This window comes from Treponema saccharophilum DSM 2985 (genome assembly GCF_000255555.1).
Taxonomy (GTDB): domain Bacteria; phylum Spirochaetota; class Spirochaetia; order Treponematales; family Treponemataceae; genus Treponema_D; species Treponema_D saccharophilum.
This window is the reverse complement of sequence record NZ_AGRW01000048.1, coordinates 1-57,671: the sequence shown is the minus strand read 5'-3', so window position 1 is coordinate 57,671 and position 57,671 is coordinate 1. Positions and strand designations below refer to the sequence as shown.

At 51.4% G+C, this 57,671-nt stretch carries 46 protein-coding genes; 24 read left to right on the top strand and 22 right to left on the bottom strand.

Annotated features, from left to right (window positions below; all coding sequences use genetic code 11):
• Positions 1–87 precede the first annotated feature (87 nt).
• The 3 genes from TRESADRAFT_RS08235 (at position 88) to putP (ending at position 4,311) form a co-directional block, all read left to right on the top strand.
• The gene (locus TRESADRAFT_RS08235; RefSeq protein ID WP_002704682.1) at positions 88–879 is read left to right on the top strand and encodes a hypothetical protein; all 792 of its coding nucleotides are present in this window, start codon (positions 88–90) and stop codon (positions 877–879) included.
• A 58-nt stretch (positions 880–937) separates the two neighbouring features.
• A complete protein-coding gene (locus tag TRESADRAFT_RS08230) occupies positions 938–2,365 on the top strand; it encodes a hypothetical protein (protein WP_002704680.1) in 1,428 nt (475 codons plus the stop codon).
• 359 nt (positions 2,366–2,724) lie between these two features.
• Positions 2,725–4,311, top strand: coding sequence for a sodium/proline symporter PutP (putP, locus tag TRESADRAFT_RS08220; RefSeq protein WP_002704678.1), 1,587 nt, complete (start codon positions 2,725–2,727; stop codon positions 4,309–4,311).
• Between the two features lie 87 nt (positions 4,312–4,398).
• On the opposite strand, the gene TRESADRAFT_RS08215 is transcribed toward putP, so the two are convergent.
• On the bottom strand, positions 4,399–6,420 hold the full coding sequence (locus tag TRESADRAFT_RS08215) for a hypothetical protein (RefSeq protein WP_002704676.1): 2,022 nt from the start codon (positions 6,418–6,420) through the stop codon (positions 4,399–4,401).
• Between the two features lie 82 nt (positions 6,421–6,502).
• The gene (locus tag TRESADRAFT_RS08210; protein WP_002704674.1) at positions 6,503–7,636 is read right to left on the bottom strand and encodes a DUF2804 family protein; all 1,134 of its coding nucleotides are present in this window, start codon (positions 7,634–7,636) and stop codon (positions 6,503–6,505) included.
• Between the two features lie 253 nt (positions 7,637–7,889).
• Between TRESADRAFT_RS08210 and TRESADRAFT_RS08205 the strand changes: the two genes are divergently transcribed.
• The 3 genes from TRESADRAFT_RS08205 to TRESADRAFT_RS08195 all read left to right on the top strand — a co-directional run bounded on the left by TRESADRAFT_RS08205 (position 7,890) and on the right by TRESADRAFT_RS08195 (position 12,129).
• Positions 7,890–9,506: an MBL fold metallo-hydrolase RNA specificity domain-containing protein gene (locus tag TRESADRAFT_RS08205; protein ID WP_002704672.1), complete on the top strand. Its 1,617-nt coding sequence runs from the start codon at positions 7,890–7,892 to the stop codon at positions 9,504–9,506.
• 213 nt (positions 9,507–9,719) lie between these two features.
• Positions 9,720–10,772, top strand: a complete 1,053-nt coding sequence (locus TRESADRAFT_RS08200) for an alpha/beta hydrolase (RefSeq protein ID WP_002704664.1) — start codon at positions 9,720–9,722, stop codon at positions 10,770–10,772.
• Between the two features lie 106 nt (positions 10,773–10,878).
• Positions 10,879–12,129, top strand: a complete 1,251-nt coding sequence (locus TRESADRAFT_RS08195) for a pectate lyase family protein (protein ID WP_002704662.1) — start codon at positions 10,879–10,881, stop codon at positions 12,127–12,129.
• A 165-nt stretch (positions 12,130–12,294) separates the two neighbouring features.
• Here TRESADRAFT_RS08195 and TRESADRAFT_RS15175 read toward each other — a convergent pair whose 3' ends face one another.
• Complete coding sequence (locus tag TRESADRAFT_RS15175; RefSeq protein WP_002704660.1) at positions 12,295–13,266, bottom strand: C40 family peptidase; 972 nt, start codon at positions 13,264–13,266, stop codon at positions 12,295–12,297.
• A 77-nt stretch (positions 13,267–13,343) separates the two neighbouring features.
• Here TRESADRAFT_RS15175 and TRESADRAFT_RS08185 point away from each other — a divergent pair, with 77 nt between their 5' ends.
• Complete coding sequence (locus tag TRESADRAFT_RS08185; protein WP_002704658.1) at positions 13,344–14,330, top strand: pectinesterase family protein; 987 nt, start codon at positions 13,344–13,346, stop codon at positions 14,328–14,330.
• A 109-nt stretch (positions 14,331–14,439) separates the two neighbouring features.
• On the opposite strand, the gene TRESADRAFT_RS08180 is transcribed toward TRESADRAFT_RS08185, so the two are convergent.
• The gene (locus tag TRESADRAFT_RS08180) at positions 14,440–15,375 is read right to left on the bottom strand and encodes a carbohydrate kinase family protein (protein WP_245534338.1); all 936 of its coding nucleotides are present in this window, start codon (positions 15,373–15,375) and stop codon (positions 14,440–14,442) included.
• Positions 15,376–16,061: 686 nt separating this feature from the next.
• Between TRESADRAFT_RS08180 and TRESADRAFT_RS08170 the strand changes: the two genes are divergently transcribed.
• Complete coding sequence (locus tag TRESADRAFT_RS08170; RefSeq protein ID WP_002704654.1) at positions 16,062–17,912, top strand: proline--tRNA ligase; 1,851 nt, start codon at positions 16,062–16,064, stop codon at positions 17,910–17,912.
• Between the two features lie 145 nt (positions 17,913–18,057).
• Complete coding sequence (locus TRESADRAFT_RS08165) at positions 18,058–19,110, top strand: DUF7954 domain-containing protein (RefSeq protein WP_002704653.1); 1,053 nt, start codon at positions 18,058–18,060, stop codon at positions 19,108–19,110.
• Positions 19,111–19,302: 192 nt separating this feature from the next.
• On the opposite strand, the gene TRESADRAFT_RS15170 is transcribed toward TRESADRAFT_RS08165, so the two are convergent.
• Entirely contained in the window at positions 19,303–20,316 is a 1,014-nt protein-coding gene (locus TRESADRAFT_RS15170) for a GerMN domain-containing protein (protein ID WP_002704651.1), read from the bottom strand.
• Between the two features lie 190 nt (positions 20,317–20,506).
• Between TRESADRAFT_RS15170 and TRESADRAFT_RS08155 the strand changes: the two genes are divergently transcribed.
• The 3 genes from TRESADRAFT_RS08155 to cysK all read left to right on the top strand — a co-directional run bounded on the left by TRESADRAFT_RS08155 (position 20,507) and on the right by cysK (position 23,357).
• On the top strand, positions 20,507–21,538 hold the full coding sequence (locus TRESADRAFT_RS08155) for a sugar kinase (RefSeq protein WP_002704649.1): 1,032 nt from the start codon (positions 20,507–20,509) through the stop codon (positions 21,536–21,538).
• 260 nt (positions 21,539–21,798) lie between these two features.
• Complete coding sequence (locus TRESADRAFT_RS08150) at positions 21,799–22,218, top strand: RrF2 family transcriptional regulator (protein ID WP_002704648.1); 420 nt, start codon at positions 21,799–21,801, stop codon at positions 22,216–22,218.
• Positions 22,219–22,424: 206 nt separating this feature from the next.
• Entirely contained in the window at positions 22,425–23,357 is a 933-nt protein-coding gene (gene cysK, locus TRESADRAFT_RS08145) for a cysteine synthase A (protein WP_002704646.1), read from the top strand.
• A 152-nt stretch (positions 23,358–23,509) separates the two neighbouring features.
• Here the strand turns inward: cysK and TRESADRAFT_RS08140 are convergent, their stop codons facing one another.
• The 5 genes from TRESADRAFT_RS08140 to TRESADRAFT_RS08120 all read right to left on the bottom strand — a co-directional run bounded on the left by TRESADRAFT_RS08140 (position 23,510) and on the right by TRESADRAFT_RS08120 (position 31,262).
• Positions 23,510–24,280, bottom strand: a complete 771-nt coding sequence (locus TRESADRAFT_RS08140; RefSeq protein WP_002704643.1) for a TrmH family RNA methyltransferase — start codon at positions 24,278–24,280, stop codon at positions 23,510–23,512.
• Positions 24,281–24,374: 94 nt separating this feature from the next.
• Positions 24,375–25,982, bottom strand: a complete 1,608-nt coding sequence (locus TRESADRAFT_RS08135) for an extracellular solute-binding protein (protein ID WP_002704641.1) — start codon at positions 25,980–25,982, stop codon at positions 24,375–24,377.
• 72 nt (positions 25,983–26,054) lie between these two features.
• Complete coding sequence (locus TRESADRAFT_RS08130) at positions 26,055–26,966, bottom strand: carbohydrate ABC transporter permease (RefSeq protein WP_002704638.1); 912 nt, start codon at positions 26,964–26,966, stop codon at positions 26,055–26,057.
• Positions 26,967–26,990: 24 nt separating this feature from the next.
• Positions 26,991–27,932, bottom strand: a complete 942-nt coding sequence (locus TRESADRAFT_RS08125) for an ABC transporter permease (RefSeq protein ID WP_002704636.1) — start codon at positions 27,930–27,932, stop codon at positions 26,991–26,993.
• A gap of 84 nt (positions 27,933–28,016) precedes the next feature.
• Positions 28,017–31,262 carry a substrate-binding domain-containing protein gene (locus TRESADRAFT_RS08120; protein ID WP_002704633.1) on the bottom strand — a complete coding sequence of 1,082 codons (3,246 nt, stop codon included), beginning with the start codon at positions 31,260–31,262 and terminating at the stop codon, positions 28,017–28,019.
• Between the two features lie 254 nt (positions 31,263–31,516).
• Between TRESADRAFT_RS08120 and TRESADRAFT_RS08115 the strand changes: the two genes are divergently transcribed.
• Positions 31,517–33,079, top strand: coding sequence for a tagaturonate reductase (locus TRESADRAFT_RS08115; protein WP_002704632.1), 1,563 nt, complete (start codon positions 31,517–31,519; stop codon positions 33,077–33,079).
• A 129-nt stretch (positions 33,080–33,208) separates the two neighbouring features.
• Here the strand turns inward: TRESADRAFT_RS08115 and TRESADRAFT_RS08110 are convergent, their stop codons facing one another.
• The 5 genes from TRESADRAFT_RS08110 to TRESADRAFT_RS16015 all read right to left on the bottom strand — a co-directional run bounded on the left by TRESADRAFT_RS08110 (position 33,209) and on the right by TRESADRAFT_RS16015 (position 35,379).
• Positions 33,209–33,946 (bottom strand): amidohydrolase family protein, encoded by a 738-nt coding sequence (locus TRESADRAFT_RS08110; RefSeq protein WP_002704630.1) that lies wholly within the window; start codon positions 33,944–33,946, stop codon positions 33,209–33,211.
• A 134-nt stretch (positions 33,947–34,080) separates the two neighbouring features.
• Positions 34,081–34,314: a helix-turn-helix domain-containing protein gene (locus tag TRESADRAFT_RS16505; RefSeq protein WP_002704628.1), complete on the bottom strand. Its 234-nt coding sequence runs from the start codon at positions 34,312–34,314 to the stop codon at positions 34,081–34,083.
• 226 nt (positions 34,315–34,540) lie between these two features.
• A complete protein-coding gene (locus TRESADRAFT_RS08095; RefSeq protein ID WP_002704627.1) occupies positions 34,541–34,738 on the bottom strand; it encodes a hypothetical protein in 198 nt (65 codons plus the stop codon).
• Positions 34,739–34,800: 62 nt separating this feature from the next.
• Positions 34,801–35,148 (bottom strand): hypothetical protein, encoded by a 348-nt coding sequence (locus TRESADRAFT_RS16020; protein WP_002704626.1) that lies wholly within the window; start codon positions 35,146–35,148, stop codon positions 34,801–34,803.
• Between the two features lie 24 nt (positions 35,149–35,172).
• Positions 35,173–35,379: a hypothetical protein gene (locus tag TRESADRAFT_RS16015; protein ID WP_002704625.1), complete on the bottom strand. Its 207-nt coding sequence runs from the start codon at positions 35,377–35,379 to the stop codon at positions 35,173–35,175.
• A 142-nt stretch (positions 35,380–35,521) separates the two neighbouring features.
• On the opposite strand from TRESADRAFT_RS16015, the gene TRESADRAFT_RS08090 reads away from it, so the two are divergent.
• A complete protein-coding gene (locus TRESADRAFT_RS08090) occupies positions 35,522–35,791 on the top strand; it encodes a helix-turn-helix domain-containing protein (RefSeq protein ID WP_159100052.1) in 270 nt (89 codons plus the stop codon).
• 2,699 nt (positions 35,792–38,490) lie between these two features.
• Here TRESADRAFT_RS08090 and TRESADRAFT_RS08085 read toward each other — a convergent pair.
• A complete protein-coding gene (locus TRESADRAFT_RS08085) occupies positions 38,491–39,387 on the bottom strand; it encodes an AraC family transcriptional regulator (protein ID WP_002704623.1) in 897 nt (298 codons plus the stop codon).
• A gap of 230 nt (positions 39,388–39,617) precedes the next feature.
• Between TRESADRAFT_RS08085 and TRESADRAFT_RS08080 the strand changes: the two genes are divergently transcribed.
• From TRESADRAFT_RS08080 to TRESADRAFT_RS08065, 4 genes are all read left to right on the top strand, one after another.
• On the top strand, positions 39,618–40,211 hold the full coding sequence (locus TRESADRAFT_RS08080) for a hypothetical protein (protein ID WP_040842664.1): 594 nt from the start codon (positions 39,618–39,620) through the stop codon (positions 40,209–40,211).
• 121 nt (positions 40,212–40,332) lie between these two features.
• Positions 40,333–40,971: an endonuclease III gene (nth, locus tag TRESADRAFT_RS08075; protein WP_002704621.1), complete on the top strand. Its 639-nt coding sequence runs from the start codon at positions 40,333–40,335 to the stop codon at positions 40,969–40,971.
• A 169-nt stretch (positions 40,972–41,140) separates the two neighbouring features.
• A complete protein-coding gene (locus TRESADRAFT_RS08070; protein ID WP_002704619.1) occupies positions 41,141–42,091 on the top strand; it encodes a mechanosensitive ion channel family protein in 951 nt (316 codons plus the stop codon).
• A 162-nt stretch (positions 42,092–42,253) separates the two neighbouring features.
• Positions 42,254–42,937: an HAD family hydrolase gene (locus TRESADRAFT_RS08065; protein WP_002704617.1), complete on the top strand. Its 684-nt coding sequence runs from the start codon at positions 42,254–42,256 to the stop codon at positions 42,935–42,937.
• A gap of 66 nt (positions 42,938–43,003) precedes the next feature.
• Here the strand turns inward: TRESADRAFT_RS08065 and TRESADRAFT_RS08060 are convergent, their stop codons facing one another.
• Together TRESADRAFT_RS08060 and htpG are read right to left on the bottom strand one after the other, a co-directional pair.
• On the bottom strand, positions 43,004–43,963 hold the full coding sequence (locus TRESADRAFT_RS08060; RefSeq protein ID WP_002704614.1) for an NYN domain-containing protein: 960 nt from the start codon (positions 43,961–43,963) through the stop codon (positions 43,004–43,006).
• A gap of 79 nt (positions 43,964–44,042) precedes the next feature.
• Positions 44,043–46,019, bottom strand: coding sequence for a molecular chaperone HtpG (gene htpG, locus TRESADRAFT_RS08055; RefSeq protein ID WP_002704613.1), 1,977 nt, complete (start codon positions 46,017–46,019; stop codon positions 44,043–44,045).
• Between the two features lie 149 nt (positions 46,020–46,168).
• Between htpG and TRESADRAFT_RS08050 the strand changes: the two genes are divergently transcribed.
• Genes TRESADRAFT_RS08050 through TRESADRAFT_RS15160 form a run of 3 tightly spaced genes read left to right on the top strand, consistent with a single transcriptional unit; the run spans position 46,169 to position 51,728 of the window.
• The gene (locus TRESADRAFT_RS08050) at positions 46,169–47,134 is read left to right on the top strand and encodes a tRNA-dihydrouridine synthase family protein (RefSeq protein WP_002704612.1); all 966 of its coding nucleotides are present in this window, start codon (positions 46,169–46,171) and stop codon (positions 47,132–47,134) included.
• The gene (locus TRESADRAFT_RS15165; RefSeq protein ID WP_002704611.1) at positions 47,131–49,422 is read left to right on the top strand and encodes an EAL domain-containing protein; all 2,292 of its coding nucleotides are present in this window, start codon (positions 47,131–47,133) and stop codon (positions 49,420–49,422) included. The genes TRESADRAFT_RS08050 and TRESADRAFT_RS15165 overlap by 4 nt, the downstream gene beginning before the upstream one ends.
• On the top strand, positions 49,419–51,728 hold the full coding sequence (locus TRESADRAFT_RS15160) for an EAL domain-containing protein (protein ID WP_002704610.1): 2,310 nt from the start codon (positions 49,419–49,421) through the stop codon (positions 51,726–51,728). Before TRESADRAFT_RS15165 ends, TRESADRAFT_RS15160 begins: the two co-directional genes overlap by 4 nt.
• A 71-nt stretch (positions 51,729–51,799) precedes the next feature.
• Here the strand turns inward: TRESADRAFT_RS15160 and TRESADRAFT_RS08035 are convergent, their stop codons facing one another.
• Positions 51,800–52,726 carry an aldose epimerase family protein gene (locus TRESADRAFT_RS08035; RefSeq protein ID WP_002704609.1) on the bottom strand — a complete coding sequence of 309 codons (927 nt, stop codon included), beginning with the start codon at positions 52,724–52,726 and terminating at the stop codon, positions 51,800–51,802.
• A 397-nt stretch (positions 52,727–53,123) separates the two neighbouring features.
• Between TRESADRAFT_RS08035 and cyaB the strand changes: the two genes are divergently transcribed.
• Genes cyaB through sppA form a run of 3 tightly spaced genes read left to right on the top strand, consistent with a single transcriptional unit; the run spans position 53,124 to position 55,320 of the window.
• A complete protein-coding gene (gene cyaB / locus TRESADRAFT_RS08025) occupies positions 53,124–53,693 on the top strand; it encodes a class IV adenylate cyclase (protein WP_159100051.1) in 570 nt (189 codons plus the stop codon).
• Between the two features lie 21 nt (positions 53,694–53,714).
• On the top strand, positions 53,715–54,368 hold the full coding sequence (locus TRESADRAFT_RS08020; protein WP_002704606.1) for a DUF975 family protein: 654 nt from the start codon (positions 53,715–53,717) through the stop codon (positions 54,366–54,368).
• 25 nt (positions 54,369–54,393) lie between these two features.
• Positions 54,394–55,320: a signal peptide peptidase SppA gene (gene sppA, locus TRESADRAFT_RS08015; protein WP_002704605.1), complete on the top strand. Its 927-nt coding sequence runs from the start codon at positions 54,394–54,396 to the stop codon at positions 55,318–55,320.
• 12 nt (positions 55,321–55,332) lie between these two features.
• On the opposite strand, the gene TRESADRAFT_RS08010 is transcribed toward sppA, so the two are convergent.
• From TRESADRAFT_RS08010 to TRESADRAFT_RS16500, 3 genes are all read right to left on the bottom strand, one after another.
• On the bottom strand, positions 55,333–56,283 hold the full coding sequence (locus TRESADRAFT_RS08010; RefSeq protein WP_081478528.1) for an alpha-hydroxy-acid oxidizing protein: 951 nt from the start codon (positions 56,281–56,283) through the stop codon (positions 55,333–55,335).
• Positions 56,276–57,370 (bottom strand): 6-phosphofructokinase, encoded by a 1,095-nt coding sequence (locus TRESADRAFT_RS08005; RefSeq protein WP_002704601.1) that lies wholly within the window; start codon positions 57,368–57,370, stop codon positions 56,276–56,278. The genes TRESADRAFT_RS08010 and TRESADRAFT_RS08005 overlap by 8 nt, the downstream gene beginning before the upstream one ends.
• 107 nt (positions 57,371–57,477) lie before the next feature.
• A partial coding sequence (locus TRESADRAFT_RS16500; protein WP_040842659.1) for a hypothetical protein occupies positions 57,478–57,671 on the bottom strand: 194 nt, incomplete at its 5' end.

The following is a 57,671-nucleotide window of genomic DNA, read 5'->3' as shown; positions in this document are numbered from 1 at the left end:
GCAAGCGGGGTGCTATGGTATACCATAGCAATGGAATTGACAGATTCCATTGCCGCAAAACATGGACGATAGTCGAGGGAAATTGGTATGGTGAAAGACAGATATCCTGAACATGAAGAGACTTCATTTTCTTATGAAGACTCAATCGTTGTAATTTTGGATATCCTCGGATTCAAGAACAAAGTTTTTGAAAGCCAGAAATTACCAGCAAATTTAAAACACATTGCAGAATTGCTTGGATTTATAAAGGCATTTAACACACAAGACGGTCTAAATGAGTTTATCAAATTAAAAAATGCTATTGACATTCCTAATTTACAGCTTAACCAAGACGAAATAGAAAAAGTAATGAACGAAATTCAGATTTCTTATTTTTCAGATTCGATTGCAATAACTCTCCCTTACACGGAATCTGACTTTGTAAAAAAGATTTCATTGATTGTATACAATCTTGCTTGGATTATAAGCCAACTTGCGATGAGCGATTTTTTCACCAGAGGTGGCATTGCAATTGGAAAGATGTACCACAAGGAAAACGTATTTTTTGGTCCAGCTTTTTTAGAAGCACATACTCTTGAATCCGAATCAGAATTTGCAGTTAATCCACGAACCATACTATCGAAAGCAATCGAAGAAAAACTGCAAAAAGCAGGAGCTATAAACTCTGTTCCATACATAACAAAAGATGATGACAAGTGGTGGTATGTCGATTTCATCTCTTTTGCAAACGACAGGGATATAAAAGCCACTTCAGTCTATTTAGAGCCAATAAAAGACAATGTACAGAAAAATATCGCAGAGTGTGAAAGAAAAATTGAGCAAACAACAAGCATCAAAAGCAAGTACGAATGGTTGCGTAATAAAATCGAATCAATCTAGACGTAGAAACTGCATTTGATTTTTTTAATCACTCGAAAAAAAAAGTGGAGGCAAAAAAATGGACAAGCATGATTTAGGAAAAAAAGTCTACAAACAGGTAAGTCTAAATGGAAAAACTATAAAAAAATGGGTTGCAGAATATATTGCGTTTGAATTTGATGAGGATGGAAATATCATTAGCGATATTTCCCATGCTTCTGAATATGCAGACAAAGCTTACGAATATGATGAAAAAGGAAATAGGACAGATCTCCCTTGCTGTTTTGAGAACAATGATGATTCTGAAAATTCAGGTGACTCAGAATATTCAAAAGCTGTTTTTGAATCTAAAAATCATTTCCTCTTTGGAGAAAGCCTTCAGACAGAAAAAATAGGAAACCAGAGCATAAGCCATGACAGAAATGAAATTCTTTGGATCGCAAACAATGGAATACAGATTTATAGATTTTATTTTGGAAGTGCAGGTTTAGAAAGTTTTCAAAAGGAATTTGATGAGGATAATAATTTAATATACATAAAAGATGATAATAGAGAATACTTCTTTGATTACGATGAACATAAGTTACTTCATTTAAAAAAGATAGAGTCTGATGGAGAATGGGAAAAATGGTTTGAGTATGATGGCGAAAAACTTGAAAATTCAAAAGATTCAGATGGTGAAAAATGTCTTTATAGATATGATTCGAAAGGTTGTCTAGTTTACCAAAAAATCTGGCACAATGATGACGATGATGATATGTGGATTGATGATTATGATGATACTAGCGTTTCTGAGACAGAATATGAATATGATTCTAATGGAAAGCTTTTACATCGCATAACAACACATTATGATTCAAATGATGATTATGATAGTGGAAATTCTTCATCAGTTTATGAAATTTGGTTTGAATATGATGCATCTGGAAAAAAAACAATTTCTAGAGATTCTGCTGGAAACATAACAAAATGGGATTCTTTTGGGAATGTTGTTTTCGAAAGACATCATTTTTATGGTGAATATCAAAATGAATATACTTCAGACGGAAAACTGATTCATTCCATACACAAATCGCTAGACCAAAAAGAAAACTGCTATGACTTAGATGATGGCTACGACTACGAGGAAAAACGATGGGATCTATCTGGTAATCTTATTTATTGCCGTTGGTCAGATAGAGAAGAAATCAGTGAATATGATACTAAAAACAAATTAATTCATTATCTAAGCAAATCAAGTGATGAAAATTATAATTACGAAGTATGGTATGAATATAAAGATGGTATTTTAATTCATAAAAAATGTTCTGACGGTGAAGAATATAAATACGATTCACAGGGGGAATTAACCTATTATAGAGATTCTGACTTGAAAACTTATTGGAATGAGTGCGACTCAAAAGGCAATCCAATACATTTCAAAAGTGATGATGTGGAAGAATGGTATGAATACGAATTGTATGATAATGGAAATATAAAAAAGAAAATTTGTTATCGTGCAATTTAGCAATGATTCCGTCTAACACCATTTTCAAAGCCGACAAGTTTACCGCCAGAAGAAATGATAATGTAGTTGCTGAGAATGTCAGAATCGCAGACATACACATACGCTTAATCGACCACCACAAAACAGACATGCGAAAGAATTGCGAAGCAATTCTTTGCGGCCGCTGCATCCAACTCGCAATGCCCCCTGTTTTGTTTATTTGATAGTGAACAATGGATAATCTCTGTCCATAGAGAAAATCGATTTTGAAAAATCCCGCTCAATTTGCGCTACATCTGTCAGCACTTCTCCGCGCAGGGTTTCCGAACGTCCCCATTTCATCTAAACTTCTCATATTTTTCAGAAATTGTGAGGAAAAAATGGATTCAACAATGGTCGCAAAGGTTCTGGCGTTCGTCCTGTATCTCGGATTCATGATTTACATCGGGCTCCGGAACGCCAGCAAGAACAACAGCGCGTCGGATTTCTTCATCGGCGGGCGCAAAGTCGGTCCCTGGGTCACAGCGTTGTCGGCGGAGGCGTCCGATTCGTCGGCGTGGCTTTTGATGGGATTGCCCGGATTGTGCTACATGGGCGGAATCAGGGAAACGTTCTGGACGGCGATGGGTCTTATCATCGGAACGTACGTGAACTGGCTTATCGTCGCGAAGCCGCTCAGAAAATGCTCGATTTCGTTCGGGGATTCGATTACGATTCCTGAATTCTTCTCGAACAGGTTCAAGGACAAATCGCACATCATTTCCGTCATCTCGGTTGTCCTCATCGTGTTCTTCTTCACGATTTACACCGCGTCGGGATTCGTCGCGTGCGCGAAGCTGTTCAACTCGGTTTTCGGTCTTCCGTACCACGCGGGGCTTGCAATCGGGCTTATCGTCATCCTCTGCTACACGATTACGGGCGGATACACTGCCGTCTGCACGACCGATTTCGTGCAGGGAACGCTCATTTTCGTGGCGTTCATCATCTCGGCGACAATCGCGGTCATCTCGCTCGGCGGACCTTCCGACGCAATCGAGGCGGTGCGGAATTTCAACGCGCAGACAATCGCGGGCAATTTCGGCGAGTCGCTCAAGGCGGCGTTCAGCGCGAACGAAAAGTTCGGAACGCTTTCGATAATCTCGGCGCTCGCGTGGGGGCTCGGATACTGCGGAATGCCGCACATCATAATCCGCTTCATGGGAATCCGCTCCAACGACGAAATCAAGAAGGCGAGAAGAATCGGAACGGTCTGGATGGTCATCTCATACGTCGGGACGTTCCTCATCGGAACGCTCGGCACGGCGTATCTCCTCAACCACGGGACGATTCTCGGCGTCGATGCGGGAACGGCAATCGACGGCGTCACGCATTTCGGCGACGTGGAGACTGTTTTCTCCGAGACGATGATGAACATGTATCCGTCGTTCATCGGCGGCATCTTCCTCTGCGCAATCCTCGCCGCCTCGATGTCGACGGCTGACTCGCAGCTTCTCGCGGCTTCCTCTGCCGTGAGCCGAGACATCTTCAAGGGAATAATCAGCAAGGACGCGGACGAGAAAACGGTGCTCAACGTGAGCCGCTTCACGGTGTTCCTCATCGCGCTCATCGCGCTGTTCCTCTCGCTCAATCCGTCGTCGTCGATTTTCTCGCTCGTCTCATACGCGTGGGCGGGATTCGGCGCGACGTTCGGGCCGCTCATCCTTCTCGCGCTCTACTGGAAAAAGACGACGGCGAAAGGAGCTATTGCCGGCCTTATCGCGGGCGCCGTCACCGTCGTCGTCTGGCACAACCTCGGAACCATCGTGGACGAAAGCATCATGAAAGCGTTCCCAGTTCTCTCCGTTTACGAAATAATCCCGGGATTTGCCGCGAACGCCGTTTTCGCAATCGCGTTCTCGCTCCTCGACAAGAACAAGAATCCCGAGATGCTCGCGCAGTTCGACTCGTACAAGTCGATGGCGGACTGATTTCATAAACGCGGAGCACCAATAAGAAACAAAAAGCCGTCCGTTTATTTTCGGGCGGCTTTTTTTTGCGTTCGGGAAAACGACGATTTACGATTCAGGCTCGCTTTTCTTCTCCTCGGCGGGCTTTTTTGCGGATGAAGTCGATTTGAGCGCCGCCGTGAAAAGCTCGTTCTGGTTTTCGAGGAGGGGAACGGAGAATTCGGGCGCGCCGTCCTTTGCCGAGACGCGGTAGATGACCGAGGAATCGCACGAATACGCCGGGCTTGCTTTGTCGTTGAGCCACCAGTCGAGGACGGAAATAACGCACAGGGCGTATTTCAAAAGATTCGCGTTCGTCGCCTTCGTCTCGTTGTCGGGCCGTTTCGCGCCGAGCATTATGTTCAGGCGCTTGGAAACGGGCGTCGGGATGTCGAAGCGGAAGCGTTCCCACGGATTTGCGATTCCGACGACGGAACCGCGCGTCGATTCCTTCTCGGAAATCCGCCGCACAATCGAGCCGAACAGCGTCTTGAGCTGCGTCGTCCTGATGCACAGCGCGCGGTACGGGTTGTCGTTTTTCGGCTTGTCGAGTATTACCTGCTGGAATTTGAAATACGGAAGGAAATAATAATGCGTCTGCCAGAGCATCTGCGTTATGAGCTTCAGCCCGTACTGCGACTTCCGGAAATCGCCCGGCGCGGAATACTCGTGGTTGACGAATTCCCTAATCTGGTCGCCGTAATTCTTCTCGAAAAGAACCTCGCGGTAAACGGTCCACTGTCCCAAAATCGTCGAAAGCTTGTCCGACTCCTCCCCGCCAAAAAAGAATTCGGCGTCGTCGGTGAACTGCATGTTGCGGCATCCCTGAAGGAAATCCTCCGAAATGCGCAGGAGCGTCACCGTTATCTGCAGCGGATTTTCGGGGGAAAGCAGATTGTATCCGTCGCGGAACTGATAGAGCGGCTGGAAATACGGATACATGTCTGGATGCGAGGCAAGGTCGGAGAACCCCGCCTGCGGGAAAAGATGCTCAAGAAGCTTTATTCCCGATGCGACATATGCGCTGTCGCGCGCGCTTTCCTTCTTTTTTTCCGAAGTCTCTTCTTTTTTCGAATTCTCGCCGACGGGATTTTCCTGCCGCTTCACTTTGCGGTTCGGAAGCATGAGGTCGTATTTCGTCACGCCGAGAAACGAGAAAATCTCCGCCGTCCGGACGGTGAAGAAATCGGGGAAATAATCGCAATGCCTGCTGCACAGGCGCATCAGAATCGGGTAAAGCCCCTTTATGACCTTGCTGTAGACGTAGAACCATTCCGTGATTCCGGTTTTCGTAAGGACGGAAATCCGCTTTTTGTTCGCGCGCGGGAATTTTATTAGGTCGGAATAGATTTCCTTCAGGATTTCCGGGATTTTGTTCTCGCCGAGATAATAGATTTTGATGAGGAGCCTGTACACCGCCTTGATGAAGTCCGACATCGCCAGAATCGTAACGGTGTCCGCGTGCGACTCAAGGGCGTTGAGGAAGTAGCGCACATCTTTCAGCGACCACGAACCGACGGTCTTCAGGAAAACGAATTTGTCCTCGAGCGTGCTGTTGTCGTTCATGAGGACTTCCTTGTACGATTCCGGCGCAATCTGCACAATCGATTTCACCGCCATGACGAATTCGTTGAGATGCTCCACGTCCTTGACGAGCGTGTAATCGACGAACCCGCGCCGGAGATGGCTGTTTCCCTTCGTGAATTTCAGGACGAAGTTGAACACGCCGTAGCTCGGCTTGATTTTGTAATCGTCGTCCATCATCAGCTTGTCGAACAGAATCTTCTCCTTCGAGCTGATTTCCGGAAGCTTGTTTTTCTTTTCCTGGACGGCATCCGTTTTCGCGGAACCGCCTCCTCCGCTTGAGGCACCTGACAAAGACGCGGAATTCGCGGATTTTCCGACAGCGCGTTTGGCGTACACCTGATTTTTAGGAAGCGAATTGTAGTCGATGGGCGCGGATTTCTCCTGAAGGATTTCCCCGCCGAGCACCTTCGTCATGCGCTTCGCCTCTTCCTCGGACAGGACGCCGATGTTCTTCCTCGTCCTGTCGAGAGTACCGGGTTCCCAGCTTTGTTCAACTTTCGCCATAAAACATCTCCCACCATTTGCACGCGCCCGGAAAACAAATGCCGGACGGAGCCTTATAAACAGCCTTCTCAGGCTTTAAGCATTACAATCTCATCGTCTGGCTTCTGACAATTCCCTCGAAATTCCGCAGGACGACGACCTCGTTCTCGCTTGTTTTGAGCACGCCCTCAAATTTTCCGAAAATTGTCCTCGTGTTAGAAGCCAAAAACAAAAGCGACATGTCGCGGACGTGATTCAGGCTCGGCGTAAACGTCAAGTCGACCATGTTCTCGAAATCCTGGATTATCCATTCGCGCATAAAACCCGCCGAATGCGTAATCCGCACCGACGGAAGCGGCGTCACGTTCCCGTCGACGGAAATGAAGTTCGGGTTCAGTCTGTCCGCATCGACCTGATTCTCGCCGGCACCGCTCAGATGAAGCGAGACCCGTTTCATCGAGGAAATCGTCTCGACCGTCTCGTTCCCGTCAGAATCCTTCACGGAAACCGTTTTGCGCACCTCGACCATTCCGGAAAGAAGCGCGAATTCGCCCTCGTATGAGATATTGTAGTACGCGCGGTTGACTTTCAAAAGCGAATGCCCGTTCGAGTCCGGCATGTTGACCGCCCCGGAAAGGTTCGTCGCGCCGAGCGAGAGCGAGCCGTGAATCAGCGGTGTCGAAAAATACGTTGCAGAGCACCGGCGCTTCGTGGGGAACGGCGTCACGGAAACGGTCTCGTTCATCGTGGCGTCCATGTACGACGCGCGGAATGCGGCGCTTGCCGAGGGGCGGGAGGAATCTCCCTTCAAATTGAAAACAGCAGAGAAGCGGTTCCTCGCGTGGTCCCAGCTGATGCGTATGTAGCGGTTCTTCCAGAAACTCGCGCAGAATCCCAGAATCATGTTGTGCGGTATGAACCGCCGCCGCGGCCCCATCAGTTTCCTGTAAGAGAATTTCCGCTTCGTCTCCTTGTTCCAGAAAAGCACCTCGGCATACCCGAAAACCTTCTGGTCGAAAAAATCAACTACACCGATATACTGCCCGATTGAGAACATGAACATTAGGGAGCTTTTTATCCGGAGGTTCGAGAAAATCCTCGGTCCCGGAAAAGAGACGAAAGGATCCTTTACCCCCTTTATGTCCAGGCGTTTGGGACAACCTTTAAAAATCCCGAAGACAGGCTTCCCGTTTTTGACAAGTCGTTCAGGAACGGCAGATATTTCTCGTGTAAACAAAATGACCTCTGACAAGATTTTTTCACTTCTATTTTCGGAAAAAAAGACAGTCTAGGCAAGATGTCAAAGAACAGGAAGACGCGCTTACCCGTCCGCCCCGAGCGCGATTTTTCCGCCGGATTCTTGAAAAATCAAATAATAAATTGAGAAATGGGGCATTCCGTTTTAAAATGGTAAAAATCTGTCACGGCTCGCGGGAACGAGGAGGATTTTCCGCAGCAAATCCAAAAATCTACATCAAGGGGGGCTTATCATGGCAGTAACGCTTTATTCGCTGGGGGCGGCTCAGGAAGTTACCGGCTCCAAACACATTTTCGAGATAGACGGGACAGCTTACATGGTCGATTGCGGCGCATTTCAAGGGAAACGCGCCCAAGCTGACGAGAAAAACCGCAACTTCGACATTTCCGTCGATAAAATCAAAGCGGTAATCCTCACGCACGCGCACTACGACCATGTCGGACTTCTTCCCGTTCTCATAAAGAAGGGATTCAACGGGGACATCTACGCGACACCGGCAACGCGCGACCTTGCCGACATTGTCATGATGGACAGCGCGAAAATTCAGGCGCGGGATGCCGAATACTTGCGGAAGCAGGCGCTCAAAAACGGCACGAAATTCACCTGGCAGCCGCTTTTTGACGAGAACGACTGCGTGAAGGCGACGAACCAGATTATCACCGTCTCCTACAACAGGAAGCGGAACATCGGAGATGACGTCACCCTCGAATTCTACGACGCGGGGCACATTCTCGGCTCCGCGTTCGCCTACATATCGATAAAAGGTCAGCGCGACGAGAACGGCAACCCGATAAAAACCGCTCCGAAAAAGAAACTTTCCTATTGGGGCAGGTTCTTCAAGCTTCTCAAGGAAGCGAAGGAAGAAGGAAAGGAAAAGCGGCAGGCCGTTCCCGACAGAAGGAAGGCGACCCCCGACGAGCAGGCGGCGTACACGGGCCCGGAGCGGCGGAGCGGATTCGACAGGCGCGAGGGACGGGACGAGATACGGATTCTCTACACGGGCGACCTCGGACGCAAGCTCAAGCCGATAATCAGGAATCCGTCAACGAAACTTCCGCCGCCGGATTACATCGTCCTCGAATCGACGTACGGAAACAGGAAGCACGAAATCGCGAGCGTCGCGATGGACGAGCTGCGGAAAACGGTCATGCGCGCAATCGAGAAAAAGGGAAAAATAATCATCCCGTCATTCGCGATTGAAAGGACGCAGGAACTCGTCTATTATTTCCACCTGCTCGTGGACCAGAAGAAGATTCCGTCAATCCCGATATACATCGATTCGCCGATGGCGGTAAACGCGACGAGCATCTTTCAGGTTCACCAGGAATGCTACAGCCACGAGGTTCACGAGGCGTTCCTGCAGCACCACAAGAACCCGTTCGGGTTCGGCGCGCTTTCATCGATAAATTCCGTTGACGAGTCGAAGAAGCTCAACGACAAGGAAGGCCCGATGATTATCATCAGCGCGGACGGAATGTGCGAGTCAGGAAGAATCGTCCACCACATCGCGAACAACATCTCGAATCCGAACAACACGATTCTCATCGTCGGCTACATGGCGGAGAACACGCTCGGGCGGAAGATTCGCGACGGCGCGAAAGTCGTCAAGATAATGGGCGACGAATACGACGTGCGCGCGAAAGTCGAGACGATAAACGCGTTCAGCGCGCACGCGGACTACGAGGAGACGACGAAATGGCTCAAGGAGATAGACACCTCGCGCCTCAAGAAAATCTTCCTTGTCCACGGCGAGGAAGACGCGCAGAAAGCCATGAGCGAGTACCTCAATGAGAACGGCTTCCCGAACGTCCAAATCGTAAAATACGGCGAGACGTACGACATAACGTAAGCCGGTCACGCAAAAACGGCACGGGCGGAACGATAGCAGCCGGCATGGTTCCGCCCGCTATCAGACCTGTTCGGGAAACGCGCAATCCGGACAGGTTTATTTATCTGCCGGCGATTTTCGCCAAAAAAACTGCTCAAAAACCGGCGTTTTCTGAGCAGGATGCTTTGAAATGATTGCCGGATTTCCGGCACGACAAGGGGTGTGTTCTTTTTTATGAAAAAGATTTTCAAAATTCTGAGTTCCCTGCTTGCTGTTGCGGCGGGACTTCTGATTCTGTACGTGGCGGCAGTCTACGCGCTCGTTTTCCTTCCATCTTTCTCGCGGAACGACCCGACCGAGGAAATCAACAGGAAATATTTCGGAACGGAAAAATTCTACGACGATTTCCTTCAGGAAAAGACGTGGTTCGAGATGCAGAATCCGGCGCGCATCACAATCGAGTCGGACGACGGGCTAAAGCTTGTGGCGTACGACCTTCCGGCGGGAGGCGGCGAGGAAAAGAGTGCCGCGGGAACGATGATTCTGATGCACGGATACCAGTCGGAGCCCGTGCGCGAATTCGCGTCGCTCATTCATTTCTACCACGACCTCGGCTACAACATCATCCTGCCGTTCCAACGCACGCACGGAGAGAGCGAGGGAAAATTCATCACGTTCGGCGTAAAGGAACGGTTCGATTTGCGCGGCTGGATAGTCAAGGCGAACGAAATCTACGGCGAGGAAAATCCCGTTTTCATCCAGGGAATCTCGATGGGATGCGCGACGAGCGTCATGTCGCTCGGGCTTGACCTTCCATCAAACGTGCGGGGCGTCATCGCGGATTGCGGATTCACCTCGCCGAAGGAAATCATCTGGAAGGTCCTCAAGAACGACCGCAAAGTCCCGACGGCGAAAACGATAATGAAAATCGGAAACCTGTTCGTCAGGAGTTTTGCCGGATTCGACATGGGCGAGTATTCGACGCTCGACGCAATCGAATTCAACAAGGAGCGCGCGAATCAGATTCCGATTCTATTCTTCCACGGAACTGCGGACGCATACGTCCCGATTGAGATGACGGAGACGAATTTCTCGTACTGCCTCGGGACGATGCTCAACATAAACGGCTCGATGACGATGGAGCCGAACCCGCAGGCAGGAAAATACAAGTACGTACGGATTCAGGATTCTCCGCACGCAATCGCGAACCTCATCGACCCGGAAACGTACCACGCGGAAGTGAAAAAATTCCTCTCGAAATACGGAAAAGAGCGCAGCGCGATTTGATGAAAAAAATCCGCAGAAATGCCTATAGTTCAACGATGAAAAAAAGATGAGAATAAGGGCTGCCTGTAATCAGACAGCCTATTTTTTTATAAGGAGATTTTCCACAATGAAAAGAAAACCGATTATGTATGCGGCGATCGCGCTTGTGCTTTCGGCGCGGATATTCGCGGGCACGCAGACGGATTTGATTCCGCTTACGGTCAGACTCGGAAACAAAGTCGAGCAGACGGGCGGGTTCTTCGACCTTGCGGGCGCGACCTATCCGTCAAAAGCGCAGGTCATCACCATCAGCGACGAGACGCATCCGAATCCAGTCAAAAAGCGCCAGGCATTCACGCGCGCGATTTCCGGAGACAAGAGCAAAGTCATTCTTCTTGAGGGGACGATCGACCTCAGCGACGGGAAAATTTCGGATTCCGACCACAGCTACTACGACGCGTTCGACAAGACGACGCACAAAAGGCTGCACGCCGACATCGTGTTCGACATCGGCTCGAACACGACGATTCTCGGGACGAAAAACGCGCGGATTGCGTTCGGCGGACTGCGGATAAAGGCAAGCGAGAAGCAGAAAGCGGAGAACATCATCATCAGGAACGTCGAATTCTACGACGCGCACGGCTCGACGGAATACGACACGTCGGTTCCCGAATACAAGAACGAAAAGGCGAGCGCCGACCAGCTCGTCGTGGAAGGAACGTTCGAAAAGGGAAAATACACGTCGGATTACATCCCCAGAAACATCTGGATTGACCACTGCACTTTCTCCGACGGAACATGCCGCGACCTTTCGAGGAATTTCAACCACGACGGTGCCCTCGACGTGAAAGCTGTCCACAACATGACAATCTCGTTCTGCGAATTCCACAACCACGACAAGGTGACGCTCATCGCACCGAGCGACAAATTCACGAACCCGACGGACAGGCAGATAACGATACACCACAATTATTACCACGACGCGACGCAGCGGATGCCGAGAACGCGCGGCTGCGAAGTCCATCTCTACAACAACGTCTACGATAAAATCGGAAACCCGGAAAACAGCGGCTATTCGCTCAGCCCGGGAATCGGGGCGCAGTTCATAGTCGAGAACAACGTTTTCGGGCAGCACGCCGGAAAGATGATTCTCAGATGCGCCGACAAATCGAAGCCGGGCGACGCGACGTTCTACAAGCTTTTCGCGAGCGGGAACATTCCCGAACTAAGCGAGAAGAACGCCGAGGATTTCGCGCGCCATTCCGTCAGCGAAAAACCGTTCGCTGTTCCGTACAAATACAACCTTGAGGATGCGAAATCGGGCGAGCGGACGACGCTCTCGAACGCCGGAAGCATCCTCGAAATAACAGTCGAATAAAGGCACATCCCGCAGAAGATTCATGGGGCCGAAAAGTATTGTCATGCTGAACTCGTTTCAGCATCTGCAGTATATCTAGCACCCAGATTCTGAAACAAATTCGGAACGGCACTAGTCAAGAAACGTATTGGGACAGCCCCTTATTATTTTCTGACGGGAAGCGGATTATTCCATCGGGGCGATGAAGCGGCCGAAACCGTACAGCGTCCTCTTCCAATACGGCTCGGAAAGCCCGCTCACGACGACACCCGTGCGCGGGCCTGCCGAAGCCGCATTGAGGAAAATCTCGCCTTTGCGGAATTCGTTGTCAATCTGGTTGTTCCCGAGATAGATTCCGACGTGCGAAATCCGGCTGTCAGACGGCGCCTTGAAGAAAACGAGGTCGCCGGGAACGGCATCCTTCTGCGGAATTCGCGTGCATTTGTCGAAAATCATCTGCGCGTTGCCCGACATGTCCGTGCCGATTCCCTGCTTCGCGGAATACGAGACAAGCCCCGAGCAGTCGATTCCAGGGCGCGGCGTTTTCCCGCCGTAAACGTATTTCGTACCCAAAAGCCCCATCGCACAATCGATGAATTTCCGGCGCTTTTCCGCGGCATTGTCCAACCGACGCTCAGCCTTCTCCACGGTGTCGCCCTGCGCGACGGAATTGTCTTCCTTTTTCGTGACGGAAACGGGCGCGGGGGCGGCAGCCTCACTTTTCGATTCATTCCGCTCTTCCTTTGTCACTTTTGTTTCCTTTTTCTGCTCGGATTTTGAGCCACCCTTCCGGGATTTCATCTCGTCAAGGAGCTCCTGCTTTCTTGATCGGGCGGCATTCTTGTTCGATTCGAGGGATTTGGAGACGGATGATTTTGACGAGCCGGCTTCATCGACAGTCGTCCTGTTTTTCGCCTCCAAAGCCGCGCGGTTCACGAGGACGCGGCCGATAAGTTCAAGCCGATGCTCCTTTATCTCGTTGAGATTCTTTGACACGCCGGACATCAAATCTTTCTTGCTCGGTTCCGCCGAAAGCACAAACAATTCCCCGTCTTTCGGCGCACTCAGCCTCATTATGTCGTCCCCGTCCGTATCGGAAAACGACGGAGCGCACGCAACAATCAGCGCAAAAAAAGCAACCACGATTTTTGATTTCATTTCACCTTTCCTCCATAAGAAATGATACGCGATTTCCTTTCCAACATCAAACCGGTAAATATCGTATACTCGACACCATGAGAAATATTCGAATAACTCCGGAAGACAACCTTTCTTCCGCAATCGCATTCCTCGAATCGGAGAAAATCGCCCCGGAAGAGGAAATCGTCATCACGCTCGCCGACGGAACACACAAGGGCGCGCTAATGGACAGGATTTTCTACAATCTTCCCAACCCGCTGACAATCGCCTCGGAATCGGGCGACGCAAAAAAATGCGCGCTTTCCGGGGAAAACTGCGAGGCGTTCCACAAGGACACGGAAAACCGCGCGGTAATCACGTTCGGGATGGAATGCACGCGCGTGACGCTCAGGAACTTCACGATAGAGAACACGCACGTCAAGACGAACGACGACGCCTCGCTCGGAAACCAGGCAGAGGCAATCTGCTTCCACTGCGACAAGGGATTCCTTTTCTGCGAGGGGATGGAATTCAAAAGCAGGCAGGACACGATACACGTGCGCGGGTTCTCCCATTTCAAGAACTGCTTCGTCTGCGGCGACGTCGATTTCATCTGGGGATACTGCGACACCGCGCTTTTCGACGGCTGCACGCTCCACACGATTCGCGACAACCGCGGCGACGGACGTCCGGCATACGTCCTGCAGAGCCGCGCGAAAAATTCCCGCCCGGGATTTGTCTTCATCAACTGCGATTTCACCGCGGAGGACAGGGGCGAGGGCGCAAAGATTTTCATCGGGCGCTCGCAGGGAACGGGAAAGAAGGATTCCGTTGACAGATGGGATTCAATCGCGCTGATAAAATGCAGGATTTCCGAAAAATACGACAGCGCTCTGTGGACGGACGAAGGAGGAACGCGCGCCGTCTATCCGGAAAAAGGAAGCGCGCTGACCGGCTGGCGTGAGTTCGGAACCGTCGTCGTCCAAAGCGACGGAACGGAAATTCCCTACGACGCGAAAAAGCAGGAGCGGCACGGCTACGCGATGACGGAAAACGACCTCTCGATTCTCCAGCGGGAAATCGAGAAGACGAAAATCAGGTAGCGGAAACCGTGCGGGCGGTATAAGTGAAATGACAATGTTCCTTTTTTGCTGTTCCGCCCGCGCGGCTCTTCATCACCATAAAAAACGCGCCCATCGGCGGCGATGAAAATCACTCGCCCGGCTGAAGAAACGACATGACGAAATCGCGCGACAATCTTTTGCTGACAGTCTGGCGCGTCAGGAGAGTTTCCTTCGCGCAGACAAGCCCGTACCTGATGCAGTTCCGCACCGGCTCGCGCTCAAGGAAGCCCATGAGAAATCCGGATGCGAACGCGTCGCCCGCACCGATTGTATCGACGACTTCGACGGGCGAGTACGGCGGCTCGATATACGTGTCCGCACCGACTGCGACGAGCACTCCCCTTCCGCCGAACGTCACGATGAAATCGCCGAACCCGAGCGCGCGGAATTTTTCGACCGTGGAAATATCCATCACGGGTTCCTCGCCGAGAATCGCGGCAGCCTCAAATTCGTTGCAGGCAAACAAATCAATCGATTTTGCGTACGGAAGCGATTTTCCGGCAATGTCCGGCGACGTCGCGTTCTGGAAAACGAACAGTTCAGGATGAGATGATTTGTACGCGTAGATTTTCCCGAGCGTTTCCTCGGAAAGATTCGAGTCGAGCGCGAGGCTTCCGATATGCTCCGATTCGATGAACGACACGGCGTCATCGCCAAAATCGATGTTCGACAGGATTTTTGTCGAATAAATGCAGGACGCGCGGCTTCCGACGCTCGACATTACCGAAAAAAGGGATGTCGACTGCCCCGGAATCGTTTTGAGCAGCTTCGTGTTGATTCCTTCCGCGTTCATGCCATGGCGCAGATAGTCGCCGAATATGTCGTCGCCGACCGCCGAATAAATGTACGAATCAAGCCCGAGATGGTTCAGGTTCATAGCCATTCCGCGCCCGACCCCTCCGGGAACGAGGTCTATCGTGCCGTCCCTGTACGCCTCGCTCGTGTCTTCCTCAAGGCTGTACGCCTTTATGTCAACCGACACGTTTCCTATGCTGAGGATTTTCTGTCTTTTCATTTCGTTCATCTTTCAAATTTAGATTGCAACAAAAGGAAGTGTCAACTCGGTTGCATTCATTTTCCGTTCTAAGTTCGGCTTGGTTGGAGCAACCGTTCGCCGGTTCGCGCGGCGAACCTTCCATGCCCGGCGGGGCGGGTGCATTCATTTTCCGTTCTAAGTTCGGTTCGGTTGGAGCAACCGTTCGCCGGTTCGCGCGGCGAACCTTCCATGCCCGGCGGGGCGGTTGCGTTCGTATCCCCGTTCTAAGCTCGGCTTGGTTGGAGCAACCGTTCGCCGGTTCGCGGGGCGAACCTTCCATGCGGGTGCATTCTTTTTCCGTTCTAAGCTCGGCTTGGTCGGAGCAACCGTGCGCCGGTTCGCGGGACGAACCTTCCATGCGGGTGCATTCTTTTCCGTTCTAAGCTCGGCTTGGTCGGAGCAACCGTGCGCCGGTTCGCGCGGCGAACCTTCCATTTTCCCCCTTCCACTTTCCCCTTTCCACTCTCCACTCTCCCCTTTCCACTCTCCACTCTCCACTTTCCACTTTCCACTCTCCACTTTCCACTTTCCACTCTCCCCTTTCCACTTTCCACTTTCCACTCTCCCCTTTCCACTTTCCCCTTTCCCCTTTCCGCTTTCCACTCTCCTCTTTCCCCTTTCCTCTCTCCCCCTCCGTCGATTTTTCCTTTGCGTTTCAATACAATAGACGAATTATGAAAGCATCCAAATTTTACATTTCGACGCTCCGGGAAGCTCCCTCGGAAGCTGTCATCGCGAGCCACAAGCTCATGCTCCGCGCTGGAATCACGCGCAAACTTGGAAACGGACTGTACACATACCTTCCGCTCGGAGTCCGCTCGCTCAGGAAACTTGAGGAAATAATCCGCGAGGAATGGAACGAAACGGCGGGCGCGCTCGAATTCAAGCCGACGGTAATCGTTCCGGGAGAAATATGGAAGGAATCGGGAAGATGGGAAACAATGGGACCGCAGATGCTCAAGGCGAGGAACCGCGGCGAGCAGGATATGGTCGTCTCCCCGACTGCGGAGGAAGCGTACACGGCGATTGTCCGCGACGGCCTTGATTCATACAAGCAGCTTCCCGTCAATTTCTACCAGATAAACACGAAATACCGCGACGAAATCCGCCCCCGCTACGGCGTCATGCGCGGACGCGAATTCATCATGGCGGACGGATACACGATGAACGCAGACGACGAGTCGCTCGACGAATCGTACAAGGCGTATGAGAAGGCGTATTTCCGCATCTTCAAGCGGCTCGGGCTCAAGATTATCCCGGTACGCGCGGATTCGGGCGCGATGGGCGGAAGCGGCTCAGAGGAATTCATGGTCGAGTCCCCGATTGGCGACGACACGCTCATCATCTGCCCGAACGAGTCCTGCGGATACGCGGCGAACGTCGAGAAAGCAGCCTGCCGTGACGACGAGTCGCTCGACAAGAACGGGAAGAAGCACGAGAAAACAGACGCGGCAATTGAGGAAGTCGAGACGCCGAACGTTTTCTCAATCGAGGATATGGAAAAGTTCTTCGACGAATCCCCGAAAATGTTCATCAAGGCGCTCGTCTACCGCGTCATAAATTCGGCGCTCGACCTTTCGTCATGCCCGCACGCGAAGGACTGGAAACGCGTCAAGGAAAGTTCGGGCGACTACTACCCGCTTTCATACGCGTGCGTCCTCATCCGCGCCGATTTGGACGTGAACGAGGCGAAACTTGCATCCGCGCTCAAGGCTTCGGAAGTCGTGCTTGCCGATGACGAGGAAATCCGCCAGATTGCAGGCGCGGGACACGGTTTTGTCGGTCCTGTCACGGCAAAGGCTCCGCTCGTCGTCGATTCTTCCGTCGTAAAGGCGAACGATGACGGGACGATGACGGCGATGATGCACGACGCAATCGCCGGAAGCGGAAAGGACGGATTCCATATCCGCCACGTCGAGCCGCTCCGCGACTTCACGCCGTTCCTCTGCGCAGACGTGCGCACCGTAAAGGAAGGCGACAAATGCCCGATTTGCGGCGGTACGTTCTATTCGACGAAGGGAAACGAGCTCGGTCATATCTTCAAGCTCGGGCACAAATACACGAAGTCGATGAAAGTCACCTTCCTCGACAAGAACGGGAAGGCTGCCGAGCCGACGATGGGATGCTACGGAATCGGCGTCGACCGCACGCTCGCCTCGATAATCGAGAACAACAACGACGAGAAGGGAATCATCTGGCCGATGACCGTCGCTCCGTTCCAGGTTTGCGTCGTTCCGATAAAGTACGACGGAAAGATGAAGGAAGTCGCCGACAAAATTTACGAGACGCTCAAATCGGACGGAATCGAGGTGTTCCTCGACGACAGGAACGAGCGCCCCGGCGTCAAATTCGCGGACATGGAGCTTATCGGAATCCCGCTGCGCATAACGGTGGGCGAGAAAAACCTCCCGAACGTCGAATTCAAGCCGCGCGCGCAGGCAGAAGCCGAGCTTGTTCCGGCGGATGAGGCGGCAGCAAAAGCCGCTGCGTTCGTGAAGGCGGAACTCGCGCGCCTCAACGCGTAAACCGAAAAAGGGGCTGCCCGAACCGCGCCGCCATGCCGAGACTGTTTCGGAATGGCAACAAAACTGTTCGGAAATCTCACTTTCAGAGCAGGTCTAATATGCAGGACCAGCGGGCAGCCCTCCGCGCAATTTGCAAGGAAGGAAAATGAATTTACTGAAGAGAACATTTGCGGCGGCAATCCCGCTTCTCGCGTTCCACGCATTCGCCATTCCGGGCGTGAAAGCGGCGGTTCCCGACCAAAGCGGGCAGTTCGTCTACTACAAGGACAGCACGTTCACGCGCGATTCGTACATCGGCATAATCTTCTATGACGACACGACGTACGGGTTGCGCTATTATGCCCCGTCGACGGATTCCCAGCCGGAAATCGACATGCAGGATTTCATCACGATAGACGGAAACGAGGAGCGCGACGCAATCGAGCTGACCGGAGAGAGATTCGAGCCGTTCCCGCAGACGCAGGAGGAGACGGACGTCGCGAACTATCTCCACGATTTCGTCTACGAACTGTTCCCGAGGCGGAAAAACGCCGGCGACGTTGCGGAAAAACGCTCCGTTTCCGACACCTACGAGCAGTTCGGCGGCAGGGTCTCGCTCGAATTCGACCCCGTAATCCCGATTCTCAACCTTTCGCGCATCACGACGTCCGACGGAAAAATCGCGCTCGAAGCCGTTACCGGTGGAAGGCTCTCGTCATCAACCGACACGAGTTTCTCTTCGTTCAAAGGGTTCCCCAAGGACGTTCCCGCCGGAAAAAAAGAGAAAATCAAGAAGGGAAAGAAAAACGACATCCTCGTGGAGAACGACGGCCTGAAAAGCCTTTCCGTATCGCTCGACACATCATGGGAACAGAAATCGCCCGCGACGTGGATGCTCGGCGACTACGCGGCGCAGTCAGTCGTCGCGCTCATGCTTCCGGCCGAAAAGAAAGGCGCATTCATACGCTCGCTCATCCTCGGGCGCGACCACACGTACCCGAACTGGACGAAAATGCGGATTTCGGAAAGCGGTGGCTCGACAAAAATCGAGCAGGTATTCCTCTTCCCCGAATCAGCGTCCGTAAAGCGCGACTTCAAGAAAATCGTCCCGCTCGGAAACGACGCGACAGGAATTTTCGCGCTCACCGTCAACGAGAACGCCTACAAGAACAACAAAAAATATTTCGACAAAATCATCTCGTCATACGACGTGAAATGAGCAAGATGCCATTCCGAATTCATTTCGGCATCTCTCAACAGACCTGTTCGGAAAATTCAGTCTCAGAACAGGTTTACTGATATCTGGAATGGCACAAAGGTACTGAAATCGGAAACGAGCCTAAAAGCGAAAAAGCAGCCGGGGAATTTTTCCTCAGGCTGCTTTTTGTTTGGCTTTCCCAAAACGGGCGAATCACTTGAAATCGGAGCGCGAAAGCGGCGAGCCGATCCACACGCCGTCGCCGAGCGTTTCCTTTTTGTGCCCGTCTATAAGAATCTGCACGCTTTTTACGGTCGCGAATTCCGTCGAGGTGAAAACGACCTGCTGAAGCTGCGCAAGGTATCCTTCCGCGCCGAGCCTGTTGCTCTCGAATTCCGGGCTGAAGTTGAGGAACGCGACGCCGTCTTTTACGAGCGCCGTAATGAGGCGCGTGCCGTTCGGAATGAGCGACATGCACCCGTCGTCCAATTCCCGCGAGTCGGGGCCCTGCAGAATCAGCTTTATGTTGTTCGTGAGCGGCGCGTCCGCCTTGACGATGCGCCTCGTGCATTGGCGGCGGGTAATCCTTCCGTCGGCATCAACGGAAACGAACCAGAGCTTCGCGTTCATCATCTGCACGTCCGCGAGCGAACGGACGGGCTTCTCCTCAAAAACGGAATTGTCCACGGGAAGGCTTTTCGGGATGAATTCCTCCTCCACGGGATACACGGCGGGCGGCTCAACTTCTGCGGCAGGCTGCTCCTCGGTCGGAATTTCATAATCGATTCCGGCGGCACCCACGTCATCGCCGGGCTGCTGAACGTCGGCGGGCGGCTCCTCGGCAAGCGATTCCGTCGGACGGCTCCACACGGATTCCTCCATCGGAATCGTCTCGGAAATATCGTCGCCGCGGGGAACGTTCCTTCCGGAAATCTTGTCTATGTTGATGACAGTCTCTTTTTCCCCGAGGTCCGTTTTCTGCTTTTCCTTTTTGCTGACGTGATTTTCTATAAAAACGGGTGTCGAGCCGAAAATCCGCTCAAAAAAACGCGTGTCTTTCAGATTTGTCTTGATGTCGTCCAGCTTCACGAGAAAGACGATGGAAACCACGACGAAACAGAACAGCCATATTATTATGAAAAGTCCCTTGCTTTTGAAAAAATCCCTGAGGGACTCCTTTTCGTCATCTGCTTCATCCACGACGGCCTGTTCGTTCAATTCGCTCATGGTTTGTAAGTATATTCGACGGAAACCCAAAAGTAAACGACGAGCAAATGGCGGATTTATGACAGCCGCAAGAAAATCGGCGGCGAAACGCGGGAAAGTGCGGAATCTTGGAAAATCACAGCACGGGGATTCATTGCGAACTGTCCTCGTAACGGCTAGAATACGGAAATCAATTCTCCTGGAGATTTTTATGGAACAGCAGACAAAAAAATTCGACTTGATAACGTTCGGCGAGACCATGCTCCGCCTTTCACCGCCGTCAAACGGACGCATATTCCGCAGCGACATCTTCGAAAAGCACGCAGGAGGCGCGGAGCTGAACGTGGCGTCAGGCGTGTCGTTGCTCGGGCTCCGCTCCGGAATAATCACGCGGCTTCCGAGAAACGAGCTCGGGACGTTCGTAAAGAACCGCATTCGCTTTTCGTCTGTCTCGGACGATTTCATCATATACGATGATTCACCGGACGCGCGGCTCGGAATCTACTATTACGAGAACGGCGCATACCCCAGAAAACCGACCGTCGTCTACGACCGCCGCCATTCATCCATAACGAAAATCACGCTCGACGAAATACCCGAGGACATCTACGGAAAAACGCGGATGTTCTACACGTCAGGCATAACGCTCGCCCTCAGCGAAAACACGCGCGTTCTTGCAATCGAACTTATAAAGCGGTTCAAGGAAGCGGGCGCGGAAATCGCGTTCGACGTCAACTACCGCGCGAACCTTTGGGACGAGGAAACCGCGCGCACGACGATAAAGCAGATTCTGCCGTTCATCGACGTGCTTTTCATATCGGAGGAAAGCTGCCGCCGGATGTTCCAGAAAACGGGCACGCTTGAAGAAATGCACCGCGAATTCTGCCGCGACTTCCCGAATATCCGCTTCATCGCCTCGAGCGAGCGCGAGGTCATCAGCCCGAAAATCCATTCGTTCACGTCGCTCATCTATTCGAAGGCGGAGGACACGTTCTATACGGAAGAGCCGTACAAGGATATCGACGTCGTCGACAGAATCGGAAGCGGCGACGCGTACTGCTCGGGCGTCCTTTTCGGTCTGCTCAAATACGGCGACCCGAAAAAGGCGATGGAGTTCGGAAACGCCACCTGCGCGACGAAAAACACGATTGCGGGCGACCTTCCCCTCTCCGACTTCAACGAGATATCATCGATAATAAAAGGCCATCAGACAAAGGGAAAGCAATCCGAAATGAACCGCTAGCGGAATGCGAAAACGCGGGGCGCGCCCAAACCGGACGCGCTTTTTTTTTCGCGAAATTTTGCAGTCGCGAAGGCAAAATATTCTATCCGACAATTCCTAGCAATTTTCTAATAAATATTTCTGTGCTATAATCTCCGACGAAAAAGAATTCCCGCGCTTATCGGAAAACGGCAGCATCAAAAGAGAATGGTTTTCGTATTCTGCTGGCATATCTCGGGAATGCCTCCATCTTCCGGGAAGCGCACACACACGGAGCAAACATGAAGATTTCTACAAGAGGAAGGTATGCGCTCAGGTTCATGATAGACCTGGCGCAGCACGACAACGGCGAATACATCGCGCTAAAAGACATCTCGCAACGGCAGGAGATTTCAGTCAAATATCTTGAGCAGATAACGGCGCTGCTCAGCAAATTCGGGCTGCTGACAAGCGTCCGCGGACCGCAGGGCGGATACAAGCTGTCCAAGAAACCGGCAGACTATAAAATCGGCGAAATCCTTCACATAACGGAAGGAAGCCTCGCCCCGGTAGCATGCCTCGACGGCCCGGAAAATTTCTGTCCAAAAAAGGACATCTGCCAGACGCTTCCGATGTGGAAGAAGCTCAACGACACAATCGCCAATTTCATGTCAGGGATAACGCTTGAAGACCTCGTGACGGGAAAACTCAACGAACTATAGGAACGACAGCCTGCCCGGAAAATACTGCTCCGCGCAGGCTGTTATTCAATGCGCAGTTTTCGCATATGATGGCGGGCGAAAATCAATAAACATGTTCAGAAACTGAAGTTTGCGAACATGTTTTATAAAAAAAAGCACGGCCGGAACGGAACGGTTTCAATCAGCCGTTTTTCCGGACGCACCAAAATAAAAAATCGGAGGAAAAAATGGCAAAAATCGCATCCAAAATCACGGACTTGATTGGGCACACACCGCTCATCGAGCTCGGGAACATCGAGAAGAAATTCCTTCTCAAGGCTCGGCTCATCGCAAAACTCGAATATTTCAATCCGGCGGGAAGCGTGAAGGACAGAATCGCGAAGGCGATGATTGACGACGCGCTCAAATCCGGCGCGCTGACGAAGGATTCCGTCATCATCGAGCCGACTTCCGGAAACACAGGAATCGGGCTTGCAGCGGTCGCGGCAAGCTACGGGCTAAAGGTAATCCTGACGATGCCGGAGACGATGTCCGCCGAGCGGCGGAACCTCCTCAAGGCGTACGGAGCGCAAATCGTCCTCACCGAAGGCGCGAAGGGAATGAAGGGCGCAATCGCAAAAGCGGAGGAACTCGCGAAGCACACGCCGAACAGCTTCATTCCGGGTCAGTTCGAAAACCCCGTGAACCCGCAGTGCCACAGCGAATCGACGGGGCCTGAAATCTGGGAAGACACGGACGGAACGGTCGACGCGTTCGTTGCGGGTGTCGGAACGGGCGGAACGATAAGCGGCATCGGAAAATTCCTCAAATCGAAGAATCCGAATCTGAAAGTTTTCGCGATAGAGCCTGCGACGTCGGCAGTCCTCTCAAAAGGAACGCCCGGCCCACACAAAATCCAGGGAATCGGCGCGGGATTCATCCCGAAAACGCTCGACACGGGCATCTACGATGAAATCATCGCCGTCGAAAACGAGGACGCAATCACGACGGGAAAAATGCTCGGCAAGACGGAAGGATTCCTCACGGGGATTTCGTCGGGCGCGGCTTTGTGGGCTGCAATCGAAGTCGCAAAACGCCCCGAATTCGAGGGAAAGACAATCGTCGTCCTTCTTCCCGACTCGGGCGACCGCTATCTTTCGACGCCGCTTTTCAACGACTGACAAAAAGGCTGATAGCACATAGTAAACCTGCTCGGTACGTCAAAAAATAAGTCGGCCTTGTTTACCGGCAGGGGCTTTTCAAAACAGCGCAAAAAACGCTCCCGAAGCGGTACCGCAACCATCGGGAGCGTTTTTCGTTCACTGCAGAAAAATCACTTGAGCTTCCGGCATTCGTAAAGGACGATTGACGCTGCCTGCGCGACGTTGAGACTTTCAATCGGGCGCTTCTCCTCAAGCCCGTCGGAAAACGGAATGAGGATGAGATAGTCGCAGTTCGCGCGGACTTCGTCGGAAATACCGTGCTCTTCATTCCCGAGGACGATGAGCGCGGGTTTCTTCTCGCACAAGCCCGGAATTTTATCGACGGTGGTCTTCGCGCGGACATCAGTGCCGAACCGGACCATCTTTCCTTTCATCGCGCCAAGAAGCTTCGATATGGAGCGAATCGAATAAACGTTCACGTATTCCATGCCGCCCTGGGCGACGCGATAGGAACTTGTCGTGACGGAACTTTGCGCCTCGTCAAGCGGGATGACGACATTCTTGAAGCCGAAAAAAGCCGCACTCCTGACAATCGCGCCGAGATTGTTCGCGTTGCCGACCCTGTCGAGCAGAAGCGCGGACTCGTTCCGGGAAATCCATTCCTCGGCAATTCCCGTCGTGAGATGGGGGATTTCCGGCTGCTCAATCATGGCGACGACGCCCTGATGATGGACGGTTCCGCTCAGCTTCTCAAGCTCGGCGTCCTCGACCTTATTGTATGGAATTCTCTTTGATGCAAGAAAGCGGAACAAATCCGCGAACGGCATTGTCCTCTCGTCATTGTAATAAAAACGCCGTATCGACTCCGGATGAATTTTTGCGAGAGCCTTTACCGCCTCAAAACCGCAGACGGCAAGTTCGTTTGTGTGTTTGTTTTTCATTCCAAAACTATACAAAAGAAAAAAACAAAAAAAAAGTGTCCGAAAACACATGCTTTCGGACACTCCCAATCAAAATTATGTCAGTCGAACGACATTATTTGATGAAGCGGTTCTCTTTTGCAAGAGCGATACCGTTCTTTTCCCAATCAGCACCACCGAGCTTGTTGAAATCCTCAAGGAATTTAGCCCAGTTCTCTTTTGTAAGCTCGCGCTTTCCGGTGAAGAACTCGACGACACCCTGCTGATAGAAGCGCTCAAGGTCTGCGCCCGGCTGGGGCATCTTGTCCTGTCCGATGCAAGCCGTCCACGGCTTTGACTGCATCGTGCGGAGAACCTCAAGACCCTTCATCTCTTTCTTGGAAACTTCAGTGATGTAGTTCGGGTAGCGTGAAGCAAGCTCGATATCCGAATTGTAGTAAACCATGTTGCGGAGCTGCGTGAGCGGCTGGGCAGCAGAGCTCGTGTAAGCGAGGTTCGGGTCGGGGAGATTGTCGGCGGTCGGAACACCCTGAGCGTTCTTCGTGTAGTTCACGCCCTCGACACCCCATCCGAGGAGATAGTAGCCTTCGTCTGAAGACATCCACTCAAGGAGCTTCGCGATAGCGGCTTTCTTTCCTTCAGAAGCAGCCTTCTGAGAAACAGCGTAAATGCGGTATGACTGTGAGTACGTTCCGACAGAAGACTTTCCTGACGGTCCAACCGGCGGATTTACGATAATCCACTCGCCCTCGGGGAAGTTCTTGTCGAACGGAGCGTAGTTTGACTTTGAAGAGTAAGCGGCGTTCTGCTCGCGCATGATTCCGAAGCGGCCCTGCTTCCAAGCAGCGCGGAAATCATCCTTCTTGTAAGCCAACCAGTTCGGGTCGATGACTTTCTCGTCGATAATCTTCTTGAAGAATTCCATCGCGTCGTAGTACTCGGGCTTGTTGATGTTGAGTCCGGCAGTCTCGACAGAAGAGAGGTTCCATGTTCCGGCCACGCCAAAAGCACCGAAAATAGGATCGAAGCGTCTTCCGAGACCTTCGTTCGTAGCAGAAACCTCAAGATATCCGCCGATTCCGTACGTATCATCCTTTCCGTTTCCATCAGGATCCTTGTAGGTGAATGCCTTCATGACTTCAAGGAATTCGTCTGTCGTTTTCGGAACAGAAAGGCCGAGCTTGTCGAGCCAGTCCTTGCGGATAAGAACGCCCTCGTTGCGGACGATTGAACCGGGCTGAGCCAAACCGTATGAATGGGTGACAGTCTTGCCCTTCTCCTGAACGGTGAAAGACGTGAACGCCTTTGCGCTTGCATCATAAAGCTTTGAAGTGCGGCCGGGCATCATATCGTACATATCATCGACGTTCGCCAAAAGCTGGTTCTCGACAAGCCTCGGAAGAACCTTGTTTGAAACCATGAAGATATCCGGAAGGGCATTAGCAGCACCTGCCGCGTTGATTTTCTGATCCTGGTCGTTCTCTGATGACGGAAGCGCCGACATATTGAGATTGATGTTCAGCTTTTCCTTGATGATTCCGTATCCAACCCAGTCAGCGGGCGGCGGACCAGCTTCCGTAACAGCCGCACCATACCAAAGTTCGATATCGACTGGTTTATCACTCGCTTTTGCCTCTCCGCCGTTTTTTGAACAAGAGAAGTCGAGCGATGCGATAGAAAGAACCATAGCCGCAAGAGCCATGTTTTTAACCATGTTTCTCATCATTTCCTCCTAATGAAAACATTTTTTTATAAAAATATCACTGTGCAACCCATGCACAGTGATATTGATGAATCAACCCTTAACGGAACCGAGCATTGTTCCCTTGGTGAAGTATTTCTGAATGAACGGATACGCAAGCATCATCGGAATCGCGGACATGAAGACTGAAGCAGCCTTGATTGCCTGAACGGAAGCATCGCCGAACGCGTTCGAATCGAGGTTCTCGCCCATTGCGCTTCCAAGAAGGATGTTGCGGAGCAAAATCGGCATCGGCTGCAGCGCTGACTCGTTGATGTAGAGGAGCGGGTGCATGAAGTCGTTCCAGAAACCGACCGCATAGTACAAACCGATTGTCATGATAATCGGCTTTGAAAGCGGAAGGATAATCGAAACGAGGACATACCATTCGGCAGCACCGTCGATGCGGGCAGATTCCTTGAGCGATTCAGGGATTCCCTCGAAGAATCCGCGCATAATCAAGCAGTTGTACGTACCGATCGCGCCGGGGATGAAAACCGATGCGAGGTGGTTCGTAAGATGAAGGTCTGTGACGACCAAGTATGTCGGGATGACACCGATGTTGAACAAGTACGGAATCAGAACGAAGTAGTTCAGGATTTTGCGGCCGGGAAGGTCGTGCACTGACATACAATATGACATCGGGATAGTCAAAGCCAAAGCCGTAACGACACCGAACGACATGATTTTCAGCGAGTTCCAGAACGCAAGGATGAAACCGTTATTTCCAAGGAGCGCCTTGTACGCCGAGGCATCCCAAACGAACGCCGACTTGTCGAAGTCGTACGGACGAAGGATGAATTTGTCGAATGTCGTGCCGCGGAAACCGTTCGGCGTGATTGACTGTGTTATAGTAGCAATCATCGGAATCGCAATGATAAGACCGATGAAAATAAGGAAGGCATTCACGCCGATGTAAAAGGCGCGGTCGCCGTTCGTCAGTTTGACTGTCTTTGGTTTTGCCATTTTTTTCTCCTCGTAAAAATATGATTACAAAAGTGAAGACTCCGTAAGTCTCTTGACAATCTTGTTGGAAACCATGACGAGGAGCATTCCGATTGCACCCTTGAAGATACCAACGGCAGTCGCCAAAGCAAACTTGAACTCAAGAAGACCCTGACGGTACACCCAAGTATCAATAATATCAGCGACAGAATAGACAGGAACCGAATACAGCATGAACATCTGGTTGAATCCGGCATCAAGAATCGTTCCGAGCTTGAGGAGGACGACCGTGACGATAACCGGCTTGATTGACGGCAGCGTGATGTACCATACGCGCTGCACGGCAGAAGCACCCTCGACCATCGCCGCCTCGAAAAGCGAGGGGTCGATTCCCATAAGCGCCGCGATAAAGATGATTGCCGCCCATCCCATTTCCTTCCACGCATCGGAAATGATGACGATTACAGGGAACGTATGGACGTTGGTAAGGAAGTCAACCGTCTGACCGCCGAAAAACTTGATTACGTCATTCACAAGACCGTCGCCGGGAGCGAGGAGAATGAGCAAGATACCGTACATGATAACCCACGAAAGGAAGTGCGGAAGATACGCGAGCGTCTGGACAACGCGTCGGAGAACATCATGCGTACATTCGTACAAAGCCACCGAAAGGATAATCGAAAGCGGAACGGAAACACAAAGCTTAGCTATGCTGTACAGAATAGTGTTCCTGAGAAGCTCCCCGAAATAAAAGGATTGGACAAACGACACGAAGTTGTCAAAGCCGACCCACACGCTTCCCCAAACGCCCTGTTTCGGGAAGAATTCCTTAAAAGCAATCTGTCCATTGATAATCGGACCATACTTCAAGACAGCATAGTACACGACCGGTATAATGAGCAGCGCATAGACAGAAAAATGTCTTTTTACGTCCTTCCAAAGGTCCTTTTTCGGAGCCTGGATGACTATTGTCTCTTTTGCGTTCATATCAAACCTCAGAATTTTTCTTAATAGTAGCGGGAACCAACGAAAATTTCCTTATATCTTATTGTACAAAAACGAACTTGTAAATTAATTCTTCGTGCGGATTTTCCCCGGCGGAATGCCATAAATTTTCTTGAAGACGCGGCAGAAATACGCCTGATCCTGGAACCCCGAATTCTCCGCGATTTCATAAATCGTGTCGTTCGTCTCAAGGAGCATCTTCGTGGCGATGTAAATCCGGTAGCGGTTGAGATATTCCCAAAGGCTCAGCCCGATTTCCTTGTGGAAAATCCTCGTAAGGTAATCTTCGGAAACGTGGACGGTGTCGGCAAGCTTCCAGCGGACAATCTGCTGCGACGCATTTTTGTTAAGGTAGAGAATCGCCTTCTTCACGAGCGCGCCCGTATGCGGCGGAAGGATTTCCTCGCCGGAGAGAATGTTGTGGATTCTCTCGTTGAACTGCTCCGATTCGGCGGCCCCGCGGTTGCAGAGGATAATCCGAGGATGCGAGCAGAGCGACTCGACGTACTGCTCCGAGACAACCTCGTCAGGAAGCACGATTATCGGAACGAGAACCGTCTTGTGGTTTTTCCGGATGCGCACGATGTCCTTCTCTTCGATATGCTCGAAAACGATGAGCGACGGCGTGATTTCGTTGAGGATGTCGTCGAATTCGTCCATCGAGGAAATCGAGACGGAATTCGAGTCGGTCGCCCACGTCCCGTAGCGCGCGTGCACGCAGCCGACGAAGAGGACGGCCGACGCCTTCTGCGCCTTGACTTCCTGCTCGAGCATTTCCATAAAGCTGTGCCCGATGAGCTTCTGGCTGAAGCAGATTACCGGCACGCGGAAAAGGCGCTCGTTCCGCCTGAGGCTGTACACCTTGACGATTTCGTCGATTGTAGACTCGTCGGGATTCCAGCAGAACGCAATCGAATCGGCGTTCATCCCGCTCTCCTCGAATTCCTTCATCGAGAACGGCTTTGCCCGGTGCCCGAAAATCTCGATTTCAGAACCGGAAAGCGAGAAAAGCGTAATCTCGCTCTCGTGGAATTTCATCGGGGGCATCCCGGAAAGGTTCGGCCACGGAATTATTATCTCCGACGTCTTGTCCGACTTCACGATTTCGCCGTACTGCAGGAGGATTATCTTCTCGGCGAGGAGGACGTCCGTCTTCTGCCAGTCGACTTTCGACGAGTCGAACGAGATGTGGAAGCCGTCGATATCGAACGACACGACGGGATTCTTTCCGTTCGACTCGAAAATCGTATCGACAGCCCGTTTGAGCCTGTCCACATCGCCGAACAGCATCGGAACTTCCGTGTCGAGCGACGCCGAAATGTTGACGGGAAGAATCTGCCGCACGTTGAAAAGCTTTTTGTCCATCGGCAGCTCGTCAACCTGCGTGCGCGTCAAATCGACGAGCGTCTCGGTCTTCTCAAGCTGCGCCTCAATCTGCGACTTGAGGAAAAGAAGCTGCTCGCTCAGGATTTCCGCATCGACAAGCCCGTCGTTCACGTTCGTCTCCATCTGCGTGACTTTCGACGAGAGGACTTTCAGCGGGTCGCACAGCTCGCTTCCGACGCTCGCGAAGAATTCGGTCTTCTCGAATTCCGCCTGCTCCGCGACCATCTTCGCCGCCTCAATCTCCTCGAAAAGGAATATGCTCTGGAGCGCGTTGCTGACGGAGGAACGCAAATCCTCGTAGACGATTCCGTCGCATCCCGAATAATTCGCGACGATGTACCCGTACGAGCGGTTCTCCATAAAAAGCGGCTGGACGACAAAAACGCCGCGCGCCGTGTCCGCCGCATATTCCTCGGGAAGAAGACGATCGCCGTCAAAAGGAATCGGGTCGGTGCGGATGCCGTCGTCAATTTCGGAATCGACGATGTTGAATCCGCCGAAATACTGCGAGTCGCCGCCGTCCGTATGGAGGACGATGGAAAGCGTCTTTATGCCGATTTTCGGAAGATGCGCCTTGAGGACGCGCACGAGGTCTTTCCTGATGTGGACGGAAAGCAGGTCGCTTTTGAGCGCGCTCAGAACGGTGCTGACCTGGTTCGTGTACGAGCGCCTGTTTGCGTAGACGCGCCCCTGAATCTGCGGGACAAGGACGTACAGCGTCCTCAGAATCTTGTCGATGTACTCCTCGGAAAGGCTGTTCGAATTGCGTATCGCGGCAATCGCCGTAAAGATGTCGGAAAGCTCGCCGTCACGGACGAAGCATTCCTCGATGAGTTTTCCCGCATGCGAGAAGAACTCGCTCTTCGAGTTGGAGAACAGCGCCTCGAGCATCGGCTCAATCTTGTCCCGCGCGAAATCGGAATCGACGCCGCGCCTCATGACACGGCAGAATTCCTCCTTTATTTGCTGGCGCGTCTTCATCTTTCCTTTCGAGTCGGACGGGGCGATGAGCGACTTGAAATTGTTGCACCCGCAGCTCTCGCGTATGACGGGATACGCCGTCATGAATTCGTCGGAAACATCCTGCTCCCCGTCGAGGATTTTCCGAATCATGCGGAACGCCTCGATTCCGAGCTCCGACTGCGGCATGTGGACGGTCGAGAAACGCGGGTTGTACGCGCGGCCTTCTATCGTATCGTTGAATCCGCCGACGATGAAATCCTTGGGAACCCGGAAACCGCGCTTGACGAAATAATCGACGACCTGCTTCGCCATCAAATCGCTGGACGCCACGAGCGCGTCGAAATCCTTCCCCGGAACAAGCCCGCGCTTCTCGTAAAGCTCGACGGCGGCGGCCTCCGCCTCATACCACGAGCAGCAGCTTGAGACGAGATTCTCGTTTTCAGGCGTCGCCAAATTGTTCTCGCGCATGGCGTCTTTGTACGCGCGGTATCTGTCCTCCGCGGAGGAATGGTTTTCCGGGCCGCGGACAAACGCGATTCGCTTCGCGCCGTGCACCTTTATGAAATGCTCGACGAGTGATTTCATTCCGCTGTACGCGTCGAATTCGACAAACGGGTTCCCGCCGATTTTATGCCCGATGGTGACGTACGGGATTCCGTCGAATTTCTTGTGGAATTCGTTCAGCTCGGAAATCGAAACGGAACCGCCGATGCTCGACGACCACGAGATGAGCCCGTCCAGATTGGTAGAATTTGCGAGCGAATATATCCGGTTCCGCAACGAGCCTGGTCCACTTCCCGCATCAAGTTTTCCGCCAGGAAACACAAAAAACGACGACTTCCTCGACTCCGAAGCTTTCGCCGCGAGGCTCAGCCACAAATTGAGCGAAGACCCCGTGTGAATTGTCGCAAGGATAAAACCAATCCTTTTGCCGACGTTGTTTTCCGAATGAGAATTTTTCATAAAAGATTCCTTTTCCTTTTCTTGAGAAACAGCAGTTTCAATTCTAATTGCATGTCGTTTTTTTTACAAGTTCTGGTAGTTTTTGTACAAATTGACTCAAACTTAAAAAACGCGGCAAATCGGAAAACAAACAAACGATGTCGGATTTGCACAAATAAAATAATTGCATTTGCATGGCATAAAATATATCATTTTTGAAAATTACATTTGGTGGTACCACTTTTTCATCGGCGGCTCCACCTTGGAGGCTAAAAATGGCTTTGCAGTCAATAAAAGACGTTGTAAAAACGGTAAAACGTCCCGAAAAAGTCCTTCAGTTCGGTGAAGGTGGATTTCTCCGCGCGTTTGTGGACTGGCAGATAGATATCGCCAACGAGAAAGCAGGATTCAACGGAAATGTCGTTATTGTCCAACCGCTCGAAAAGGGAATGGTTGACGCGATGAACGCGCAGAACAACTTGTACACGACAGTCCTCCGCGGAATGAAAGACGGAAAGCCCACCGTCGAAACGCGCTGCATCAACTCCATCAGCCGCTCAATCAATCCGTACACGAATTACGACGAGTACATCGCGCTTGCCTCCAGCCCGGATTTGCGCTTCATCGTCTCCAACACGACGGAGGCGGGAATCCGCTTCGACGCGGAGATTGGCGGCGTTCCCGTGACGCTCGACCAGAAGCCGCAGCAGAATTTCCCCGCGAAAGTGACGGCATTTCTCTACAAAAGGTTCCAGGCGTTCGGCGGCGACAAGTCGAAGGGAATGATTCTCATCCCGTGCGAGCTTTCAGACCAGGCGGGACTCAACCTGCGCATAAACATCCTCCGCTACGCGGAAATGTGGCAGCTCGGGCCGGACTTCATCAACTGGTTCGACGAGGCGTGCGACGTCTGCTCTTGTCTCGTTGACCGCATCGTTCCGGGATATTTCCCGCTCCTCTCAAAGGAAGAGAACGGAAAGACGCAGGCAGAGAACCTCTGCGAGAAACTCGGCTACGAGGACAAGCTCCTCGACTCCGCTGAGCTTTTCCACTTCTGGGTCATCGAGTCAAAGAAGAGCCACGAGGACGAACTTCCGCTCGTCAAGGCGGGGCTTTCGGTAAAGTGGGTCCAGAACATGGACTACTACCACACGAGAAAAGTCCGCATTTTGAACGGCGCGCACACGTCAAGCGTTCTCGCGGCGTTCCTCGCAGGCTCGAACTACGTCCAGGACATCGTCTGCGACACGAAAGTCGGCTCGGGATTCAACGAACCGAACGCGGCTGCGAACAAATTCATGCACGACATCATCTTCAACGAAATCGTCCCGTCAATCGACGGCGACCAGGATGACTTGAAGAAATACGCGGAGGACGTCTGGACGCGCTTCCAGAACCCGTTCAACCCGCACCGCCTCATCGAGATTTCGCTCAACAGCGTGGCGAAATACTGGACGCGCTGCTTGCCGAGCGTGACGCAGTCAATCAAGAAGAACGGCTCCGTTCCGAAGCTTCTCGGCTTCTCAATCGCGTCGCTCATCGCGTTCTACAACGGAACGGAAATCAAGACGGACGAGAAAGGCGCGAAATACCTCGAGTCGAAGAGGGATGACGGCGTCTACCCGAACAAGGACACCCTCCCCGTCCTCGAATTCTTCGCCGCCCTCAACAAGGAGACGAAGGACGCGAAGGTCATCGCAAAGCGCGTCCTCTCGAACACCGATTTCTGGAAGGAAGATTTGACGAAGTACGCCGGGCTGGAAGAAGCCGTCGCAGGCCACCTCGCCGACATCCAGTCAAAGGGAATGAAAGCCGCTTTGGCTGACATCGTAAAATAACCGGCTGAACGAACGCTCCCCGCGAGGATTTCCCGCGGGGAGTTTTTTTTCATGAAAACAGGCTCACCATTGTGAAATGACGGGTCGTATCATGCTGAACTCGTTTCGGAATCCAAAAACTGCTGTATCCTACAATGACGGCAGTTGCGTTTTTGCGTTGCTTATGTACTCTTCCTCAAGCGTGTGCGTCTTTCCGAAAATGTGCGTCGCAAAATAATGCGAGACCGGGAAGTCCGAGCCGAAGAGGATTTTTGAACTGTCCGTGGCTTTTTCGCGGAGAAGCTTGAGGTCTTCGCTTGCGATGCAGGCGGTGTCGGAGAAGACGTTTTGGTATTTGTTGAGCATCTCCGCGGTTTCCTTGACCGGGTTCGAGTGGGCGAGGATTACGCGCGCGCTCTTGTACTCCGCGAAGAATCTTTCAAATCTTGTCGGAAGGTCGCACTTTTGCGGCCCGCAGTGAATCAGAACCGTTTTTTCATTCTTGTCAGCCCATGAAAAAATCTCGTGCAGCGCCCTTTCGTGCTTCGGATTCTCTTCGTCCCAGTTTTGTCCGGCCGGATGCAGCTTTATTCCGCAGTAGTCGAGCGCCCCCGCCGCGCTCTCCACGCTGATTCCCTGCTCTGCGTATTTTGGAATGAACCAGAGATACGGCCGCGCGGTCAAGACATCAGACTCGAAGTTCAAGGCGTACTCGATTTCCTCCTCCACCCTCAAAAACTCCGCATCGTCCCTGCAGCTTGACGTTGATGAATAGCGGATTTCGGTGACGCCTGTCTTTGCAGAGAGACTTTCGATAAGCTCGAACAGCTCCAGCGCGTCATAGTAGATTTCGTTGAACTGCCCGATGTGGACGTGGTGGTCGGTCATGTTCTAGCCGGGCTGATTCCCAAAAGGACTTCTGCTGGAATGCGGAGCCCTGAAACAAGTTTCCGTATCATCGATATGCTCAACTTTCTTTTGTGCGAGAAGATTTCAGAAATGCGGGATTTGCTCCCAAAATACTAAACCATGTCCTCGTTCGTGAGATTCTCCTGTTCCATGCGGAATTTTATCGCCTCCACAGGGTCTGGGGACTTGATGGGAAAGTTTTCCTTCTCATACAGCTCGACGAGAGCCACAAGAAGCTCAAGCTCGTCGCATTCAGGTGTTCCCTCTTCGGCATCGAAAAGCTCGTCGATTCTTTTCATGGCGATGTCGTAGTCTTCTTTTGTCTTTATGAGTCTGTCGTAAGCCATTAGATTTCCTCAAAAAAAAGACTTGTAATCTTGGCACTTCCCTCATGTTGGGAGGCTTTTTCATTACAAGTCTGTTCAATTTCTATTTCAGAGAATAGCAAAAAACAGAAATGTTTCAAGCAATTTTTCTCGGTAATGTGGACGTGGTGGTCGGGCATGAGGGTAAAAAGAAAAAGCAGGACAAATCGAGAGGAAATGTCCTGCTGTGTGGAACTAATAACAATTGTCAACAATTGACACTGATGACTTCTTCAAATCCGTTCCACGATTTTATCCAGATATGACCTTGATTGCTGCCTATAAAACCTTTTGCAGTTGCTAGTGCAGCCTGCTTGCTTGGTAGATTCGATGCAGAATCAGTCATAGAGCCTTTCTTTCTGACATCCCATTTTCCATCGGCCTTTTCAATGATGATGTAATTCATAGTTCACCTCTTATTGTAAGAATCGTTCTAAATTTCGCCATAGGCGGTACATACTTCTTTGTTTATAGCATTTCCCAATAATGACCAGATTTTGACTTTGGGCATTTTATTTTTACAAAAACATCTCCAGTCTCATCTCCTTTTGCAATCATGCCGCAATAGTAACATCTGAAGCGATAAGGCCAAATGATATCATCATCGTCTATAGGCTCTTCTTTATTATCACCTCCATCAGATGGATAATATGATTTTCCGTCTGTCCAACCACAGTTTTCGCATTTGTAGCGACCTGTATCATAATTGAAAATTACACTGTTCTCACCACATTTACAACAGTAACCGCCTGCCATAAACAAGCCTGTTCCAAGATTCAATGCATACGACGGCTTTATATTTTTCAATGTTTTCATGATAAAATCCTCTATTGTATTAATTTAAGCTTCAGTAAGGCCGCAACTGGTGCAAGTTCCGTTATAGATTGTCCATGTTTTGCATTTTGGACACTTTTTTCCTTTACCGATTTTTTCACTATCCCAGTCTGGTTCTAGCGCTACCCAATCGCAGTTGCTACATAGCATACCATGCCCCTCTTTATAAACCGTAAATTTCTTGCAGTTCGGACATTGCAATCCTTTTGCCATAAAACACTCCTTGTTTAACAAAATTTTCGAGAAGCGAGATGTTTTTTTCTTTTCTCGATATTGTCGAGTGTACAGCCGTTTATTCTCGAAGTCAACTGAAATTTTTTCCCCTTTTCTCGAATAAAGTGAGAGAATGAGTTATTTGGATGATTTCAGAATGAATGTGAAATATTACCGTGAGCAAAGGCGCATATCCCAACTTGATTTGGCCATGCTCTGCGATTGCGGCAACGGTACGATTGGAGGAATTGAATCGGGAAAGGCAAAGCCGTCTTTTGACATGATGATAAAAATCGCGGAGGCGTTGAAAGTGAATCCCGCCGACCTTTTTATCCGTGATTCCTCAAGAAGCAAAGTAGAACTCAAAGATTCCCTGAAAACATATTTCGATACGATTTTGGCTCGCCTGTAAAAACAACTTCAATCAATCATCTTGATAACAATTCTTGTTTCTGAAATTTCATTGTGGAAGAAGTGAAAATGCAGCATGGGGGCGCGGCAACATGGGCGCAATTTTTTGTCCCCGCCGAGGCGTGTTCACAATTGTCTGAAATCCACCGATAATCTAAAACGGCGCGACCAATAGGGACTTTTTCGAGTCTTGAAAAGTTGGCGGTTAGCCTTTCTGGCTCTAGTGGCGAGTAGCCGTATGGTGAAAGCCAGAAAAACAGCTGGGAGGGTGTGCGGTGACCAAAATCTTCATGATTTTCGTGATAATCGTGGTGCTTATGCTACTCGGTTATCAGGCTTGGTAAACCAACCTCTTCTCACCTAAAGTGTGAAAGAGCAAAAAAAATAGCCGCCTAGTCTGACCACTAAGCGGCGTACCCGAAAGGGTATTAAACTGACGTATGAAGGCTAACCGTAATTTTGGTCGTGCTTCTTTTTTATTTTAGTCCGTCGTCTGCCCTTTGTCAAATTTCGCGCGCATGCGTTGAACACCTGCGGTCTATCAGAACTACAAATCGCACACATACAGACAATCATCAACGACATTGTTGAAGTCAAGGCAGCAAACGCATAATCATAGAAAAATCCCACACATGCGCAAGAATTGCACCGCAATTCTTGGCGACGGCTGCCGCCAATTAGCAACGCCTAGGACACACTCGGCTCTTGGCAGCGTTCTCCCTCAATCGCACATTCAAATCCACCGATAATCTAACCAGTTTCCACAAGAAACTGCGCGACCATAGGGGCTCTCGCGAGTCCCGAAGGTGTTGGCGGTTGCTCTTCAATCTCTACCGAACGTTGTGAAACGTGCGGAATAAAGTTTTGGAGGGCGTGCAATGACAGCGAAAATCATTTTGGTTTTGGCGATAGCCTGCTTCTTCTTGGCAGGCTATCCCGCTTGGTGATTGCGCTCTCTCGCTGAAAAGTCCAGAGAGTAAAAAATAACCGCCTAAGTCTCTCAACTTGGCGGCTTTTACCAAAAAGTGAAGACCAACCGTAGCATTTGGAAATGTTGACGCATTTCCGTGGTTGCGCTTCTTTTTTTATTTTAGTCCGCCGCCTGCCCTTTGTCAAATTTCGCGCGCATGCGTTGAACACCTGCGGTCTATCAGAACTACAAATCGCACACATACAGAAATCATCAACGACATTGTTGAAGTCAAGGCAGCAAACGCATAATCATAAAAAAATCCCACACATGCGCAAGAATTGCACCGCCTAGGACACACACGGCTCTTGGCAGCGTTCTCCCTCAATCCCTCATTCAAATCCACCGATAATCTAACCAGTTTCATCAAGAAACTGCGCGACCATAGGGACTCTCGCGAGTCCCGACAAGAATGGCGGTTGGTCTTTCTGGCTCCAGTGACTTTGTCGTACGGCGAAGTCAAAAACTTTAGCTAGGGGGACGTGCGTGACAAGAAAAGAAATCATCATGATTTTGGCGATAATCGCGCTTTTTCTGCTCGGTTATCCCGCTTGGTAAACGCGCCTCTTTTCGCAAACATAGCGTGAGAGCAAAAAATAGCCGCCTAGTCTGACCACTAAGCGGCGGTATCCGTAAAGGACATTGCAATTTAGGACGAAGACCAACCGTGTTCTTGGTTGCGCTTCTTTTTTTATTTTAGTCCGCCGCCTGCCCTTTGTCAAATCTCGCGCGCATGCGTTGAACACCTGCGGTCTATCAGAACTGCAAATCGCACTCATCCAGACAATCATCAACGATATTGTTGAAGTCAAGGCAGCAAACGCCTGATGCCAACGCAATCGGGGAAAAACACTGATATGTGAAGGAAGAAAGTAAGACAACCTGGCGTTCCGATTCATGCGCGCTTTTCAAAAGCTGTGGATTTTTGTGGGAAAGTCCGATATATTTAGAAAAGAAGCACAGCCACGGGAACGCTCCAACGTTCCCCCAGAACTACGGTTGGTCTTCGTATTATTGGTTAGAAACCGCCAAGTTCGGAAGACTTAGGCGGTTCTTTTTTTACCCTTTACTTTTTGAGGTAAGAGAGTACTGCAACAATTGCGCTTACGACGGACGCAAGACAACTCACGACCGCAATGCAAAGCATCAAATCCATTGCAGACCTCCTCAAATTCGGATTCCGCCATCTTTCGATGACAGTAGAGTTTGAAGAGCAACCGCCAATTCCTTCGGAAATTTTCCTATGACTGTGCGTTTTTATTTTCGGATTTTTTTTCTGCTGATTTGAGGCGCGCTTTTTTTGTTCTCGTCAGCGCAATCGATGAAAATGCTGAAAGAAAGGAACCAACCCGACAGTTGACGCGGTTGGAATTACATGGCAGCGACTCGCAAAAACCAGATGGGACTGACCCGACAGCGTTCACTAGAAGCTACAGCCCACGCAGTCAGAATTACAATGCGGCGACTCGCCAAAACCTTTCGTCGGAAAATCTATAAAAAAGGGCCTGTTTGGTCAATTATTCAGAAGGCGGGAACATCACATATTTCATGGCAAAATTCTCATTGAGAATTTTGCCGTTTACGCATAAAACGAACAGGAGCGGGCTGTTCAAAACGATGACGACGCTTCTCCTGTTCTGCCCTCAATCAATCCTGATGATTGTTTCTACCGTCAGGCCAAAGAAGTCGAGCTTTTCCCGCGGAGGTTCGTCGCAGGGAAACAGATTACGTCACTCCTTGCTTTTGCGGCGGACGGGAATCCATATTGCGCTGCGGTAGTCAGGGTCGGAAGTTTTTCCGGTGGAATCGTACCATTCGACATTGGAATTCCCGCAGAGCTCGTAGTCGGGGTTTCCGGGGAGCCATTCCTTGAAAATCCGCGTGTTCATCGACTGGAGGGATTCGGGAATCGCGCCGATGCAGTCGAACACAGCCCAATCGCCTTGGGGAAAATCGTAGACGACCATTCCGTCGGGAACGTCCCCGCCTGCGTATTTCCCCGCGATAAGATAGCGGAACCGCCCCGAATCCAAATCGTCGATGCAGATTCCATACTCGCCGATGCAGTTCTCCGCGACTGCCTTCTCGTACGGATTCTGCGGCTCGTTTCCGGCACAGACGGAGGACGCGTATTTTTCGCGGACCTCGTCCCAGAATTTCGGAATTTCATCGTAGGCAGTATCCGCCGAAAAGATTTTCTGGAACCCAATGACCCGAAACCCGAATTTTTGCGCAATTTTGTAATCCATAAAAGCGCCTCCCTGAACAGAAATTGTTATCGTCAGTGGAAGGAACGATTTTCCTTTCGCGCCGCCCCTCACCTGCGACGGGCTGAAACCGTGGAAGCGTGAGAACGCCTTCGCGAAACTTTCGGGCGTCTCGTAACAGTAGCGGAAGGCTATGTCGATTATCTTGTCACCGCTTTCCGCCAAGTCGCGCGACGCAAGATAAAGGCGCCTGTTCCGGATATACTCGCCGATTGTGTATCCCGTCATCAGCGAGAACCCGCGCTGAAGGAAGAACGACGACGAGGCGACTTCTCGGGCGACATCCTCGGCCGTTATGTCGTCCGTAAGATGCTGCTCCATAAAATCGATTGATTTCCGAATACATGCAAGCCATTCCATTCTGCTGCCTCCTTTTCCCTGACGATTCGATTCTACATGCCGGGCAAAAAACAGTCCTGTCATTTTGTGCGCAGTTTTGTCCGTCCGGAGCGGAAAAAACAGGGCTATTATTTATAGAAGAAAACAGAAAAAACGCGCATCCGCGGAATATGGCTCTATTGTTTTAAACGACAGCGTTTTTTTCAAAGGGGGCGCCCCTATAATTTACTTATCATTCAAATCAGGAGGAAATGAAAATGTTGAAAAGAGTAATCGCGATTTCTGCCGCGCTTGTGATGGGAGCGCTCGCGTTCGCGCAGTCGGTGGCTGACGGAGGCGCTTCTCCCGAAAAAGCGGGAAGCGTCAGCGCGACATGGGAATGGAAATCGATTCCGAAATCGAAAATCGGGACGGACGAATTCAACTTCAAGAAGCCCATCGCTCTCGATGCCGTCGCAGGCTCAAAGGGCGCGAAATTCCAGCTCGAAAAGGGTTCGGTGAAATTCAAGAAGGAATCGTACACGGCGCTCTACCACGGAACAAAATCCTCCTCGACGCTTGATTCCCTCATAACGAAACCGGGCGACAGGAAAGCCGAATATTCAATCACCATCGACGATGCCGCGGACATAACGTTCACGCTCGCGGGCAACGGCTCGGCGGGAAAAGAGCGCTGCGCCGTCCTCGTGAAGCTCGGCGCTGATGGAAATCCGGAAAAGATTCTCGGAATCGACGGGCTGAGCCAGGACTCGACGGCGCCGATAACATACAAAAACGCGCCGAAGGGAACGTACTACCTCTACGGAAACGGATTCAGGATTATCAAGGTCGAGGCAAAAAACTAGCCTTCCCCACCCCAAAAAAACGACGGCCCGCCAAAAGCGGGTCGTTTTGCTTTTTACGGGGACATGCGGTAAACTGAAATCCAAAACACAATTCCGCCAGATTCTGGCGGACGGAGAAACGATGGAACTTCTTTCCGCCGAAGAGATAACATGCGTCATGGAGCGATTCCGCGAGCGGAACCCGAACCCGAAATGCGAGCTTGAATGGAAAAACCCGTTTACGCTCCTCGTCTCGACGGTGCTTTCAGCGCAGGCGACGGACAAAAGCGTCAACGAGAACACGAAGGAGCTTTACGAAATAGCCGACACGCCGCAGAAAATGCTCGCCCTCGGACGCGAGAAACTTATCGGCCACATACGCCCCATCGGTCTTTCATCGACAAAATCGAAGAACATCATCGCGCTGAGCGAAAAGCTGTGCGCGGAATTCGGCGGAACAGTCCCGCACGACAGGGAAAAGCTGATGTCGCTTCCCGGCGTCGGGCGCAAAACCGCGAACGTCGTCCTGAACGTCGTGTGGAACGAGCCGACGATGCCGGTGGACACGCACCTTCTCAGAATCTGCCCGAAAATCGGGCTTGCCGAGGGGGAGACGCCCGAGGAAGTCGAAAAAAGCCTTACTGAGCGCATTCCCGGACAATACATGACGCACGCCCACCACTGGCTGATTCTTCACGGACGGTATGTCTGCAAGGCGAGGAAACCGCTGTGCGAATCGTGCCTCATAAACGATATTTGCAAGAAAAACGAGAAACAATAAAATAGAGGGAGATGTTGCGATACGTATGCTGAAATAAAAAGCGGTCATCGAGCGAAACCGAAAAAACAATTCGTGCATGACAATGAACGGGCTTCGACTGCGCTCAGCCACCTTATGAGCATACTTTTCGTTACACCACCGAAAAAATGAAAATCACAAGGAGAAAAAAATGAATTTCAAGAAAGCGCTCGGAATTCTCGGACTTGCGGGAATTTCCACGGCGGCGATGGCGCAGGATGCGGTTCAGGCGGCGGAAGAGGCGAAGGACGCATTTCAGCAGGCAGTCTATCAGACGAGGTCGCTTCTTTTTGCCGACGAAATCGCGAAATATTTCACGGTCACGAACATGGTGAAAGTCGTGACGGCGGTTTTGGCGATTGTCATTTTCTACAGCGTGTACCGGTTCATCCGGTCCATCGTGCAGAAAGGCGCGTCAAAAAAATTCGAGCCGCACACGGTCGGGCTGATTACGAAATCGATAAGCTACGTTTTCTATGTGGCGATCGGCATGTACATTTTGGGGCTGTTCGGGATAAACGTCAGCGCTATCTGGGGCGCGGCGGGAGTTGCGGGACTCGCGATAGGTTTTGCGGCGCAGACGAGCGTGAGCAACGTCATCTCGGGACTGTTCGTCCTGACGGAAAAAACGATGAAAATCGGCGACTTCATCGAGGTTGACGGCGTTTCCGGAACGGTCGACGAAATCGGTCTTCTTTCGGTAAAAATCCACACGCTCGACAACCAGCTCATCCGCATTCCGAACTCGACGATTATCAACACGAAGCTGATGAACTACGCGAGCTTCGACCTCAGGCGGTTCTCGTTCCCGCTTGAAGTCGGATACGACACGGAGCCGAAAACCGCGCTCGATGCCGCGCTCGATGCCGCAAAAAGATGCCCGAGCGTCATACAGAATGACCCGGACTACCAGCCGACGGCTGTGTTCACCGGCCTTGCCGAAAGCGGAATCACTTTGAGCCTGAACGTATGGTTCAAGCGGCAGGACCTCGTGAACGTGAAGAACGAGGTTTTCGCGGAATTCCTCACGGTGTGCAAGGAGCGGAACATCGAGATTCCGTTCAACAAGCTCGACGTCACCATCACGAAGACGAACTGCTAGGTTCGGCAAAACGCTCCCTGGATTTTTTCCGGGGAGTTTTCGTTTCGCCCTGTCTGAAAAAACGGTTGATTGAGATTTTGCCATGCCGAACTCGTTTCGGAATGACGATGGGAATCGCGCATCACCGGAAAGACGGGCATAGCCTTTCAAAAAGGAGAACAAATGATTGAGGCGATAATTTTCGACATGTTCCATACGCTCGCCGACCCGCATTCCGGCCTCGAATACACGGAATACGAGCCGCTCGGCGTGGACAAGGAAAAGTGGGCGGCGGCTTTGTGGAGCAGTGATTTCTGCAGCGAGCGCGGGCTTGGAAAAATCGGGACGGTCGACGGAATATTCGCGCGATTGAGCGAGCTTCTCGGCGGCGCAATTCCGGAAGAAAAACTGCGCATGTCCCGAGACGCGAGAATCGAACGGCTGAGGCTCGCGCTTACGGACATTGCCCCGGACATACTCGATGCGATAAAGAATCTCAAGAAGCGCGGATTCAAACTGGCGATTCTGAGCAACGCCGACGTCTGCGACAGGCTCCACTGGAACGATTCCCCGCTCAATCCGTTCTTTGACGAAGCGATTTTCTCGTGCGATATCGGAATGGCAAAACCGTGCGCGGAAATATACGCGCTTGCGTCAAAACGGCTTCGCGTGAAACCGGAAAACATACTGTACGTAGGCGATGGCGGAGACAACGAGCTCAAAGGCGCGAAGGCTGCGGGATTCACGACGATACGGACGGAGCGGCTCAAGGTCTGGGACGAGGATTTCCGGGCAAAAATCAGCCCCCACTCCGATTTCTGCATCAAATCGTTCGACGAGATTGAAAGAATTGCGGATTCTCTTTGAGAAAAGACAAGCCGCAAAAAAAAGCCGCGCACTTCCGGAAAACGGTATGCGCGGCTTTGTTATAAATCAATCAAGGCACTTCATCATTTTTGCATTCTTTTCATCGTTTTTAAGTTTATACTTGTCAGGAAACTTTTTTAGAAAAGCTTCTAAACCTTTTATCTGAAATTTCTTTTCTTTTTTTATATATGCTCCAATAGTACTTGTTAAAACAAACTTATTTTCGCCTTTTTTTGATTTTTCATATGCCTCGTGTATATATGAATGATTTTTTTCGTCATCAGACTTTATCGACGGTTCTTTATTAATTTTTTCTTTTTTTCCCTCACAATCTAAATTGTATTTATACAGTTTTCCAGATTCTTTATCAATTTCATATTTCGCAGGGAATGAGTTAAGAAATTCTTTTATACCTTTATATCCCGCAGATTTAAAAGTTATGTTTTTTCTTATAAACTTTGATGCAGAATTTATTTCTGCAAAATCGTCTTTTTTCTTATTCTCGCTCCAAAAATCAAAAAGCAACTCATGAATTTTATCAACCGCGTCTTCATCTTTTGTAGGAATCACTTTATTCATGGAACTTTCAGAAAAATCATCAAGAAATATAAATTCAGTACACGACTTTCTAAAGGACTCTGTCGTTTTCTCTTTTTCTCCAAAACCAATAACAGAAAACCCATCTTCAAAAATTCTCTGACAAAGAGCAGTGTAATCACTATCACTAGCAATTATCACAAAGCAATCATAAATCTGCTTATAAAGCAAATCCATCGCATCTATAACGAGGAGTATATCTGAAGAATTTTTTTTACTCGCGCACGAAAATTGATGTACGGTTCTTATGGATTTTTTTTTGCATAAATCTTCATATTCAAGAACTTTCTTTTCTTTGAAATTACCGTAAAGCCTTTTCAAAGTCACTTTTCCAAATTTTTCAATTTTCTCAAAAGCCTTCTCCACTTTTTTAGACGAAACATTTTCCGCATCAATTAGAACCGCTATATTTCTGAATTTGTTTTCCACTGTTTTCTCTCCCCCCAAAAAAAAGGGGAGCGGAAATCAAAATAATATCAGGATTTCCGCTCCCCTTTTATTTATATACTTACGCCAGAAGCGCGTTCATCGCCTTGACGAACTCGTTCGGGTTCTTCAGCTCGGCACCGCTTATGAGAAGCGCCTGGTCAAGGAGAACCTCGGAGACATTGGCGATTCTCGACTCGTCTGTCGTCGATTCGAGCGATTTTACAATCGCGTGGTCGCCGTTTATCTCAAGAATCGGCTTCACGCCGATACCAGTCTGCCCCATCGCCTTCATCATGCGCTCCATCTGGAGTCCCGGGTCGTTCTCATCGACAACGACGCAGCTCGGGCTGTCGGAAAGGCGCTTTGAAAGGACGACATCCTTGACGCGGTCGCCGAGAGCCTTCTTGATTTTTTCCTGGACGGGCTTGAAGGCTTCTTCCTTCTTTTTCGCCTCGTCCTTGTCCACGCCAAGCTCGTCGTCGCTTCCCGCGCGGTTGACAGCCTTGAGGTCGTAATCCTTGTACTTCATCAGAGACGGAATGACGATGTCGTCGATGTCGTCCGCCATGATGAGAACCTCGAATCCCTTTTTCTTGTATGCCTCAAGGAGCGGGGACGCGCGGAGGTTCGCCTCGTCGGTGCCTGTGATGTAGTAGATTGATTTCTGCTCGCTCTTCATGCGCGAAACGTAATCGGCAAAGCTCGTCCATTTGTCGTCGCCCGTCCCGCTCTCGTCCGTCGACTTGAAGCGGACGATTTCGGAGATTTCCTCGCGGTTGGCGTAATCGGAATACAAGCCTTCCTTCATCGGGCGGTTGAAATTCTTGACGAATTTGACCCACTTCTCGATTGATGCCTTCTCCTCGTCGGTGCGCTTTCCTTCCTCGACGGCGCGCGCCTTGTCGGCATCCTCGCCCATCTTCTTGAATTCGCTCAGGAGCTTTTTGACGCTCGCCTTCTTTATCGCGTCGAGGATGCGGTTCTGCTGGAGGATTTCGCGGCTGACGTTGAGCGGCAAATCCTCGCTGTCGATGATTCCGCGCACGAAACGCAGGTATGACGGAAGAAGCTCGCGGTCGTCGTCGGTGATGAAAACGCGCTTCACGTACAGCTTCACGCCGCTCTGGTAATCAGCCTGATACATGTCGAACGGGGCGTTCTGCGGGACGTAGAAAAGCGTCGTGTATTCCTGCGTTCCCTCCGCGTGCGTGTGCACGTAATGGAGCGGGTCAGTCGAATCGTGCGAAATCGTCTTGTAGAAATCGTTGTAGTCCTCAGCCTTCAGCTCGCTCTTAGAGCGTTTCCACAGCGCGGAAGCCGAATTCACCTGGTCGATTTTGTTCTCGCTTCCGGTGACGTTTCCCTTGTCGTCGTATTTGTTCTGCGTGTAGTGGAGATAAATCGGGAAGGCGATGTGGTCGCTGTATCTCTTTATAAGCTCCTCAATCTTCCATCTTGAGGCGTATTCCTTCGAATCGTCGTTGAGGTGCATTTCGATTGCAGAACCGTGCGAGTCGGCGGCATCAAAACCGTATTTCTTTGCAAGCTCCGAATCCGCGCCTAGCTCCTCGATTGAATAGGAATTCGTTCCGTCGCTCGTCCATTTGAAGATTTTGTCCGAGCCGGCTTTTCTCGTGATGACGTTGATTTCCTTTGCAGCCATGAACGCGCTGTAGAAACCGACGCCGAACTGTCCGATGAGGTTCGACTCGCCGGCATTCTTGTCCTCGGCGATGCGCTCGATGAACGCCTTCGTTCCGGAGCGGGCGATTGTTCCGAGGTTGTTGTTCAAATCAGCCTCGTCCATTCCGATTCCCGAATCCTTGACGGTGAGAATCTTCACCTTGTCGGAATCCTCGAACGTGATGTCGATGCGCGGGTCGGTCTTCACGTTTTTGTATGATGCGTCGGAGACTGTAAGGTAATTGAGTTTATCAAGCGCGTCTGACGCGTTGGACACAATCTCGCGAAGGAAAATGTCCTTGTTCGAATACATCGAGTGGATGATGAGCTTCAAGAGCTGATTCACTTCCGTCTGAAACTGGTAAGTCGCCATTGTATGTCTTCTCCTAAAAAATGAACGTGTTTTATTTATCAAAGAAAATAATTATGCGGGCGCCAAATCGGCAAGCGATTTTTTTGTCCGGCAGGCGCGGAGAGAAAACGGGAATTGAACGGCACGGGGAAAGCAGGTATCTTTGAGAGATGAAAAAATTGATTTTGGCGCCGATGGCGACGCTCTCGCACGAGGCGTTCAGGCGGTGCGTCGCGCGGTTCGGCGGCTGCGACGAATATTTCACCGAGATGATAAACGCAGGCTCCCTTCTGAACGACGGGCCGTGGGAAAAATTCTACCTTATGGGCGGCCCCGAACCCGAAAAAATCGTCTGGCAGCTGACGGGAAACGACCCGGAAAAAATGGGCAGGGCGGCGGAAATCCTCGCGCAGAAAGAGGGAATCGGAATCGATTTGAACATGGGCTGCTCCGCGCCGCAAATCGCGAACACGGGCGCCGGCATCGCGTGGATGACGAAAGACCAAGGCGAGACAAGGCGCATGGTGAACCTCGTCAAGCGCGCAATCGAAAAATCGGGGAACAAAAAACGGCTTTCGGCAAAAATCAGGCTCGGCAGCGAGGATTTCACGGAATCGGCGCTCATGGATTTCTGCTCGATGCTCGTCGGAGAGGGCGTTGAGATGATAACGCTCCATCCGCGGACGAAAAAAGGAAAATACAGGGAAAAGCCGCGCTGGGAATTCGTCGAAAAACTCGCGCAAAAATTCCCGGAGATTCCCGTAATACTGAACGGCGACGTAAAGGACGCAAAAAGCATGGAAAGCGCGCTCAAGGAAGCGCCCGACTGCGCGGGAATAATGGTCGCGCGCGCGGCTGCCCAAAAACCGTGGATTTTTGCGGAGCTTCGCGGGGAAAAACTCGACATAGACTGCCAGAAGCTCGCGCTTGATTTCATCGACGACGTGGAGGAATGCCAGCCGAAGGAATTCTGGAAGACGCGGCTGCAGCGGTTCTTCGCGTACTACTGCCTGAATTTCAGTTTCGCGCATTATTTCCAAACGCAGATGCTGAACGCCGCGGACAACGACGACGCAAGAAATCGGTTGAATTCATACTTTTTTAAATGTTCTGATGATAAAATAATGTCATTATGAGGACGTCATTTCTTGCATTCGCCATCACAATGTCAGTGACGATGCTGTTCCATTTTGTGTACGCGATAAGAAAAAAGCAGCAAATCTCGAAATACGTAGCTGGAATCCACATAACGGCTTTTTTTGCGCTTATTTCCTACATAATCACGCTTTTTACGCTGAACGAAAGAATCGCGCGCCTCTTTTACGGGCTCTACTTTATCGGAATCGACTGCCTCCTCATGGCGTTCATGGATTTCGTCCTCGTCTTCACGGAGGAGCAGTTCAAAAGGCAGCCGACAAAATCGATTCGCATAGCAGCGGGAATCATCGCCCTGCTCGACACGTGCGCATTCATCGCAAACGCCGTCAGCGGGAACGCGTCGCAATCGCCTTCGTTCACGCTCTCGCAGTACAGCGTGAACGGGCATTTCATCAGCTGGCTCGTCTCGTACCGGATTGGGTTCATCTTCCATTCGGTTTTTGATTATTCCCTCGCGATTTTGATTGTGTTCATCCTCGGAAAGAAGGCGATTTCGGCGAAACCGTTCTACCGGAACAAATTCATCGCGCTCGGGGCGCTGTTCCTCCTCGTCATGTTCTTCAACCTTTCGTTCATGATTTTCAGCGTGACGTTCCGGTTCTCAATCCTGATGTATTCGATTTCGGTCATCGGCGTGACGTACCTCACCTTCCTGATTATCCCGAAGGAAATTTCCGCGAAGATAAAGCTCATCATCGCGGAGAACATAAACAACGCCGTCATCTGCTTCGACATGAGCGGAAAATGTATTTTCATGAACAGGCTCGCCAAGGAAATCTTCGAGACGGAGGAAAACTGCCTGAAATTCTACAGGGAATACAACGCGCTCGGCAAGGATTTCATAAAAAAACGCGAGAAGCTCACGAAGGGAGGCTCGACGCGGACGTTCATCGTCTTCGCGAACAGACTGCGCGACAGCAAGGACCGGAAAATCGGCACGTACATGAAGTTCGAGGACATTACGGAGGAGGAGAGGCAGCTTGAGGCGGAAAAATACCGCGCGACGCACGACGAGCTGACGGGGCTGCTCAACAGGCGGTGCTTCTTCAAATACGCGGAGGACGAAATCCGGCAGCATCCGGAAATCGCGCGTTTTTTCATCTGCATGAACGTCAGGAATTTCCGGCTCGCGAACGACATTTTCGGGGAAAAATTCTGCAACGAATTTCTGAAGAAAATCGCGGCGACGCTGACGCGCATAACGTCGTGCGACACGCTTTTGGGGCGCATTTCCGGCGGCAAGTTCGCGATTCTGATAAAAAAAGCCGAATTCGAGCAGAACAGTTTCCTTTCCGAAATAGAGAAATCGCAGATTGAGACGAGCACCGTAAAGTACCGGTTCGACATCAACATGGGAATATACGACGTCAACGACCCGCACGAAAGCGCCGCGTCTATGTTCGACAAGGCGTCGCTCGCGCTCAAGCGCATAAAGGACGACTACGAGCGCTCCGTGGAATACTACAACGAGGCGCTGATGGAACAGCTGATACGGGAAAAGCAGATTATAAGCCGGTTCGACACCGCGATTGCCGAGGGGCAGTTCAGCATGTTCCTCCAGCCGCAGGTGAGCAGCAGCACGCTCAAAATCGTCGGGGCGGAGGCGCTTGTGCGGTGGTACGACACGAGCGAGGACGTGATGATTCCGCCGGGGGAATTCGTTCCCGTGCTCGAGAAGACGGGATTCATCTACCGTCTCGACAAATTCATCTGGGAGGAAGCCGTGAAGAAGCTCGCCGACTGGGGCGGGCGCGGAATCGATTTTTACATTGCGGTAAACATCTCGGCGAAGGATTTCTACTATCTGGACATCTACAAGACGTTCACGGAACTTGTCACGGAATACGGCGTCAACCCGCGGATGCTCAAGCTTGAGATAACGGAAACCGTCCTCATGCAGGATTTCAACATGCACTCGAAAATTCTCGCGCGCCTTCAGGAATTCGGGTTCTGCATCGAGATGGACGATTTCGGAAGCGGGTATTCGTCGCTCAACGTCCTCAAGAACATAAAGATGGACGTCCTCAAAATCGACATGGCATTCCTCAAGCAGACGGAGAACGTGAACAAGAGCACTATGATTCTCGACTCAATCGTAAAGATGGCGAAACGGCTCGGGATGACGATAATAACCGAGGGCGTCGAGAACGAATACCAGGTTGATTTCCTGAAGAGAATCGGATGCGATATTTTCCAGGGCTATTTCTATTCGAAGCCTGTTTCCGTCGCCGCGTTCGAGGAAATGTATACGGAGGGCACAAATTGATTCTTTTGAAACTGACGTTCCTTGTCACCGCCCTCATAATATGCACGACGCTCATCGTCCTGATGATGAAAATGCGTTCCGCGCAGACTCCGCTCAAAAAGCACATAACGCCGATGTTCGCGCTGGGGCTTTGCTCGGTCATTTTCTATTCGATTTTTCTTTTCTGCGACAGCTACTGGTACGCGATGATTTTCGACACGCTCTTTTTCTGCAGCCTCGATTGGCTCGTGTATTCCGTGCTGACGTTCTCGTTCGCGTACACGAACAGGAACCCGCAGCATCCGTACCGCTTCGTCCTGCTCGTTATGTCGGCAGTCGATTCGCTTTTTCTTCTTCTGAACCTCAAGACGCTGCACAGCTTCGACCTCGACCTGCTCTATTTCAGCAAAAACCTTATTCCGTATTGGGGCGCTGTTTTTACGCCGGTCCACTATCTTCATCTGGGGTTCTGCTACATCATGGTGTTCTCGTCGTTCGCGCTTATAGCGATGGCGATGATTAAGGCGCCGCTTTTCTACAAGAAGAAATACATTTCCGTCCTTGTCGCGTACATCATCATCATCGTCATAAACGTATTCTGCTATTCGCTCAACACGCCCGTCGATTTTTCCGTCTTCATGTACACGTTCCTGGCGATTTTCATCTATTACTATTCGACGTACCGTTTTCCGCACCAGCTCGTCAACTGTCTTCTGGCGAACGTGAACGAGCGGATAAGCGAGGGAATCGTTTTCTTCGACGCAGACGGGAAATTCGCATACGCCAACGCGTCCGGGCGGTTTTTGATGGGCGACACTGCAAAACGGGCGACATTCTCCGCGGCAACGGCGGAACGATACGCGCGCACATGGCAGAAATTCCATCCGGAGCCGTCGTCAAAAGGCGAGGATTCGTTCACGATAAACGGGACGAACCTCCATTTTCAAGTCGAATTCCAGAAAGTTTTTTCCGACGGGGAAGAAATCGGCTCGTTCTTCAAATTCGTGAACAAAACGGACGAGATAAAACAGCTCAAGCGGCAGCGGTACATATCAACGCACGACGAGATGACGGGACTCCTGAACAGGACGGGATTTTTCGAGGCAGTCTCCGAGCGGCAGCAGAGCGACTTGTCGGAATACCTGATGCTCGTGTCGAATATACGCGACTTCAAGATAATAAACGAGATTTTCGGCGAGGAAACAGGCGACAAAATCCTGATGATGGAAGCCGATTTTTTGCGGCAGGCAGAAGGAATCGACGCGCTTTGCGGAAGGATTGACGACGACAAATTCGCGATGTTCCTGAAAAAGGAATATTTTTCGATGAAGAAAACGATTGATGAATTCCAGAAAATCCAGCAGATAACGGAAAACAGCGCGTTCAAAATCCATTTCACGCTCGGAATCTACGAAAGCCGGTTCGCGTTCGAGTCGCCGAGGCTCATGTGCGACAAGGCGCTTCTCGCGACGGAAAAGAATTCCGACGACTACCAGCACATATTCGCCGAATACGATTCGGAAATGCTCGAGCAGCTTCTCGTCGAAAAGGACATCGTCAGCGACTTCGAGACGGCGCTCTCAAAAGGGCAGTTCTGCATCTTCCTACAGCCGCAGATTTCCATCGACGACATGAATTTCAGCTGCGAGGCGCTCGCGCGGTGGCGTCATCCCGAGCGGGGGATTCTGCAGCCGAAGGAATTCATCGAGATTCTCGAAAAAACGGGGCTTATCCACAAGCTCGACGCGTATATATGGGAGGAAGCCGCGAAAAAAATCCGCGAGTGGAACGACAAGGGAATCAGGAACTGGAGCATTTCCGTCAACGTCTCGCCGAAGGATTTCTACTACATCGACATTTTCAAGACGCTCGTCGAAATCGTCCAGAAATACAACATATCGCCGTCGCTGCTCAACATCGAATTCACCGAGACGGCGTTCGTTGAGAATTTTGAGAAATCGCGGAAGCTGACGAAAAACCTCCAGCAGTTCGGGTTCAAGGTTGAGATTGACGATTTCGGAAGCGGGTATTCGTCGCTCAACATGCTCAAGGACATCGACGCGGACGTGCTGAAAATCGACCGGGTGTTCCTCAAGGAGACGGAGCATCACGACAGGGGAATGACAATCTTGAGCTCAATCGTCTCGATGGCGAAATCGCTGAACATGGAAGTTCTCGCGGAAGGCGTCGAGACTGACAGCCAGATTCTGATGCTGAAAGAGCTTGGATGCGAGGCGTTCCAGGGATTCCTGTTCGCCGAGCCGATGGAAGTCAGCGAATTCGAGCGCGCGTTCGTGTTCAGAAAGCCGAAGAATCTTTTCTTGTAGACGAATTCGCGCAACCGGAAAAAACGGGCGGGACGAACCGCACGCGCACAGATTCTGTCCCGCCCGAAAAATCAGCGGACGATTGTTATCGACTGGTCAGCCGTGAAGCTTTTTCCCGGCGCGAGGGAAATCAGCCCGCTCTTGTTCTCCCACGTGTGGTCTGTGTTCTCCGCATCGGCTGTTCCGTACCACGGCTCGATGCAGTTGAAGCCGTTCCCGGAGACGCCTTCCGCGCCTTTTCCGCCCTGCCAGACCATCAGATACGGATATCCGGCGCAGTTCACCTTCACGAGCGAATTGTCCTTCTTGTTGCGAAGCCCGACCCAGCCGGACTTGAACGCCGTGAAGAAATGCCCATTTCCGAATCCTTCCGCGTTTATCGGGATGATTCCCGCCTCTTTCTCGCCGTACGGTGCGGTCACGGGCGCCGTTCCGTCCTCGTCCGCCTTGAGCTGCGCGGAATCGTTAAGCAGGACGGTCGTAAGCGGCTCGCGAAGCTCGAATTCGTACTGATAATCCGCGTTCGTCGTTCCCTCGGGGTCGGTGTTGCGCGGGCAGCAGAATGCGGTGTGGCTTCCGAGGGAGAACTGCATCTCAGTCGAATCGGTGTTCGTCACCGTCGTCGTGAACGAAAGCCCGTCATCGCGAAGCTCGTAGCGCGTCCTGAGGCTGAACTTCCACGGGAATTTGTCAGCCGTCTCGGAATTTTCCGTAAGCTCGAATTCGGCGGACGTCTCCGTGCTCGAAATAAGCGCGTGCTCCATGTCGCGGCTCATTCCGTTGTTCACGAGATGGTATTCCTTTCCCTCCCACGTGTAGAATCCGTCGCAGATGCGCCCCACATGCGGAAACAAAACCGGCGCGTGGAATTTCCATACGCTTTCCGGTCCTTCAAAAACATACTTCGTGCCGTCAGAACCCCTGAACGATACGATTTCAGCACCATGCGTGCTCAAGACAACCTCAAAGTTGCCGTTCTTCAAAGTGATTGTAGACATATAATGATTCTACACAGATTCCGGAAATTGAAAAACAGCGCCTGCGCTTGCAAACCTTTTGCGCGTTCTAAGTTTGGTTTGGTTGGAGCAAGCGTTCGCCGGCACGCGGGGCGTGCCTACCTTGCGCTTGCAAATCTTTTTGTCGTTCTAAGTTTGGTTTGGTTGGAGCAAGCGTTCGCCGGCACGCGGGGGGCGCGTGCCTACCATGCGCTTGCAAACCTTTTGCGCGTTCTGAGTTTGGCTTTATCGGAGCAAGCGTTCGCCGGCACGCGGGGCGTGCCTACCATGCGCTTGCAAACCTTTTTGTCGTTCTAAGTTTGGCTTTATCGGAGCAAGCGGGTGGCGGCACGCGGGGACGCAGTGTTAATCATTTTTTTTCCGTGATATGATTCATTTCATGTATGAAATCGAGCTGAAGGCGCACGTGGATGATTGGAAGGCCACGGAGGAACGGCTGATGTCGTTCGCGCGTTTCGTTGGGCGGGTGCAGAAGGACGACGCGTACTGGGTCATTTTTAAGGACGGAAAGAAGATTCAGGCGAGGATTCGACGCGAGAGTGACGGGACGGACGGGGAGACGAAAACGTTTCTCACGTACAAGAAGAAGGAGTCGCGCGTTGACGGCGGCGGAACTGTTTACGAGGTGAACGACGAGAAGGAATGCACCGTTTCCGATGCGGCTGTTCTCGAATCGCTTTTTTCCGACATCGGGATGAAGGTTGACATCAGGAAGCAGAAGAAAATCACGGGATTCCAGGCGGGAGAGGCGCACATCGAGCTTTGTTCCGTGCCGCCGCTCGGGGATTTTATCGAAATCGAAATCCTTTCGGAAAAGAACGACGAACTTACAATCGCGGAAAAACGGGTCGCGCTCATCGAGATTCTGGGACGGTGCGGAATCCCAAAAGACAAAATCGAAAGCCGATATTATTCGGAGATGCTCCGGGAACGCGGGCTGGAATCCTAGAGGCAGATTGCGGAGGAAAAAATGTTCGATAGATGTTCATACAAGGCGCAGGCGCGCGCGCGTCTGAAGGGAAGATGGCTCACGCCGATTATCATGAGCGCGCTCTCGCTCGTGCTGCTGTTCAGCGCGCTTTCGTCGGCAAAAAACATGGCGGAATCGGAAAGCCCGCTTTTCCCGTTTTTTGCGCTCGCGATTGTGGCGGCGGCGGGCATTCTGCTCGTATCATCATCAAAAATCCATCTTGAGATTTCCCGCACGGACGGCGAGATTCCCCATGCACGGATTGCGGAATCCGTCGGGGAGCTGTGGAAACGGGGCGCGCGGGGCGGAATTCTCCTTGCGCTGTGGGTTTTCGTCTGGAGCCTTCTTTTTGTCATTCCTGGAATCGTCAAATTCGTCTCGTACTCGCAGATGTTCTTCATCATGGCGGAGAACAAAAACGTCGGGGCGGCGCGCGCGATGCGGATGAGCAAGGCGATGACCGACGGGCACAAGGCGGATATCGCGCTTATGGCGATGAGCTTTCTCGGGTGGATTTTTCTGTCGATGCTGACGTCGGGAATCGGATTTTTATGGCTCTGTCCGTATATGGCGACGTCATTCGCGAACGCATATTCCGCGATGAAAATCGAGGCGATACGAAGCGGAAGGCTCCTTCCCGCGGACTTCAACTGAAAATAAAAAAAAGCGAGGGTATTTTATGAAATCAAGAAAAAAGGGAATCATCGTCATCGCGGTGATGGCGGCAGCCGTGGCGCTGTCGTTTTCCGCGGGAAATTTCAGGACGGCGGGCACCACGTCGTTCAGCGCGGAGCGTTTTTTGGGGGAGAACGAAATAAAATCGTTCAAGCACGATTACGTCGCGGTTCTCCACATCGTGGGAACAATCGAGAAAGCCGGTCAGACCTACAATCAGGAATGGATGCTCAGCACAATCGATTTCCTCAAGAACGACAAAAAGAACCGCGGGATTCTTCTTTATATCGATTCCCCGGGCGGCACCGTCTACGAATCAGACGAGACGTATCTCGCGCTCGTCGATTACAAGAACGAGACGGGAAAACCTGTCTACGCGTATTTCGGCTCGCTCGCGGCATCGGGCGGGTACTACATCGCAAGCGCTGCCGACCAGATATTCGCGAACAGGAACACGCTTACCGGCTCAATCGGCGTGATTGCGGGCAAAAGCATCGACGCGACGGAGCTTATGGAAAAAATCGGCATAAAGTCGCGCACGTTCACGGCGGGAAGAAACAAGAACATGATGAACTACGATTCCCCGCTGACGGAGGAGCAGGCGGAGATAATGCAGTCCGTCGCCGACGACGCGTACGAGCAGTTCACCTCGATTGTCGCGACCGCAAGGCACATGAACATCGACGACGTGAAGAAAATCGCTGACGGAAGAATCTACACCGCAAACCAGGCGCTCAAAAACGGGCTTATCGACGAGATTTGCCGGTTCGAGGAAGCCGAGGATGCCGTTCTCGCCGATTTGGACGGGGATTTTGAATTCGAGGATTTCATCTACGAATACGAGATGACGATGAACGACATTTTCAGGTTCGTCTCCGCGCTCGTGAAACCGCCGAGCGCGCAGATGAAGCTCAACTACATCGCGAACTAAAAATACGAAACGCTATTCGTCGCGGTAGGAGTCGGCCCCGAACCGAATCATGCTCATCTCAAGGACTTTCCCGCAAACGCCGCGCTCGCCATCCTGACAAAGCGCGGTGACGAACGGACGCCCAATCAGGACGCGGTCGGCGCCGAGCGCATGGGCAGTCGCGACGTCGAGCGGCGTCCTGATTCCGCCGTCAACCCAAACCTCGCCGCACCATTTTCGCAGCTCGGCGGCATTTTTCGCGAGGTATTCGGCGGTGCTTCCCGTCCGCGTGTCGATTCTTCCGCCGTGGTTCGAGATATATGCGACGTCGGGGCGGACTTTCTTCACAAGCTCGATATCGTCATCGGTGAAAATTCCTTTTATCGAAAACGGAACGCCGAGTTTTCCGTGCACGAAATCGCGGATTTCCGAAAGGCGGGCGGCGTCTTTTTTCTCAAGGTTGACGAGATTCCGCATCGTGAGGATGTTGTACGAGTCGATGTCGATTCCGACCAAATCCGCGATTTTTGAAGCCCAACCTATCCGCTCGATTATGCGCTCGTTCGAATACGGCTTGATGAAGACGGAAGCGCGCATCGCGTTTTTCTCGCGCTCGCGTATTCGCTCAATCGCGCGGATTCCGAATTTCAGCTTCTCATCCGGAAAACCGTCTCCGAGGCACAACCCGATTCCGACATTGCTCGACGCGTTTGCGATTTCCTCGTAATATTCCGATTCCTCGCCGTATCCCATGTTCTCGACAGCTCCCGTCATCGGCGCCACGGAAATCTTAGGGATGCGGAATTCGACGGACTGTGAGAGATACGACTCGATTTTTTCGCGGTACTCTTTGCGGACGTTCTTCCAGCCGCACACGTTCAGCATGAAATTCTCGTTCTCGCGGACGCCGCCCATTCCGGGAAGCTCCGATTTGCACGCCTGACCGTTGCACATCGCGCAGAAATGGCATTTGAATTTAGTCACCGAAGCACGTCCCCAAGCCGCGGCCAGCTGCAATCATCGAATGCTCGACTCCGTTTCCGTCTCCGAGGACGGGAATGTTCTTCACTTTTCCGGCAATCTCGCTGAGCGGAACGGCGACAATCTCGTTGTTCTGCATCGCGACGAGATTCCCGAATTTTTCCTCCGCAAGGAAATGCGCGCCCGCAACGCCGAACTGCGTCGAAAGAACCCTGTCGAACGCCGACGGAGTTCCGCCGCGCTGAAGATACCCGAGGACGGTAACGCGGCTTTCAAGCCCCGTCGCCTCCTCAAGTTCGTGCGCAACGCGGTACGCAATCGAATACGGCATAAGCTTGCGCCTTTTTTTCAGTTCTTTTTTTGGAAGAAGCGCCTCATCACGCGAAAGCGCGCCTTCCGCGACGACGACAATCGAAAATTCCTTTCCGGCATCGCGTCTTTTCATTATGCAGTCGGCAACGCTGTCTATGTCGTAGGGAATTTCGGGAAGAAGGATGACATCGGCACCGCCGGCGACGCCCGAATAAAGCGAGAGCCATCCCGCTTTATGCCCCATGACTTCTATGACCATGATTCTTGAATGGGAATGCGCCGTCGAATGAATTCTGTCGATCGCCTCCGTCGCGACATCGAGCGCAGTATGGAAGCCGAATGTGACGTCAGTTTTTACGATATCGTTGTCGATTGTCTTCGGCAGCCCGATGACGTTCATCCCCTCTTCCTGAAGAAGGCTCGCGGTCGTGTTCGTCCCGTTTCCGCCGAGGCAGACGAGCGCATCCATTTTCTGGATTTCATACGTCCGCTTTATCGAATCGATTGGAAGAAGCCCTTCCCCATCCGGCTCGGGATTCTTGAACGGCTTTTCGCGTGACGTTCCAAGAATCGTCCCTCCACGGGAAAGAATTCCCGTTATGTCGTCGCCAGAAAGCTCGAAGCAGTTGTTCTCAATCAGCCCGCGGTATCCGTTCCGCACGCCGACAGCAGTCATCCCGTACTGGATTGCAGCAGTCCTGCACACAGCCCGTATCGCCGAATTCAACCCAGGCGCGTCACCGCCGGAGGTAAGAATCCCAAATCGTTTCACAGCCATAATTCGCAAATTGTACAATAAAGCACCAATTTCTGCGATAGAACCCCCTTCCCCCACAAAAAAAATCCCCCTCTTTCCCCACTCCGCGCACAAACAACAAAGCTCCCTCACAAAACATTCACCACCAAAAACACCCCGCAAAAATCCATCACGGTTTTATCGCGCACGGGCGCGATAAAAACAAAGCCCCTCCAATCCGCAGAAAAACAAGTCGCTCTCACATCGGGGCTTTCTTTCCACAGAAAAAACAACAAAGCCCCTCGCAAAACATTCACAACCAAAAACAACCCGCCAAAATCCA

Excerpts from the sequence above, each read along its gene's own strand:
- TRESADRAFT_RS08235 (WP_002704682.1), top strand. The coding sequence starts at position 88 with ATGGTGAAAGACAGATATCCTGAACATGAAGAGACTTCATTTTCTTAT.
- TRESADRAFT_RS08230 (WP_002704680.1), top strand. The coding sequence starts at position 938 with ATGGACAAGCATGATTTAGGAAAAAAAGTCTACAAACAGGTAAGTCTA.
- putP (WP_002704678.1), top strand. The coding sequence starts at position 2,725 with ATGGATTCAACAATGGTCGCAAAGGTTCTGGCGTTCGTCCTGTATCTC.
- TRESADRAFT_RS08215 (WP_002704676.1), bottom strand. The coding sequence starts at position 6,420 with ATGGCGAAAGTTGAACAAAGCTGGGAACCCGGTACTCTCGACAGGACG.
- TRESADRAFT_RS08205 (WP_002704672.1), top strand. The coding sequence starts at position 7,890 with ATGGCAGTAACGCTTTATTCGCTGGGGGCGGCTCAGGAAGTTACCGGC.
- TRESADRAFT_RS08200 (WP_002704664.1), top strand. The coding sequence starts at position 9,720 with ATGAAAAAGATTTTCAAAATTCTGAGTTCCCTGCTTGCTGTTGCGGCG.
- TRESADRAFT_RS08195 (WP_002704662.1), top strand. The coding sequence starts at position 10,879 with ATGAAAAGAAAACCGATTATGTATGCGGCGATCGCGCTTGTGCTTTCG.
- TRESADRAFT_RS15175 (WP_002704660.1), bottom strand. The coding sequence starts at position 13,266 with ATGAAATCAAAAATCGTGGTTGCTTTTTTTGCGCTGATTGTTGCGTGC.
- TRESADRAFT_RS08185 (WP_002704658.1), top strand. The coding sequence starts at position 13,344 with ATGAGAAATATTCGAATAACTCCGGAAGACAACCTTTCTTCCGCAATC.
- TRESADRAFT_RS08180 (WP_245534338.1), bottom strand. The coding sequence starts at position 15,375 with ATGAACGAAATGAAAAGACAGAAAATCCTCAGCATAGGAAACGTGTCG.
- TRESADRAFT_RS08170 (WP_002704654.1), top strand. The coding sequence starts at position 16,062 with ATGAAAGCATCCAAATTTTACATTTCGACGCTCCGGGAAGCTCCCTCG.
- TRESADRAFT_RS08165 (WP_002704653.1), top strand. The coding sequence starts at position 18,058 with ATGAATTTACTGAAGAGAACATTTGCGGCGGCAATCCCGCTTCTCGCG.
- TRESADRAFT_RS15170 (WP_002704651.1), bottom strand. The coding sequence starts at position 20,316 with ATGAGCGAATTGAACGAACAGGCCGTCGTGGATGAAGCAGATGACGAA.
- TRESADRAFT_RS08155 (WP_002704649.1), top strand. The coding sequence starts at position 20,507 with ATGGAACAGCAGACAAAAAAATTCGACTTGATAACGTTCGGCGAGACC.
- TRESADRAFT_RS08150 (WP_002704648.1), top strand. The coding sequence starts at position 21,799 with ATGAAGATTTCTACAAGAGGAAGGTATGCGCTCAGGTTCATGATAGAC.
- cysK (WP_002704646.1), top strand. The coding sequence starts at position 22,425 with ATGGCAAAAATCGCATCCAAAATCACGGACTTGATTGGGCACACACCG.
- TRESADRAFT_RS08140 (WP_002704643.1), bottom strand. The coding sequence starts at position 24,280 with ATGAAAAACAAACACACAAACGAACTTGCCGTCTGCGGTTTTGAGGCG.
- TRESADRAFT_RS08135 (WP_002704641.1), bottom strand. The coding sequence starts at position 25,982 with ATGAGAAACATGGTTAAAAACATGGCTCTTGCGGCTATGGTTCTTTCT.
- TRESADRAFT_RS08130 (WP_002704638.1), bottom strand. The coding sequence starts at position 26,966 with ATGGCAAAACCAAAGACAGTCAAACTGACGAACGGCGACCGCGCCTTT.
- TRESADRAFT_RS08125 (WP_002704636.1), bottom strand. The coding sequence starts at position 27,932 with ATGAACGCAAAAGAGACAATAGTCATCCAGGCTCCGAAAAAGGACCTT.
- TRESADRAFT_RS08120 (WP_002704633.1), bottom strand. The coding sequence starts at position 31,262 with ATGAAAAATTCTCATTCGGAAAACAACGTCGGCAAAAGGATTGGTTTT.
- TRESADRAFT_RS08115 (WP_002704632.1), top strand. The coding sequence starts at position 31,517 with ATGGCTTTGCAGTCAATAAAAGACGTTGTAAAAACGGTAAAACGTCCC.
- TRESADRAFT_RS08110 (WP_002704630.1), bottom strand. The coding sequence starts at position 33,946 with ATGACCGACCACCACGTCCACATCGGGCAGTTCAACGAAATCTACTAT.
- TRESADRAFT_RS16505 (WP_002704628.1), bottom strand. The coding sequence starts at position 34,314 with ATGGCTTACGACAGACTCATAAAGACAAAAGAAGACTACGACATCGCC.
- TRESADRAFT_RS08095 (WP_002704627.1), bottom strand. The coding sequence starts at position 34,738 with ATGAATTACATCATCATTGAAAAGGCCGATGGAAAATGGGATGTCAGA.
- TRESADRAFT_RS16020 (WP_002704626.1), bottom strand. The coding sequence starts at position 35,148 with ATGAAAACATTGAAAAATATAAAGCCGTCGTATGCATTGAATCTTGGA.
- TRESADRAFT_RS16015 (WP_002704625.1), bottom strand. The coding sequence starts at position 35,379 with ATGGCAAAAGGATTGCAATGTCCGAACTGCAAGAAATTTACGGTTTAT.
- TRESADRAFT_RS08085 (WP_002704623.1), bottom strand. The coding sequence starts at position 39,387 with ATGGAATGGCTTGCATGTATTCGGAAATCAATCGATTTTATGGAGCAG.
- TRESADRAFT_RS08080 (WP_040842664.1), top strand. The coding sequence starts at position 39,618 with ATGAAAATGTTGAAAAGAGTAATCGCGATTTCTGCCGCGCTTGTGATG.
- nth (WP_002704621.1), top strand. The coding sequence starts at position 40,333 with ATGGAACTTCTTTCCGCCGAAGAGATAACATGCGTCATGGAGCGATTC.
- TRESADRAFT_RS08070 (WP_002704619.1), top strand. The coding sequence starts at position 41,141 with ATGAATTTCAAGAAAGCGCTCGGAATTCTCGGACTTGCGGGAATTTCC.
- TRESADRAFT_RS08065 (WP_002704617.1), top strand. The coding sequence starts at position 42,254 with ATGATTGAGGCGATAATTTTCGACATGTTCCATACGCTCGCCGACCCG.
- htpG (WP_002704613.1), bottom strand. The coding sequence starts at position 46,019 with ATGGCGACTTACCAGTTTCAGACGGAAGTGAATCAGCTCTTGAAGCTC.
- TRESADRAFT_RS08050 (WP_002704612.1), top strand. The coding sequence starts at position 46,169 with ATGAAAAAATTGATTTTGGCGCCGATGGCGACGCTCTCGCACGAGGCG.
- TRESADRAFT_RS15165 (WP_002704611.1), top strand. The coding sequence starts at position 47,131 with ATGAGGACGTCATTTCTTGCATTCGCCATCACAATGTCAGTGACGATG.
- TRESADRAFT_RS08035 (WP_002704609.1), bottom strand. The coding sequence starts at position 52,726 with ATGTCTACAATCACTTTGAAGAACGGCAACTTTGAGGTTGTCTTGAGC.
- cyaB (WP_159100051.1), top strand. The coding sequence starts at position 53,124 with ATGTATGAAATCGAGCTGAAGGCGCACGTGGATGATTGGAAGGCCACG.
- TRESADRAFT_RS08020 (WP_002704606.1), top strand. The coding sequence starts at position 53,715 with ATGTTCGATAGATGTTCATACAAGGCGCAGGCGCGCGCGCGTCTGAAG.
- sppA (WP_002704605.1), top strand. The coding sequence starts at position 54,394 with ATGAAATCAAGAAAAAAGGGAATCATCGTCATCGCGGTGATGGCGGCA.
- TRESADRAFT_RS08005 (WP_002704601.1), bottom strand. The coding sequence starts at position 57,370 with ATGGCTGTGAAACGATTTGGGATTCTTACCTCCGGCGGTGACGCGCCT.